The following is a 57,237-nucleotide window of genomic DNA, read 5'->3' as shown; positions in this document are numbered from 1 at the left end:
CACCCTGCGCCCGGGCCACCCGGTCCGCCCGGGCACACGCCCGTTCGGCGCCGTCCGACCAGTGGTCGGCGGCGGCGAGCGCCGCGAGATCGGCGCCGCCCGCCGCCCGGTGGCGGGCCGCCACCGCCTGTCCGAGGGCGAGCACCCCCGCGAACACCGCGCACAGCACGGCGATCGCGCCCACGCTCCAGACGGTGGCGGAACCCCGGTCCGCGCCCCCGTGACGCCCTTGGAGGAGCCGGGCCAGGGACCGCGCCGTCCTGCCCGCACACCCCACAGCGCCCGGCCCTTTCACCGCGCCCTCCCCTCGTTCTTGCCCGCCGTCGCCGCCCCCGTCGTCCCGCCCGCCGGGGCGAGGGGCTCCTCCGCAGCCGCCACGGCTTCCTCGCGCAGCTCGACGGGCAGTACGCGCAGCGCGGGTGGGCGTGCCACGACCACCACGCGGACCTGGTCGCCCTCCCTGCCGACGGTCACCTCCGCCCCCTGTGGCGCCACGGCGCGGGTCACCTCGAGGATCGCCTCGGGCGCGTCCTGGCGGGCCGCGGCCCGCGCGCCGGCCCTGGCCGCGTCCACGCACCGGATCTGCGCGGCCATGATCAACAGTCCGTAGACCAGCGCCGTCGCGAAGAGCACCAGCACCGGCAGCACGACGGCCGACTCCGCCGTCACGAACCCCCGGTCCCCGCGGCACACCCGCGGGGCGGCGGGACGGCGCTCCCGTCGGCGTCCCCCTCCACGCTCCCGTCCGCGCTCATGCCCCCGCACTGAGCGCCCGTTTCACGATGTCCTGGAGCTGAGCGGCGACCACGTCGCTCGTCACCACCTGGTAGAGGAGCACGGCGAAGCCCACGGCCGCCACGATCCCCATCGCGTACTCGGACGTCACCATCCCCGCGTCCCCTCGCGCCGCCCGCACCCTGCACACCAGGGCACCCAGTCGTGCCCGTACCGCCTTGTACATCCGAACCCCCATGAGGTCTCTTCGTCCCGATACATGTCCATGGCTTCGCCGACTCGGCATCCATGGCTTGCGCCGACCCGGCGCTCTTCCGCGCGCGGTGTTCACAGCGTTCGTCCCGTCACGGGCCACCCCCTTCCAGCACCCCGCCCGCGAGCCCGATGACGATGGGCAGCACGCCGACCGTGATGAAGGCGGGCAGGAAACACAGCCCCACCGGCACGGTGACCATGACGGCGGCCCGCCTGGCCCGGGCCGTCGCGGTACGCGCCCACTCGGCGCGGGTGTCGGCGGCGAGCCGGGCGACGGGTCCGGCCGCCGGCAGCCCCGAGACATCGGCCCGCTCCAGCAGCCGGGCCAGGGCCGCGGCGCCCGGCGTCGCGGCCAACCTGCGCCAGGCGGTGGCGGGTTCGCCGCCCAGCCGCACTTCGGCGGCGCCACGCGCAAGCCCCTCGCCCACGGGACCGCCCAGGGCCTCGCCCACGGCCTGCGCCGCGATCACCGGGCCGGCCCCGGCCGCGATACAGGCGGCCAGCAGGTCTGCCGCCAGCGGGAGTTGACGGGCGGCCAGCAGCGCGTCGGCCTCGTCCCCCGCACCGGCCGCCCGCTGGCGTCGGCGCCACCACCCCAGCCCCGCCGCGACGGCGGAGCCGAGCAGGAGACCCGGGACGCCACCGACCAGCGCCCATCCGGCGCAGGCCACGCCCAGCTCGGGCAACCACCGCCGTACCGCCTCCCGCGGCCCGGCCTTCCGAGGGGTCTCCTCCGGCGCCGGGCCGAGCAGTCCGGTCAGACGCCGACGCGCACCCCGTTCGCGTCGCAGAACCGCAGGCCACCGCGCCAGCCACCACAGCGCCATCGCCGCCGCCACGGTCATCCCCAGCCTGTGGACAAACTCCGCGCTCACGCCTCCCCCGCTCACGGCACCCACTCCCGACCTCCTCATTTCGCTTCGGCGGCACGGACGATCCGCAGCGCCCACCACATCCCCGCGGCTTCCAGCACCCCGCCGACCAGCAGGCAGCCCAGCCCCGCGCCGGTGTGCAGCAGGACGTGCAGGGGGTCCGCCCCGAGCGCGGCGCCCAGGGCGAGGCCGAGGACCGGCAGACAGGCGAGCATCACCACGGTGGCGCGCGGCCCCGCCAACTGCGCCCGTAGATCGGCCCGTTGCTCGCGTTCCGCCCGCAACGCCTGCTCCAGGCGGTCGAGTCCGGCGGCGAGGCCGGCGCCCTGGTCCACGGCCACCCGCCAGCACGCGGCGAGTCCCAGCAGTCCGTCGGCCCCCGGTTGTCGCGCGGCGACCGCGAGGGCCCCGGGCACGTCCCCGCCGAAGCGGGCCGCCGCAAGCACCACCGCCTGCGCCTCGCCCAGCCCTCCGGAGTCCCGCGCCGCCCGCTGCAACGCCTCCCCGGGCTGCCGTCCGGCCAGCACCTCTCCGGCGAGCGCCGCACACAACGCGATCACCGCGTCCCCTCGGCGTTCCCCGGCCCGCCCGACCTCGGCGGCCCGCCGCACCCTGCGCAGCAAGGGCACCCCGACCGCCCCCGCGACGACCGGCAGCACGGAACCGCCCAGCACCGCCAGGACCAGGCCGGCGACCGGCGCCCACCACTCGGGCCGCCATCGTCGACCGAGGGTGCGCAGACCGCGGGTGAGCCGGTCCGACGGTGGTGGGCCGCCCCCGACCACGCCGCCTCCGGCCAGGAGCAACCGCGCGCGCCTGCTTCCCGCGTACGGTCCGCCCATCAGCCAGGCAGCCGCCCCGGCACAGGCCACGGCCGCAGCCATCGGCATCTCACTCATGAGCCCCACCCGCTCCCTCCTCCTCGCTGCGCAGCAGCTCCCGCAGCCGCCCCCAGCCCTGTTCGCGGGCGAAGGCGTCCGTCCGCCACCGCAGGGCCGGCACGGTCCTCACCAGCCCGGAGCGATCCCGCTCCAGTACGTGCACCTCGGCGATCCGCCGCCGTCCGGCCGGGTCGCGCACCAGGTGCAGGACCACGGAGAGGGCCGCCGCCAACTGGCTGTGCAGCGCCGTCCGGTCGAGCCCCGCCGCCGTACCCAGCGCTTCGAGCCGGGCGGGCACGTCGGCGGCGGCGTTGGCGTGGACGGTCCCGCAGCCGCCCTCGTGGCCCGTGTTGAGGGCGGCCAGCAGATGGACGACCTCCGGACCGCGCACCTCGCCCACGACCAGCCGGTCGGGCCGCATCCGCAGGGCCTGCCGGACGAGGTCCTCGAGCGTGACGAGGCCGGCTCCCTCCTGATTGGCCGGTCTGGTCTCCAGGCGGACGACGTGCGGGTGATCCGGCCGCAGCTCCGCCGAGTCCTCCGCGAGCACGATCCGCTCCCCCGGCCCCACCAGACCCAGCAGGGCACTCAACAGGGTCGTCTTGCCGCTGCCGGTGCCTCCGCTGACCAGGAACGACAGCCGCGCCCGCACCAGAGCCCGCAGCACCCTGTCCCCTCCCGGCGGGACCGTGCCCGCCGCCACCAGCTCGCCGAGCGTGAAGGCGCGGGGCCGTACGACGCGCAGCGACAAGCAGGTGCAGCCGACGGCGACCGGTGGCAGGACCGCGTGCAGCCGGGTGCCGTCGGGCAGGCGCGCGTCCGCCCAGGGCCGTGCGTCGTCCAGGCGTCGGCCGGCCACGGCGGCGAGGCGCTGCGCGAGGCGCCGCACGGCCGCGGCGTCCGGGAAGGACACGCCGGTCAGTTCCAGGCCGCCGCCGCGGTCGACCCAGACCCGGTCCGGGGCGGAGACCAGTACGTCGGTCACCCCGGGGTCGCTGAGCAGCGGTTCGAGCGGCCCGCTGCCGATCAGCTCCGACCGCAGGTGCTCGGCCGCCCCGAGCACCTCGGCGTCCCCGAGGACCCGGCCCTGCTCGCGCAGCGCCTGCGCCACGCGCGCGGGTGTCGGTTCGGCGCCGCTGTCGGCGAGCCACTGGCGGACGCCGTCGAGGAGTGTGCCGTTCGCCCTCGCCCGTTCCAGGCCGGGCGGCGTGCTCATGAGCCGCCCGCCTCGGTCAGCGCCCGCTCCCAGAACTGCTTGCAGAAGCGGGCCAGGGGCCCGCGCGCGGCCCCGCCCGGCGGCGCCTTCCCGCCGTCCGGGCGCAGCAGCCCCGATTCGACGGGCACCTCACCGGCGAGCGGGATGCCGAGCAGCCGGGCCACTTCGCCGTCGTCGAGTCCGGGCGCGTAGGGGCCGCGCACCGCCACGCGCAGGTCACGCAGCACCATGCCGACGGCGGAGGCCACGCGTTTGCCCGCCGCGACGGCGCGCAGTTCGGCCGGGACCACGAGAAGCCCGAGGTCGAGCTGGGCGAGGACTTCGGCGACCCCGGCGTCCACACGGCGGGGGAGGTCGACGACGACCGTGCCGCCCCGGCGCCGGGCCGCGGCCAGCACCGCGCGCACGGCCTGGGGCGCGATGGCGACGCAGTCGCCCCGGTCCCAGCTGAGCACCCGCAGGGAGTGCAGTCTCGGCAGCGATTCCTCCAGTGCGCCGCCGCCGACCCGGCCGCGCGAGGCGGCGAACGCGGGCCAGCGCAGGCCTTCGGCGCTCTCACCGCCGAGGAGCACGTCGAGTCCGCCGCCCAGCGGATCGGCGTCGACCAGGAGGGTGCGCAGCCCTTCCCGCGCGGAGGTGACGGCGAGGGCGCACGCGAGCGTGGAGGCTCCGGCGCCGCCGCGTCCGCCGACCACGCCGACGGTGAGGGCGGGCCTGCCTACGCCCTCGGCGACGTCGGCGATGCGGTCGACCAGCCACTGTTCGCCGTCGGGCAGCATCAGGACGTGGTCGGCGCCGATCTCCACGGCGCGCTGCCACACCCCCGAGTCGTCCTGGTCGCGTCCCACGAGGACCACTCCTCGTCTGCGGGCGGCCCCGCGGACCCGGCGTGCCGCGTCGTCGCCGACCAGGACGAGCGGGGCGGCCTCCCAGCTGCCCCGCCGTTGCGGCATCGAGTGGTGCACCTCGGGTGTGGCGCCTGCCGCGGCGCACAGCCGCAGCAGATCGTCGAGGAGTTCCACGTCCTCGGTGACGATCAGCGGCTTGCCCGGTCCGCCTCCGGCGGTGGGTGGCGGGTCATGTGTGACGGCTCCGGTCACGGTTTTCGTCCCCCTTCGCTGCGGGTCGCCCAGTCCCTGTGGCCCCGCGATTCCCGAACGTGTGAAGAACCGGCAGACGGTCTCCATATGAACGGCCGACAGAAACCGGCCGAACGCGTCCGACAAACGGAACCGACCGTGTGAAGTCGGCCCCGAGCGGATGCGTCGGAATCACGGTGCAGCGAAGCCGGAAATCGTGTGGATCTTGGTGAAAAACTGTGGACGGCCGGACAGTTGTGAATATCGCCGTCACCCGAACCGGTGACCCCTGCACCATCTGCTGTGCGACTTCCGCAGAGGAGTCCGACGACTACGCACCGTGACGGACGCGGGGCATACCGAAGAGGCGGCCGCAGCCGCCCGGATGCGGTGCCACGACCGCGTACAGAAAGGGAAAACCCACCCGGACATGCGACGACCCCCGCCGGGGGGGAGAGCGGGGGTCGCCTTCACGGCCGACTCGGGGGGGGGAGGAGCCGGACCGCGTTAGCACGGTCGCGAACGATCCGTGACTTCCATGGTGTACCCGAGAGCCTTCTCAGGCAAACCCACGCGCCCACCTTACGCCGAATGAGCTGCCCCTATGCTCATGCTTGTGGAAAACCACTCCTTGCCCCGCACAGCGGCCTTCTTTGACCTGGACAAGACGGTCATTGCGAAGTCGAGCACGCTCACCTTCAGCAAGTCCTTCTACCAAGGCGGTCTGATCAACCGCAGGGCTGCCCTGCGGACCGCATACGCCCAGTTCGTCTTCCTCGTCGGCGGTATGGACCACGACCAGATGGAGCGGACGCGCGAGTACCTGTCCGCTCTCGTACGGGGGTGGAACGTCCGTCAGGTGAAGGAGATCGTCGCCGAGACCCTTCACGACCTCATCGACCCGTTGATCTACGACGAGGCGGCGTCCCTGATCGAGGAGCACCACACGGCCGGCCGCGACGTGGTGATCGTGTCCACCTCGGGCGCCGAGGTGGTGGAGCCGATCGGCGAACTGCTCGGAGCGGACCGCGTGGTCGCCACCCGGATGGTCGTGGGCGAGGACGGCTGCTTCACCGGCGAGGTGGAGTACTACGCGTACGGCCCGACGAAAGCGGAAGCGATCAAGGAGCTGGCCGAGTCCGAGGGCTACGACCTCGCGCGCTGCTACGCCTACAGCGACTCGGCGACCGATCTGCCGATGCTGGAGACCGTGGGCAACCCGCACGCCGTGAACCCGGACCGGGCCCTGCGGCGCGAGGCCGTCGCGCGCGGGTGGCCGATTCTCGACTTCCACCGGCCGGTGCGTCTCAAGCAGCGGATCGCCACGTTCTCCGTACCGCCCCGCCCCGCGCTCGTCGCGGCCGCGGCCATAGGAGCGGCGGCGGCCACCGCCGGCCTGGTCTGGTACGCGAACCGACGCCGGGCGGCGACGGTCTGAGGCGCGCCCCGCGCGCGGGACGGCCACCGGCACCGGGCGCCGCCCGTTTAAAACCTCTTTGGGAGCAAAAAGCAAAGAAGCGATGCCGGCACTTCCGCTTGTCCGGGACCTGGAGTACAAAGGACTTAACGGCCCGCGAGACCAAGGACATCCGAGAGGATCACCTTAATAACGCATTCGGCCCCACGGACCGCGCATGACCACTGGGCACCCACGCGACGTCGACCCGTCGATTACGGGCCAGCCGCACCAGGTGACGGGCAAAGCTCCCGGCCTGATGGGCATATATCGAGGACGCTTGGTAACCGGGTGAGCATGCCAGCGGCGGTACGGATTCCGTACCGCCGCAACCCTTTTCCGGGCCTTCGCGCGAGACTTCCCCGAGCCCCGAGCCCCGAGCCCCGAGCCTCCGAGCACGAGTTCGAGCCAGAGCCAGGGGCCCGTGCTCGCGCCCGCCCCACGCGTGCGTGCGCGCCCCGCTACGCCGCGCCGCGCTGGAGCGCCTCGCAGACCGCCGTCGACTCGCGCGCGCCCAGTTCGACGGCCCTTCCGCAGTGGGTGATCCAGGCCGCCATCCCTTCGGGGGTGCCGGAGACGTAGCCGTCGAGGGCCGCCGTGTAGGCCGCCCGTCCGAGTTCGGCGTGCCCCACCTCGGCCGGGCACACCGACTTCGGGTCGAGGCCGCTGCCGATCAGCACGATCCGTTCGGCGGCCCGCGCGACCAGGCCGTTGTGCGAGGTGAAGGGGCGCAGGGCCAGCAGTTCGCCGTGCACGACGGAGGCGGTCACCAGGGCCGGCGCGGACCCGCCCGCGATGATCAGCTCAGACAGTCCCTCGAGCCGGCCCGCCACCTCGTCGGCGGCCGGCAACGGCAGTTCGATCAGCGGTTCGTCGACGGCCTCGCCGGCCTGTCGCGGCCGTCCGACCTCGTCGCCGTTGGTCGCCGCGGCCACCAGGTGCAGCCGCGCCAGCACGCGCAGCGGCGACTGCCGCCAGATGGAGAGCAGCTGGCCCGCCTCGGCGGACAGCCGCAGCGCGGCACCCATGACACGTGCCTCGTCGTCGGCACCGAAGTCGGTGCGCCTGCGGACCTCCTCCAGCGCCCAGTCCGCTCCGGACAGGGCCGCCGAGCCCCGCGCGCCGCGCAGCGCGGCCTCCGAGGTGATCTCGGTGCTGCGGCGCCGCATGACGCGGTGCCCATAGACCCGGTCCACGGACTTGCGCATGGACTCCACGGACTCGGCCACACCGGGCAGGGAGCCCAGGGCCGCAAGCGGATCGGCGGACGCGCCAGTCGTACTCATGAGTACGACACTACGCAACCCGCGCGCGCACCCCACGAAGGAGTGGTCTTCTTCACGCCTGCCTGTCACGCACAGCCATTGCCGCACTACGCTTGGTGAACATGAAAATTGCTTTCGTCGGCAAGGGTGGCAGCGGCAAGACCACCCTGTCCTCCTTGTTCGTCCGCCACCTCGTCGCCGGCGGAGCTCCCGTGATCGCGGTCGACGCGGACATCAACCAGCACTTGGGGCCGGCGCTCGGCCTCGACGAGGCGGAGGCCGCCGCCCTCCCCGCGATGGGCGACCGGCTGCCGCTGATCAAGGACTTCCTGCGCGGCTCCAACCCGCGGGTCGCCTCGGCCGAGACGATGATCAAGACGACCCCGCCCGGCGAGGGCTCCCGGCTTCTGCGGGTGCGCGGGGACAACCCGGTGTACGACGCCTGCGCCCGGCCGGTGGAACTCGACGGCGGCGCCGTCCGTTTGATGGTCACGGGCCCCTTCACCGACGCCGACCTCGGAGTCTCCTGCTACCACTCCAAGACCGGGGCGGTGGAGCTGTACCTGAACCACCTGGTGGACGGCCGTGACGAGTACGTGGTGGTCGACATGACCGCGGGCTCGGACTCCTTCGCCTCCGGCTTGTTCACCCGCTTCGACCTCACGTTCCTCGTCGCCGAACCGACCCGGAAGGGAGTCTCCGTCTACCGCCAGTACAAGGAGTACGCCCGCGACTTCGGCGTCCAACTGAAGGTCGTCGGCAACAAGGTGCAGGGCCAGGACGACCTCGACTTCCTGCGCGCGGAGGCCGGGGACGACCTGCTCGTGACCGTCGGGCACTCGGACTGGGTGCGCGCCATGGAGAAGGGCAGGCCGCCCCGGTTCGAGCTGCTGGAGGACACCAACCGCCAGGCCCTCCGGCTGCTGAGGAAGACGGCCGACGCCGCGTACGACCGGCGCGACTGGGAGCGATACACCCGGCAGATGGCGCACTTCCACCTGCGCAACGCCGAGGCCTGGGGCAACGAACGCACCGGGACCGATCTCGCCGCGCAGATCGACCCCGGATTCGTCCTCGGCGAAACCCTCGCGGCCACGGTCTGAGCGCTCGCCGGGAACGGCTCCCCCTACGGCGTCCCGCGTTCGTGCCCGCTCGGCAGGCGTCGTCTCCCGGTGACGACGCCTGCCGACGCGGGCGTCTACCGCCTGACGGCCGGGGCCCCGGGGACTCCCTTGGGCGCCGGGGCGGGGCCGCCGTGCAGGAAGGAGGCCCAGCCGGGCTTGGGGGCCTCGCCCACGTCCAGGGTGCGCAGCGTGGCCAGGGTCTGCGGGTCCTGTGCGTCCAGCCAGTCGGCGAGCTGCCGGAAGGACACGCAGCGCACGTCCGGCTTGTTGCAGACGTTCTCGACGACCTCCTCGACGGCCCGCATGTACACGCCGCCGTTCCAGGACTCGAAGTGGTTGCCGATGATCAGTGGCGCGCGGTTGCCGTCGTAGGCCCGGTGGAAGCCCGCGAGCAGACCGTCACGCATCTGGTCGCCCCAGAACTCCTGCTTGTCGGGGTCGCCCTGCGTCTTGGTGCCGGACTGGTTGACCATGAAGTTGTAGTCCATGGTGAGCTGCTCGTAGTGGTGCCCGGGGAAGGGCACGAGCTGCATGGACAGGTCCCACAGGCCCTCCTTCTTGCCGGGCCACACCTGGTTGTTGACGCCGCTGGTGTCGTAGCGGAAGCCCAGCTCGCGGGCGGCCTTCATGAAGTTCTTCTGGCCCTCCAGACACGGGGTGCGGGCGCCGATGAGCTCCTTGTCGTAGTCGAAGGGCAGCGGCGCCGCGTTCTTCATGCCGGTGTTGGTCTTCCAGGTCCGCACGAACTGCTTGGCCTGGGCGATCTCGTCCTTCCACTCCTCGACCGACCACTGGCCGACGCCGCCGTCCTTCCCGCAGAAGTGGCCGTTGAAGTGGGTGCCGATCTCGTTGCCCTCCAGCCACGCCATGCGCAGCTGCTCCACGGTGTCGGCGATGCCCCGCTCGTCGTTGAAGCCGATGTCGCTGCGGCCCGGTGAGTGCTGCGGCGGTCTGTAGAGGTCGGCCTTCGCCTCGGGCAGCATGTACACGCCGCTCAGGAAGTAGGTCATCGTGGCGTGGTTGGCCTTGGAGACCTTGCGGAAGTGGGAGAACAGGCGCTGGCTGTCCTCACCGGCGCCGTCCCAGGAGAAGACCACGAACTGCGGCGGCTTCTGGCCCGGCTTCAGCCGTTCGGGCCGGGGCAGGTGGGGCTGTGCTCCCGTGTACGCGGTGGAGCCGTCGCCGATCAGGCGGACCGCGCTCTTGGGGACGGCCGGAGCCGGTTTCACCTTCTGCGGACCCGGGACGCCCTCCTCGGCGCCGCCGGAGCCCCCGGTTCCCGTGGCACATCCGGCGAGTGATGCTGCGACAGCCGCGGCGACCACTGCGCCCGCGGCGATCCTCTGGGTGGCGGCCATCTTCCGCCCACCTTCTTCCTTCTCTCGGCCAACGCCGACGATGGCGTTCTTCGGTGACGCGCCGGGACGAGCCGGCGGCGCCGTCAAGGTCGCACGGAGCCGGGAAGGAATTAGTACGACAAGCCGATGAAAAGACCGCTTCACTCCCTTGGATGATTAGCTGCCCCATTTGCCGCAAAAATCCAGGCGTGACCTTTACTCTGCATTACGATCTGTTTACCGAGCGTTGATTTCATCCCGCCGCTGCACGCCGTGACCCACGGCCGCGACCACCCCCGCACCGATCGGGGGACCACCTGTTCCGCGACCGCGCTGCCCCGGAGGAGACGGGAAACATGTCCGCCTGCGCCCCCACCCGTACCGCCCACTCGACGTCCACCGAGCACGCCCACCAGCCCCACAGCCCGCCACCGGCACCGCGTCGCCGCTTCGGCATCGCCGGCGCCGACGTGTCCGCTTCCATCGCGGTCTTCCTGATCGCATTGCCGCTCTCCCTCGGCATCGCCCTCGCCACCGGAGCGCCCCTCCAGGCCGGCCTGGTCGCCGCGGCCGTGGGCGGGATCGTCGCCGGCTGGATCGGCGGCGCCCCGCTCCAGGTCAGCGGCCCGGCGGCCGGCCTGACCGTGGTCACCGCCGACCTCATCCAGCGCTACGGCTGGCGGACGACCTGCGCCATCACCGTCCTCGCCGGACTGGCCCAACTGGGTCTCGGCTCCCTGCGGGTCGCGCGCACCGCCCTCGCCGTCAGCCCCGCCATCGTGCACGGCATGCTCGCCGGCATCGGCGTCACCATCGCCGTCGCCCAACTGCACGTGGTCCTCGGCGGTAACCCGCAGAGTTCGGTCCTCGACAACCTGCGCGCCCTGCCCGCCCAAATGGCCGCGCTGCAACCCGCGGCCCTGGCCATGAGCACGCTGACCCTGACGCTGCTGCTGCTCTGGCCGCGTCTCCCCGGCCGGGCGGGCCGCCTGCTGAACAAGGTGCCCGCCGCGCTCGTCGCCGTCACCGGCGCCACCGCCACCGCCGCGCTCGCCGGTCTCACCCTGCCGAAGGTGGATCTGCCGTCCTGGAGCAGTCACGCCCTGGCCGGGCTGCCCGAGGGGCCGGTGCTCGGGCTCGTCGCCGCCGTCCTCACCACCACGATGGTGTGCAGTGTGCAGTCGCTGCTCGGCGCCGTCGCCGTCGACAAACTGACCAGCGGACGCCCGGGCCCGCTCGGCCCGCCCGCCGGCCGGGTCGGCCGTGCCGACCTGAACCGGGAGCTCCTGGGCCAGGGCGCGGCCAACATCGTCTCCGGGGCCCTCGGCGGACTGCCGGTGGCAGGGGTCGCCGTACGCAGTTCGGCGAATGTGCGAGCCGGGGCCGTGAGCCGGAACTCCACGATGCTGCACGGCGTTCTCGTAGTAGTCGCCGCGCTGCTGATGGTCCCGATCCTGGATCTCATCCCGCTCGCCTCACTCGCCGCCCTGGTGATGGCCGTCGGCATCCAGATGGTGTCCCTGCACCACATTCGCACGGTGACCCGCCACCGAGAGGTGCTGGTGTACGTCGTCACCACCCTCGGCGTGGTCCTCATGGGCGTCCTGGAGGGCGTGACGCTCGGCATCGCCGTCGCCGTGGCCGTCGCCCTGCACCGCCTCGCCCGCACCCGCATCACGCACCACGAGAGGGAAGGAGTCCATCACGTCCACGTCAGAGGCCAGTTGACGTTCCTCGCCGTACCGCGGCTCAGCCGCATCCTGCACCTCGTACCGCACGGCACGCACGCGGTGGTCGAGTTGACCGGCTCCTTCATGGACCACGCCGCGTACGAGTCCTTGCAGGACTGGCAGAAGACGCACACCGCGCAGGGCGGCACCGTCGAGCTGACCGGCCGCCGCTCCGGCACGGCACTGGACACGGCACTCGACACGGCAGCCGGCGTCGGACCGGACCTCGACGCCGACGCTGACCCCGACGGCAGCACCGGGCCGGCCGACGGGCGCGACCGGCGCGCGAACACGGGACCGGAACCGACAGCCCCACGGGCCCTCGGACGAGACCTCGACCACGCCCACGCGCCCGCCGCAGAGGTTCCGATCGCCGACTGCCGGTGCAGGCCCTGGACGCCGTGGCGCAACCACCGGTGCGAAGTCCCACGAGAGACATATGCGGCGACCGAGCCGCCCGGAACAGCTCGGCGGAAGGAGACGACAGGACCGGCACGGTCAGCGGCGCCGGGAAAGCCCGGCGAGGCCGAAGAGCGGACGCGACCGGGTCACCCCGACGCCCCGGAGGAAAACGACCGGCCCCAGCGACCTGAGCGGCCTGAACAACAGGAGCGACCTGAGCGCCCTCACCGAGCCGACCAACCGGAACGACCGGCCCCACCGCTCCGGCCGAACCGAACAGCTCAGCCGGAGCAGCAGCCGGACCGGCCGGGCCCGTCACGGCGGCCGGACCAGCCGACCCGACCGGACCGACCGGTCCGGCGGCCCGTCGAGCCGGGTGGGCATCAGCTGGTCCGTGGCATCAGCGCGTTCCAGCGCAACACCGCGCCGCTGGTGCGGGGTGAGCTGGCGCGGTTGGCCCGGGAGGGCCAGCGGCCGACCCAGCTCTTCCTCACCTGCGCCGACTCACGCCTGGTCACGTCGATGATCACATCCAGTGGTCCGGGAGACCTGTTCGTCGTGCGCAACGTGGGCAACCTCGTGCCGGCGCCCGGCGAGGAGAGCGGGGACGACTCCGTGGCCGCCGCGATCGAGTACGCGGTGGAGGTGCTGCACGTACGGTCCATCACGGTGTGCGGGCACTCCGGATGCGGCGCCATGCAGGCGCTGCTCGACTCCGAACCGGGCGGTGCGCGGACCCCGTTGCAGCGGTGGCTGCGACACGGGGTGCCGAGCCTGGAGCGGATGGCCGACGACGACCGTGCACCGGCCCGGCTCGCCGGTCGGGCAGCGGCGGACGCGGTCGAGCAGCTCTGTCTGACCAACGTGGTGCAGCAGTTGGAGCACCTCCGGGCCCACGAGTCGGTGGCGCGGGCCCTGCGGAGCGGGGCGCTCGAACTGCACGGTCTGTACTTCCACGTGGGTGAGGCACAGACCTACCTGCTCTCCGGATCGCCGGAGGGTGACGACGCCCTCTTCGGCCACGTCGGGACGGCGAACCTGTCGGCCTGAGCCGTCCGCGGCCTTCCGCCCACCCGGAGGCCGCGGATGTGAAAGGCGTTACACCGGCTGAACTCCGCCTGCCGCTCGTCCGTGGGTACGGATGAGCGGCAGGCCCACCCGCAGCCACCTGCACCCCCGACAGCTCATGGCTGCGCCCGCGCCCTCCCGCACGGGAGTGCAGCGGAAGCGCGCCCTCGAAAGGTCTAAACCAATTTTCCGTCGGCCCTTGTCACCGGACCCCTGGGTCTGATGAGCTGTGGCCTGGGACACAACGGACACGGACACCCTTCGAGAGGGAGATGTCGTGAGCAACGAATCCTTGGCCAACCTGCTCAAGGAAGAGCGCAGGTTCGCGCCGCCCGCGGATCTGGCGGCCGCCGCCAACGTCACGGCGGAGGCGTACGAGCAGGCCAAGGCTGACAGGCTCGGTTTCTGGGCCGAGCAGGCCCGCCGGCTGACCTGGGCCAAGGAGCCGACCGAGACGCTGGACTGGTCGAACCCGCCGTTCGCGAAGTGGTTCAAGGACGGCGAACTCAACGTCGCCTACAACTGCGTCGACCGGCACGTCGAGGCCGGGCTCGGGGACCGGGTCGCCATCCACTTCGAGGGCGAGCCCGGCGACAGCCGCGCCATCACCTACGCCGAGCTCAAGGACGAGGTGTCGAAGGCCGCCAACGCCCTGCTGGAGCTGGGGGTCCGCAAGGGCGACCGGGTCGCCGTCTACATGCCGATGATCCCGGAGACGGCGGTCGCCATGCTGGCCTGCGCCCGGATCGGCGCGGCGCACTCCGTGGTGTTCGGCGGCTTCTCGGCGGACGCGCTGGCCACCCGCATCCAGGACGCGGACGCCAAGGTCGTCATCACGTCCGACGGCGGCTACCGGCGCGGCAAGCCGTCCGCGCTGAAGCCGGCCGTCGACGACGCGGCCGACCGGGCCGGGAACGTCGAGCACGTGCTCGTCGTCCGGCGCACGGGCCAGGACGTCGCCTGGAACGACGAACGCGACGTGTGGTGGCACGAGATCGTCGAGCGGCAGCCGGCGGAGCACACGCCCGAGGCGTTCGAGGCCGAGCACCCGCTGTTCATCCTCTACACCTCCGGCACCACGGGTAAGCCGAAGGGCATCCTGCACACCTCCGGCGGCTACCTCACGCAGACCGCCTACACGCACCACGCGGTCTTCGACCTCAAGCCGGAGACCGACGTCTACTGGTGCACGGCCGACGTCGGCTGGGTCACCGGCCACTCGTACATCGTGTACGGCCCCCTGGCCAACGGCGCGACGCAGGTCATGTACGAGGGCACCCCCGACACCCCGCACCAGGGCCGCTTCTGGGAGATCGTGCAGAAGTACGGGGTGACGATCCTGTACACGGCGCCGACCGCCATCCGCACGTTCATGAAGTGGGGCGACGACATCCCCGCGAAGTTCGATCTCGGCAGCCTGCGCGTGCTCGGCTCGGTCGGTGAGCCGATCAACCCCGAGGCCTGGATCTGGTACCGCAAGCACATCGGCGCGGACCGCACGCCGATCGTCGACACCTGGTGGCAGACCGAGACCGGCGCGATGATGATCTCGCCGCTGCCGGGCGTCACCGCGACCAAGCCCGGCTCCGCGCAGACCCCGCTCCCCGGCATCTCCGCGACCGTCGTCGACGACGAGGCCAACGAGGTCCCGAACGGCGGCGGCGGCTATCTGGTCCTCACCGAGCCGTGGCCGTCGATGCTGCGCACCATCTGGGGCGACGACCAGCGTTTCCTCGACACCTACTGGTCGCGCTTCGAGGGCAAGTACTTCGCCGGCGACGGCGCGAAGAAGGACGACGACGGTGACGTCTGGCTCCTCGGCCGCGTCGACGACGTGATGCTCGTGTCGGGCCACAACATCTCCACCACGGAGGTCGAGTCGGCGCTCGTGTCCCACCCGTCGGTCGCCGAGGCGGCCGTCGTCGGAGCTAAGGACGAGACCACCGGGCAGGCCATCGTCGCCTTCGTCATCCTGCGCGGCACGGCCGACGCCGACGACGCGCAGCTGGTCGCCGACCTGCGCAACCACGTCGGCAGCACGCTCGGCCCGATCGCCAAGCCGAAGCAGATCCACCCCGTCACGGAGCTGCCCAAGACCCGTTCCGGGAAGATCATGCGCCGGCTGCTGCGGGACATCGCCGAGCGGCGGGAACTCGGAGACGTCACGACCCTGACCGACTCCTCCGTCATGGACCTCATCCAGGCGAAGCTCCCGGCCGCGCCCAGCGAGGACTAGGGGCAGGTCGACGAGGGCACCCGGCGGTGGGCGCGCCGGGTGCCCTCGTCGCATCTATCGTGGGCAGCACGGCGGGACGACCGGTCCCGCCTCCGCCGCACCTTAGGTAAACTAAACAAAACACACGCAGCAACCTCAGGTGCGCCGGGAAGTCTGGTCGGCATGTGCTCCGTCCTGCCCACCGACCGGAGGTCTCCCCCGTGACCGCGCCCCGCACCACCACTTCGCACAGGATCTTCGGGCGTCTGTCGCTGCCCGAGCGGAACTTCCTCGCGGAGGCGCTGCGCACCGAGACCGTCGGCGGCGTACTGCTGCTCGTCGCCGCCGTGGTCGCGCTGATCTGGGCGAACGTCCCGGCGCTGCACGACAGCTACGAGAGCGTCAGCCACTACCGCTTCGGCCCCGCGGCCCTGGGCCTCGATCTCTCCGTCGCGCACTGGGCGGCCGACGGCCTGCTCGCGGTCTTCTTCTTCGTCGCCGGCATCGAACTCAAACGGGAACTCGTCGCCGGTGACCTCAAGGACCCGAGGGCCGCCGCGCTTCCCGTCGTGGCCGCGCTGTGCGGGATGGCCGTACCGGCGCTCGTGTACACGCTCACCACCCTCACCGGCGGTGGCGCCTTCGACGGCTGGGCCGTCCCGACGGCCACCGACATCGCGTTCGCGCTCGCCGTGCTCGCCGTCATCGGCACCTCGCTGCCGAGCGCGCTGCGCGCCTTCCTGCTCACCCTCGCCGTCGTCGACGACCTGTTCGCGATCCTCATCATCGCCGTCTTCTTCACCGGCACCATCGACTTCCTGGCGCTGGGCGGCGCGGCCCTCGGCCTGCTGGTGTTCTGGCTGCTGCTGCGCAAGAACGTGCGCGGCTGGTACGTCTACGTGCCCCTCGCGCTCGTGATCTGGGGGTTGATGTACAACAGCGGGGTCCACGCCACGATCGCCGGCGTCGCGATGGGCCTGATGCTGCGCTGCACGACGCGCGAGGGCGAGGAGCACTCGCCCGGCGAGCGGATCGAGCACCTTGTGCGACCGCTCTCCGCCGGACTCGCGGTCCCGCTGTTCGCCCTGTTCAGCGCCGGTGTGACGCTCTCGGGCGGCGCACTCGGGGATGTGTTCGCGAAGCCGGAGACCCTGGGGGTGGTCCTCGGTCTCGTCGTCGGCAAGACCGTCGGCATCTTCGGCGGGACCTGGCTGACCGCCCGGTTCACCCGTGCCTCGCTGAGCGAGGACCTCGCCTGGGCGGACGTGTTCGCCGTCGCCGCCCTCGCCGGCATCGGCTTCACCGTCTCGCTCCTGATCGGGGAACTCGCCTTCGAGGGCGACGCGCTCATGACCGACGAGGTCAAGGCCTCCGTCCTGCTGGGCTCGCTGATCGCCGCGAGCTTCGCGACGGTCCTGCTGAAGCTGCGCAACGCCCGGTACCGCCGGATGTGGGAGGCCGAGGAGCGCGACGACGACCTCGACGGCGTCCCGGACGTCTACGAGGAGGACGACCCGGCGTACCACCTGCGCATGGCGGAGATCCATGACGCGAAGGCGGCCGAACACCGCCGCCGGGCCCAGGAACTCGCCCGCGGGAACGACGACGCGAACGCCCGACGGAACGCCTCGTCGGCCGCCGAGGGGGAAGAAGCCGCCGGGACGACCGCGGGAGAGGCCGCGGTAAGGCCCGGAAAGGGGAAGACACGCGCCACGGGCCTGCCGAAGTGACGGGCGGGACGGGCGAGGAGGGCGACCGTCCGGCATGATCTGACGGGACGGTACAAAAGAAGCCGGCGGCAGCCGCACCGACAGCGGTGGCAACAGCGACAGCGGCAGTAGAAGCAGAAGAGGAAGAGGGAGAACGCGATGAGCGCACCCGACGGCAGCCCGGTCGGCGCCGAACGCAGCATCGGCCAGCTGTTCGCCTCGGCGACGACCGAATTGTCGGCGCTGGTGCACGACGAGATCGCGCTGGCGAAGGCGCAGCTGAAGCAGGACGTCAAGCGCGGGGCGACGAGCGGCGGGGCCTTCTCCGCGGCCGGCGCGCTCCTGGTCTTCTCCCTGCCGATGCTCAACTTCGCCCTGGCGTACGGCATCCGGACCTGGAGCGACTGGAACCTCGCGATCTGCTTCCTGCTGTCCTTCGCGGCGAACGTGCTCATCGCGCTCGTCCTCGTGCTGATCGGCGTGGTCTTCGCGAAGAAGGCGCAGCGGGGCAAGGGCCCGCAGAAGGTCGCCGCGTCCATGAAGGAATCCGCGAGCGTCCTGCAGAACGCGAAGCCGCACCCGCGGCCCGAGCTGCCGCAGGACCGCGTCCCGGAGGCCATCGAGGCTGTGGCACGCTCGTCGTCATGACGGACCCCGCCATCCCTTCGGCCCAGCCCGCTTCGGTCGTACGACCGGACGCCGTCTGCGGCGTAAAGGTCACCCACCGCGAGGTCGCCGCGAACGGCGCGCGCTTCCACATCGCCGAGCTCGGCGACGGTCCGCTGGTCATGCTCGTCCACGGCTTCCCGCAGTTCTGGTGGACGTGGCGGCACCAGCTGGTCGCCCTGGCCGACGCGGGCTTCCGGGCCGTCGCGATGGACCTGCGGGGCGTGGGCGGCAGCGACCGCACACCCCGCGGCTACGACCCGGCCAACCTCGCCCTCGACATCACCGGCGTGATCCGCTCCCTGGGCGAGCCGGACGCCGCGCTCGTCGGCCACGACCTGGGCGGCTACCTCGCCTGGACGGCGGCAGTGATGCGCCCCAAGCTGGTGCGCAGACTCGCCGTCGCCTCGATGCCGCACCCCCGGCGCTGGCGCTCGGCGATGCTGGCCGACGTCCGCCAGACCGCGGCGGGTTCCCACATCTGGGGGTTCCAGCGGCCGTGGATCCCCGAGCGGCAGCTCACCGCCGACGACGGCGAACTGGTGGGCCGGCTCATCAGGGACTGGTCCGGGCCCCGGCCGCCCGAGGACGAGGCGGTCGAGACGTACCGGCGCGCCATGTGCATCCCGTCGACCGCGCACTGCGCCGTCGAGCCGTACCGCTGGCTGGTGCGCTCGCTGGCCCGGCCGGACGGTGTGCAGTTCTACCGGCGCATGAAGCGCCCGGTGCGCGTGCCCACGCTGCATCTGCACGGTTCCCTCGATCCGGTGATGCGCACCCGCAGTGCGGCCGGCTCCGGGGAGTACGTCGAAGCGCCGTACCGCTGGCGGCTGTTCGACGGACTCGGACACTTCCCGCACGAGGAGGATCCGGCCGCGTTCTCCACCGAACTGGTCAACTGGCTGAAGGATCCCGAACCCGATCGGTGACCGGCCCGTCGCGCCCGGTATCCGGTCCTGAACGTCTGTACTACGAACAGCCAAATGCCCGGCGCATAGGCCAATTGGCCGCTCCGAGAGCGGTTATCGACCTTGGGGCAGGGGCAGACGTCGGGGTATGGGCTGGACGCACGACTACAGTGACGCAGCACGCAACCGCCGCTCGGCCAACGGCCCGAGCCTCCACCGCCGAGGTGCCGACCCGCAACTGCCGGGCTCCGACCTCCGGGTGGGCATTCCGCGCATCCTGCGCCGCCGGGCCCGCTGGGTCTCGGTCCGCTTGCGTCACCCGCGGCCCTGACCCGCCGGCGCCCCTGAACCACCGGCGGCGGGCCTTCGTCCCGACGACCCCTCAGAGGGCGCAGCTGTCGCTGTCCACCTGCTGACCCGCGGTGCGCCCTTCGGCGATGTCCTGCCGGATCTCGTCGGCGGTGAGGGCGTATCCGGTCTCGGCGTCGTCGAGGGACTTCGCGAAGACCACGCCGTACACCTTGCCGTCGGAGGTGAGCAGCGGTCCTCCGGAGTTGCCCTGACGGACCGTCGTGAACAGCGAGTACACGTCACGGCGCACGGTCGTGCGGTGGTAGATGTCCGGGCCGTTGGCCTTGATGCGGCCCCGGACCCGCGCGGCACGCACGTCGTACGAGCCGTTCTCCGGGAACCCCGCGACGATCGCGTCGTCCCCGGTCACCGCGTCCTTCGGGGTGAACTGGAGCGCGGGCGCGTCGAGGTCCGGCACGTCCAGGACGGCGATGTCGCGCTTCCAGTCGTACAGCACGACCGTGGCGTCGTACTTGCGACCCACCCCGCCTATCTGGACGGTCGGTTCGTCGACCCCGCCCACGACATGCGCGTTGGTCATGACCCGGCGCTCGCCGAAGACGAAGCCGGTGCCCTCCAGGACCTTCCCGCAGCTCTCCGCGGTGCCCATCACCTTGACGATGGAACGCTGGGCGCGCTTGGCCACCGGGCTGTTCGCCAGGGCCGGGTCCGGCGGCTGGACGTCGGTGATCGGCTCGTTGGAGAACGGGCTGAAGACCTGCGGGAAGCCGTTCTGCGCGAGGACGGAGGAGAAATCGGCGAACCAGGTGTCCGCGCGGTCGGGCAGCGCGTCGGAGACCCCGTGCAGCACCTGGGAGCTGCGGACCTCCTTGCCCAGCGTCGGCAGGGTGGTCCCGGCGAGCGCGGACCCGATCAGCCACGCCACCAGCAGCATCGCCACGACGTTGACGAGCGCCCCGCCCGTGGCGTCCAGCGCGCGGGCCGGGGACCAGGTGATGTAGCGGCGCAGCTTGTTGCCGAGGTGGGTGGTGAGCGCCTGGCCGATCGAGGCGCAGACGATCACGACGATGACCGCGACGACGGCGGCCGTGGTGCTCACCTCGGAGTTGTCGGTCAGCGCGTCCCAGACGACGGGGAGCAGGTAGACGGCGACGAGGCCGCCCCCCAGGAAGCCGATCACCGACAGGATGCCGACGACGAAACCCTGGCGGTAGCCGACGACCGCGAACCAGACGGCCGCGACCAGCAACAGGATGTCCAGCACGTTCACCGCTTCGCGCCTCGCCTCATCGTTTCACGCACACCACTGGTCGGCCGGGGGCCCGACCCGCCGCGGAGCAGCGACGACGGGACATGACGCCCCCGGACGGACACAGCACGGTGGACACCCTGTCATGACCGCCAGTCGAGCGGGACCTGCTTGTCCCGGTCCCAGGGGCGCTCCCAGCCCGCGAAATGCAGCAACCGGTCGATCACCCCGGCCGTGAACCCCCACACAAGGGCCGATTCGACCAGGAATGCCGGGCCGCTGTGGCCGCTGGGGTGCAGGGCCATGGCACGGTTGTCCGGATTCGTGAGATCCGCCACGGGGACCGTGAACACCCGGGCCGTCTCGGCGGGATCGACGACGCCCACCGGGCTCGGCTCACGCCACCAGCCCAGGACCGGGGTGACGACGAAACCGCTGACCGGGATGTACAGCTTGGGCAGCACACCGAAGAGCTGGACGCCCGCCGGATCGAGCCCGGTCTCCTCCTCGGCCTCGCGCAGCGCGGCCCGCAGCGGCCCGTCACCGTGCGGGTCGCCGTCCTCCGGGTCGAGGGCGCCGCCCGGGAAGGAGGGCTGGCCGGCGTGGGAACGCAAGGAGCTCGCCCGCTCCATGAGCAGCAGCTCGGGGCCGCGCTCGCCCTCGCCGAACAGGATCAGGACGGCCGACTGGCGCCCCGCGCCGTTCTCCGGGGGCAGGAAGCGGCTGAGCTGGAGCGGCTGGACCGTCTCCACCGCGTGCACCACCGGCTCCAGCCAGGCGGGCAGGCCCTCCTTGCTCAGCGTCGCCGCACCGCCCCGTGTGTCGCTCGCGCGTGTCATCGCCGCACCACCCCCCGTTCTCCCTCGTCCAACGCCCGGGACCTCGCCGATCGTTCCGCGGACCGCTCCCCGTCCGGGTGACCGGACCGCACACCCCGTCGCTCCGGCACGGCCCGTCCGGCCCGGGCCGGGGTCGGCCCCTGCCTCATCCGGCCCCCAGCGGCGGGGCCGGCCTGCCGCCCGCGTCCAGATAGGACCGAGGCGGGTTGAGCCGCTGCCCGGGGAAGCCGCCCTTCTCGTACTTCAGCAGCTTCTTGGCCTTCTCCGGGTCCGTCTCGCCCTCGCCGTACGCCGGGCAGATCGGGGCGATCGGGCAGGCGCCGCAGGCCGGCTTGCGGGCGTGGCAGATCCGCCGGCCGTGGAAGATCACGTGGTGCGAGAGCATCGTCCAGTCGCTCTTGGGGAAGAGCGCGCCGACGGCCGCCTCGATCTTGTCGGGCTCGGTGGCCTCGGTCCATTTCCAGCGCCGTACGAGCCGCTGGAAGTGGGTGTCCACGGTGATCCCTGGCCTGCCGAACGCGTTCCCGAGCACCACGAACGCGGTCTTGCGGCCGACCCCGGGGAGCTTGACCAGGTCCTCGAGCCGCCCGGGGACCTCGCCGCCGAACTCCTCCACGAGGGCCTTGGACAGGCCCATCACCGACTTGGTCTTGGCCCGGAAGAAGCCGGTCGGCCGGAGGATCTCCTCGACCTCCTCGGGATCGGCGGCGGCCAGGTCCTCCGGGGTGGGGTACTTGGCGAAGAGGGCGGGGGTGGTCTGGTTCACCCGGAGGTCGGTGGTCTGGGCGGACAGGACGGTGGCGACCACCAGTTGGAAGGGGTTCTCGAAGTCCAGCTCGGGATGGGCGTAGGGATAGACCTCGGCGAGCTCACGGTTGATGCGGCGCGCGCGGCGGACGAGCGCGGTACGGGACTCGGGCTTCCCCCCGGTGCCGCCGGCCTTCGCCGCGACGCCCCCGTCCGCGGTCTCGCGCGCTGCCCCGGCCTTCTTGGCCGGAGCCCTCTTCGCCGGGACCTTCTTCGCCGGGGCTTTCTTCGCAGCGGTCCTGCGTGCTGTCGTTTCGTTGCCGTCGGCGGCTTTCTTCGCAGGCATCTCTTTTGTCACCTTTGCCGTTTTCCTACCACCGTCGGAGTCCTGTTCGCCCACAGCGGAAACGCGACGTACAACCACCCGCCCAGCCCCCTCGGCCTGTGCTCTCACCGGCGTTTTGGACACCCGGCCAGCCTAAAGCCCGACGCCGACATCCGCCCCGGACCCTGAAGATCAGCCCCCGATTGGACCCCTGCCGCTTACCCCAGGACATGTGTGCGGCATCCTTGTGACAGATCACACTGTTTGGAATGTCCGGCAAAACGGGGAACACGGTCCCCTGGTAAGCGGGGAAGCAAGATCCCCTGAGCAGGTCGACAAGGAGAGAACTCGTGGACGACGTTCTGCGGCGCAACCCGCTCTTCGCGGCTCTCGACGACGAGCAGGCCGCGGAACTGCGCGCCTCCATGAGCGAGGTGACCCTGGCCCGTGGCGACTCCCTCTTCCACGAGGGCGATCCGGGCGACCGGCTCTACGTCGTCACCGAGGGCAAGGTCAAGCTCCACCGCACGTCTCCGGACGGCCGGGAGAACATGCTGGCCGTGGTGGGTCCCAGCGAGCTCATCGGAGAGCTGTCGCTCTTCGACCCGGGCCCGCGCACGGCGACCGCCACCGCTCTCACCGAGGTCAAGCTCCTCGGCCTCGGCCACGGCGACCTCCAGCCCTGGCTGAACGCCCGCCCCGAGGTCGCGACCGCGCTGCTGCGCGCCGTCGCCCGGCGGCTGCGCAAGACCAACGACGCCATGTCCGACCTGGTCTTCTCGGACGTCCCCGGCCGTGTGGCCCGCGCCCTCCTCGACCTCTCGCGCCGCTTCGGCGTGCAGTCCGAGGAAGGCATCCACGTCGTCCACGATCTGACGCAGGAGGAGCTGGCCCAGCTCGTCGGCGCGTCGCGCGAGACCGTGAACAAGGCGCTGGCGGACTTCGCCCAGCGCGGCTGGCTGCGCCTGGAGGCACGCGCGGTCATCCTGCTGGACGTGGAGCGGCTGGCCAAGCGGTCGCGCTAGGCGCCACCGCTGTGGCGGGGGTGAGGTCCGGTCAGGTGTGACCGGCACCGGGGGCTGTCCGCACTCGAAAACCAGCTGACGGACCGCCCGCGGAGCAGCACAGTGGCCGCATGCCACCCACGCTTCCCCCACGAGGACTCGACGCCCGGGGGCACATCGCCCGCGAAGGCTCCCTCGCGCGCGTGGCGCCCGGCTTCCGGCCGGTCGTCGCGGCCGCCCGCGAGCACGTACCGGCGCTCTTCGGCGCCCGGCTGCACAGCGCGTACCTCTACGGGTCGATCCCACGCGGCACCGCGCGCGTGGGACGCAGCGATCTGGACCTCCTGGTCGTCCTGCGCGAGGACCCGACCGACACCGACCGGACGGACGCGCGCGCGCTCGACGAGACCCTCGACGGGCTGTTCCCGCAGATCGACGGCAGCGGCACCCTCCTGGTCGGCCACGCGCGCGTGCTGAGCGAGCTGGAGAGGCACGACCTGGGCTGGTTCCTGGCGTGCCTGTGCACACCGCTGCTCGGCGAGGATCTCGCCGAGCGGCTCCCCCGCTACCGCCCCGACACGCTGCTCGCGCGGGAGACCAACGGCGACCTAGCCCTGGTGCTGCCCCGCTGGCAGGACCGCGTCGCGTCGGCGGACGGCTCCGAAGCCGCCCTGCGGCCCCTCGTACGGTTCATGTCCCGGCGGCTCGTGCGCACCGCTTTCACCCTCGTCATGCCCCGCTGGAACGGCTGGACGAGCGACCTGTACGAGATGGCCGGGGCGTTCGGCGCGTACTACCCGCGCCGCGCCGGGCAACTGCGCGCGGCGGCCGCCCTCGGGTACGAGCCGAGGGGCGACCGGGCCGTCCTCACGTCGTACCTCGACGACCTCGGGCCCTGGCTCGCCGACGAGTACACGCGCGTGCACGGTGTGAAGGCCCGCCGGCCCGAGGACGCCTGACCGGGCGGCCCGCTAGATGAGCCCGTGCTCCTTCAGGTACTCCAGCTGCGCCCGCACCGACAGCTCGGCCGCCGGCCACAAGGAGCGGTCGACGTCCGCGTACACGTGGGCGACGACCTCGGCGGGGGTGGTGTAGCCGTCCTCGACGGCCGTCTCGACCTGGGCGAGGCGGTGGGCACGGTGGGCGAGGTAGAACTCCACGGCGCCCTGGGCGTCCTCCAGGACCGGCCCGTGGCCCGGCAGGACCGTGTGGACGCCGTCGTCGACGGTGAGGGACCTCAACCGCCGCAGGGTGTCGAGGTAGTCGCCCAGACGCCCGTCGGGATGGGCGACGACGGTCGTGCCGCGACCCAGGATCGTGTCGCCGGTCAGCACGGCCCGGTCGGCCGGGAGGTGGAAGCACAGGGAGTCGGCGGTGTGGCCGGGTGTCGGGACGACCCGCAGCTCCAGACCGCCCACGGTGATCACGTTCCCGGCGGCCAGGCCCTCGTCGCCCAGCCGCAGCGCCGGGTCCAGGGCCCGCACCTTGGTGCCGGTCAGCCCGGCGAAGCGGACCGCGCCCTCGGCGTGGTCGGGGTGGCCGTGCGTGAGCAGCGTCAGGGCCACCCGCTTGCCCGCCCGCTCGGCGGTGTCGACGACCGCCCGCAGGTGCCCCTCGTCCAGGGGGCCCGGGTCGATCACGACCGCGAGGTCGGAGTCGGGCTCGGAGACCAGCCAGGTGTTCGTGCCGTCCAGGGTCATCGCGGACGCGTTCGGCGCGAGGACGTTGACCGCGCGCGCGGTGGCCCGGCCGGAGAGGACTCCGCCTCGCGGCTGGCCGGGGAGAGCGGCTGCGTCGGTCATGCGAAGGGGCCTTCCGTACGGCTGGGCGGACTGTCACGACGGAGGTCGCGGTGCACACGGCGGTCGAGAAGCGCGCCGGACAGGCCGGGCGCGCAGGGAGTGCAGGGCGCACCGGGCTCGCGGAGTGCGCCGGGCTCGCGGGATGTGAGGGGCGGGCGGGATTCGACGGTCACGCGGGACGTGACGGACCCGCGGGACGTGAGGGGCGCGCGGGACGTGACATGCGCGCGGGAGGCTGCGGTCCCGGGCGGGATCCGGCGCCGTACCGCCGCCTCGTGCGGCCGCTGCCGGGGACCGTTCGCGTCCCTCCACGCACGCGTGCCCGTCATACGGCTCCCCCGCCGCCCGCATCTGTCCTGCCGGGCGCGTCGGCCTTGCCGGGCGTCTCCGCCTCGGCGGCCCCCTCGGCCGCGTCCGTCGCCGTGACCGGTTCGGCCGCGTGCGTGCCTTCGGCGGCCGTGACGGGGATGTGCTTGGTGAACTCGTCGTGGCCCGGCCAGGACAGCACCACCGCGCCGTCCTCCAGGCGGGCCTGCGCCAGGACGGGCGTCAGGTCGCGCCCGGGGGCGGCGGCGAGCGCCTCGGCGGCCGTGGCGTACGGCACGAGCCGGCGCAGGGTGGCGATGGTGGGCGGCATCATCAGCAGCTCACCCTTGTCGTACGAGGCCGCCGCGTCCGCGGGGCGGATCCACACCGTGCGGTCGGCCTCCGTGGAGGCGTTGCGGGTGCGCTGGCCCTCGGGCAGAGCCGCCACGAAGAACCAGGTGTCGTAGCGGCGGGACTCGAACTCCGGGGTGATCCAGCGGGTCCACGCGCCGAGCAGGTCGGAGCGCAGGACGAGACCGCGGCGGTCCAGGAACTCGGCGAAGGACAGCTCTCGGGCGGCCACCGCGGCCCGGTCGGCCTCCCAGTCGGGGCCCGTGGTGTCACCGACGACGGAGTCGGGCGTGGGCCCTGCGAGCAGGACGCCCGCCTCCTCGTACGTCTCGCGCACGGCCGCGCAGACGATCGCCTGGGCCGCGGTCTCGTCGACGCCGAGCCGCTCGGCCCACCACGCGCGCGTGGGGCCGGCCCAGCGGACGTGCCGGTCGTCGTCGCGCGGGTCGACACCGCCGCCGGGATAGGCGTACGCGCCTCCGGCGAAGGCCATGGAGGCGCGTCTGCGCAGCATGTGGACGACCGGTCCGCTGCCGGTGTCCTTCAGGAGCATGACCGTGGCCGCGCGTCGGGGGACGACCGGGACGAGGCTGCCGTCCGCGAGCGCGCGGATGCGTTCCGGCCAGTCCTGGGGGAACCACTGCCCATTCGCCATGGGCGCGAGGCTATCCCGTGGCGCGCGAATGTTCGAGAGGTCCCCGAGGTCAGAGCACGTCCGCGGGACCTTGCGGGGCTGTCCGCGGGGGCCGCGCGGGAAACCCGCGCGGAGCCGGCCGGCGCCGTCCGGAAGGCGCCCGCGAGCGCCGCCCGGGACGTCCACGGGCGTCAGCCGGCGCCCACCGGTCGCCCTCGGCCAGAACACGGCTCGGGCACGGCTGGGGCACGGCTCGGGCCCGGGTGGTGACGCGGGTGTCCGTGGACGTCCGCGCGGAGACCGCGGGGACGCCCCGGACCGCGTGCCTACGGGACGAGTTCCACCTGGATCTCGACCTCCACGGGCGCGTCCAGCGGCAGCACGGCGACGCCCACCGCACTGCGCGCGTGCACGCCCTTGTCGCCGAGGACCTCGCCCAGCAGCTCGCTCGCGCCGTTGAGGACGGCGGGCTGACCGGTGAAGTCCGAGGCCGACGCCACGAAGCCGACGACCTTCACCACGCGCGCGATGCGGTCGAGATCGCCCGTGACCGACTTGACGGCGGCCAGGGCGTTCAGCGCGCAGGTGCGGGCCAGCTCCTTGGCCTCCTCCGGCGTGACCTCGGCGCCGACCTTGCCGGTGATCGGCAGCTTGCCGTCCACCATGGGCAGCTGACCGGCCGTGTACACGTACGCGCCGGACTGTACGGCCGGCTGGTAGGCCGCGAGCGGCGGCACGACCGACGGCAGGGTCAGACCCAGCTCGGCGAGCCTCGCCTCGACCGCGCTCACGCCTTCGCCCGCTTCAGGTAGGCGACGAGCTGCTCCGGGTTGTTCGGCCCGGGCACGACCTGGACGAGCTCCCAGCCGTCCTCGCCCCAGGTGTCCAGAATCTGCTTCGTGGCATGGACGAGCAGCGGCACGGTTGCGTATTCCCACTTGGTCATGGGGCCGACTGTATCGGCTGTGCCGGAGGGCCTCCTCCACAGGCCATGTGGCCGATACCGCCCCCTGTTGTCCACAGTCTCCCGATTGCCTCGGGCGCCGAATGGTTACGCTCGAAGACGTGAGCAGGCTCCAGGTCGTCAGCGGCAAGGGCGGGACCGGTAAGACGACGGTCGCCGCGGCACTCGCCCTCGCCCTCGCCACGGCAGGGAAGCGGACGCTTCTCGTCGAGGTGGAGGGCCGACAGGGCATCGCACAGCTCTTCGAGACGGAGGCGTTGCCCTACGAGGAACGCAAGATCGCCGTCGCCTCGGGCGGCGGTGAGGTGTACGCACTGGCCATCGATCCCGAACTGGCCCTTCTGGACTACCTCCAGATGTTCTACAAGCTGGGGGGCGCCGGCCGGGCCCTGAAGAAGCTCGGCGCCATCGACTTCGCCACCACCATCGCGCCCGGCCTGCGGGACGTGCTCCTCACCGGCAAGGCGTGCGAGGCGGTCCGGCGCAAGGACAAGAACGGGCGCTTCGTCTACGACTACGTCGTCATGGACGCCCCGCCCACGGGACGCGTCACCCGCTTCCTGAACGTCAACGACGAGGTCGCGGGGCTGGCCAGGATCGGCCCGATACACAATCAGGCCCAGGCCGTCATGAGGGTGCTGAAGTCGCCGGAGACGGCCGTGCACCTGGTGACGCTGCTGGAGGAGATGCCCGTCCAGGAGACGGCCGACGGCATCGCCGAGCTGCGGGCGGCCAAGCTGCCGGTGGGGCGGGTCATCGTCAACATGGTGCGCCCCGAGGTGCTGGCCGAGGACGAGCTGGAACTCGTACGGACCGTGGGTCGTTCTTCTGTCGCCCGGTCGCTGTCCGCCGCCGGGCTCGGCGGGGCACGGCGCGGCGGCCACGCCGAGCGCCTGGTGGATCCGCTCCTTCAACAGGCCGAGGAGTACGCCGAGCGGTACGCGCTGGAGCACGAACAGCGCGCGGTCCTCGGCGAGCTCGATCTGCCGCTGCACGAACTGCCGTTGCTCGCCGAGGGCATGGACCTCGCGGGCCTGTACCAGCTCTCCAAGGAACTGCGGAAGCAGGGGATCGCATGAGTGAGGACCAGGCTCACGACCGCAAGGGCACCCGGCACCGTCTCTCCCCCGCGCCCGTGCTGGACATCGATCCGCTGCTCGACGACCCGGCGACCCGCATCGTGGTGTGCTGCGGCTCGGGCGGTGTCGGCAAGACCACCACGGCCGCGGCACTGGGACTCCGGGCGGCCGAGCGGGGCCGCAAGGTGGTGGTCCTCACCATCGACCCGGCGCGCCGGCTCGCCCAGTCGATGGGCATCGACTCGCTGGACAACACCCCGCGCCGCGTCAAGGGCGTCGAGGGCGACGGCGAGCTGCACGCGATGATGCTCGACATGAAGCGCACCTTCGACGAGATCGTCGAGGCGCACGCGGACGCCGACCGGGCCAACGCGATCCTGGGCAACCCGTTCTACCAGTCGCTCTCGGCAGGCTTCGCGGGCACGCAGGAGTACATGGCGATGGAGAAGCTGGGACAGCTGCGCGCGCGGGACGAGTGGGACCTGATCGTCGTCGACACCCCGCCGTCCCGCTCCGCCCTGGACTTCCTGGACGCCCCGAAGCGCCTCGGGTCGTTCCTGGACGGCAAGCTGATCCGCGTCCTGCTCGCGCCCGCCAAGGTCGGCGGACGCGCGGGCATGAAGTTCCTGAACGTCGGGATGTCGATGATGACCGGTGCCCTCGGCAAGCTGCTCGGCGGCCAGCTGCTGAAGGACGTGCAGACGTTCGTCGCGGCGATGGACTCGATGTTCGGCGGCTTCCGCACGCGCGCGGACGCCACCTACAAGCTGCTCCAGGCGCCCGGCACGGCGTTCCTCGTGGTGGCGGCTCCCGAGCGGGACGCGCTGCGGGAGGCCGCGTACTTCGTGGAACGGCTGGCCGCCGAGGACATGCCGCTGGCCGGACTGGTGCTCAACCGGGTGCACGGCAGCGGCGCCGCCCAGCTGTCCGCCGAGCGCGCCCTGGCGGCGGCGGAGGAGCTCGACCTCGCCCGGACCCACGCGGCAGAAAATCTTGAAGAGCCCGGCATTGTGGATCAGGACGGCGGGAAAGCTGGACTTCGTAACTCTCCCGACACGTACGGCAGTTCAGAATCTCCCGCAACCGATCCGCAGCTCGGCGCCCCCACCGGCGCGGATCGGACCACGGCCACCGGCACGGACCGGACAGCGAGCGCCGACACGCGCACAGGCGCGGCGTCCGGCACGGACGCGGACCGGACCGTGGACGACCTCACCGCGGGCCTGCTGAGGCTGCACGCGGAACGCATGCACCTGCTCTCCCGCGAGCAGCGCACGCGGGACCGCTTCACGGCGCTGCACCCCGAGGTGGCGGTCTCCGAGGTGGCCGCGCTGCCCGGCGATGTGCACGACCTCACAGGACTGCGGGACATCGGGGACCGGCTCGCGGCCAACCGGCCGGAGCTGCCCGAGGCTGCCGACAGCTGAGCCGAGGGGTCCCCTCAGCTCACCGCCGCGTAGTTCTCGTACATCTGGTCGTCGTCGAGCGGCAGGATGCCCGCCCCCCGCTCGTACTCCGAACGCGCCGTCTCCAGCAGCCGGCGCCAGGAGGTCACGGTCGGCCGCCTGCGCAGCAGTGCGCGGCGCTCGCGCTCGGTCATTCCTCCCCATACGCCGAACTCGACGCGGTTGTCGAGCGCGTCGGCCAGACATTCGGTGCGTACCGGGCATCCGGTGCACACCGCCTTGGCCCTGTTCTGCGCTGCTCCCTGAACGAACAGTTCATCCGGATCGGTAGTGCGGCAGGCGGCCTGCGCACTCCAGTCGGTAACCCAGCCCATACCGGCGCCGTCCTCTCCCGAATCGAGGCTCCCCCACGGCGGCAGCGGCATATTCACCGCCGCCAGTTGAGGACGTTACGGAAGGTGGGCACAGCGCAACACCCCCTTCGGGCCCAATCTTGAATGGCCCGAACGGACTATGCGTAAGCGGCAGATCACCCGGGGGAGTGAGCCCGCGACATATAAAACTATCCCGGCAAACGGGACAGTTCAGTTGAGTCACAACGGACGCCGGGTGACACACGAGGCGGATTCGGGCACGCCCCCATCAAAAAATCGGGGAACCTCCGGAACGATTCGGGGTCGTCGGACGTATTGATACGTAGCCCTGCTGCTGTGACAGTTGAGAGCAGCTTAGGCCAAGGCATTGACGCGTGTCCGGCGAATGAGAACGTAGGCTGCCCTCATGCCAAAGAAGCGCTCGGGCGGTGGTCTGTCGCCAACGCAGCAGGCCGCCAAGTTCCTCGGTGTCAGTGTGCTCGCGGGAGCCCTGCTGGCCGGTATCGCCCTGCCCGCCTTCGGCGCGCTGGGCCTCGCCGCCAAGGGGTCGGTGGAGTCGTTCGACGAACTCCCGGCCAACCTCAAGACTCCACCGCTGAGTCAGCGCACCACGATCCTCGACGCCGCGGGCGGCCAGATCGCCACGGTGTACTCACGTGACCGCACCGTGGTGGATCTCAAGAACATCTCGCCCTACATGCAGAAGGCGATCATCGCCATCGAGGACTCGCGCTTCTACGAGCACGGGGCGGTCGATCCCAAGGGTGTCCTGCGCGCGCTCAACCAGAACGTGCAGAGCAGCGGGGTCTCCCAGGGCGCCTCGACGCTCACGCAGCAGCTCGTGAAGAACGTCGCGGTCGAGGAGGCCGGCGACGACCCGACGAAGGTCGCGCAGGCCACCCAGCAGACCATCGGCCGCAAGATCAAGGAACTGAAGTACGCGATCCAGCTCGAGGAAGAGCTCAGCAAGAAGAAGATCCTCGAGAACTACCTGAACATCACCTTCTTCGGCGAGCAGGCCTACGGCGTCGAGGCGGCGTCCCAGCGCTACTTCTCCACGCACGCCAAGGACCTCGCCCTCCCGCAGGCGGCGCTGCTGGCCGGGCTCGTCCAGTCGCCCAGCTTCTACGACCCGGTCAGCCACCCGCAGGCGGCCACCGAGCGCCGTAACACCGTCCTGAAGCGGATGGCCGAGGTCGGCGACATCTCCGCGACCGAGGCGGCCACCGCGCAGAAGGCCCCGCTGGGTCTGAAGGTCAAGGAGCCGAAGAACGGCTGCATCACCGCCGCCAAGGGCGCCAGCTTCTTCTGCAAGTACGTCGAGCGCGTCTTCCTCAGCGACCCGGTCTTCGGCAAGACCAAGGAGGAGCGGGCGAAGATCTGGAACCGGGGCGGTCTGACCATCCGCACGACGCTCCAGCCGCAGGCCCAGAAGTCCGTCCAGGACTCGCTCAAGGACCACGTCTACAAGTCGGACAAGGTCGCCGCGGCCACCACGCTCGTCGAGCCCGGCACCGGCAAGATCCTCGGCATGGGCCAGTCGAAGCCCTACGGCTACGGCAAGAACGAGACCGAGTACAACTACTCGGTCAGCTCCTCCATGGGCGGCTCGAACTACGGCTTCCCGACCGGTTCGACCTTCAAGCCGTTCGTGGCCGCGGCCGCGCTGGAGGAGGGCCGCCCGGTCAACCAGCAGTACTCGTCGCCGTACCAGATGGAGTACCCGAGCCCGGTACAGACCTGCGACAACAAGCCGTGGGTCAACAACAACGGCGAGAAGCTGGAGAACGAGAGCGAGTCCGAGAAGGGCCCGTACCAGCTGAAGAAGGCCATGGAGCTCTCGGTCAACACGTACTTCGTGCAGATGATCTCCGACATCGGCCTGTGCCCCGTGGTGAAGATGACCGACGCGCTGCACGTCGTGCAGGGCAACGGCGACAAGCTCCCCGAGGTGCCCGCCATCGCCCTCGGTTCCAAGGGCATCTCCCCGCTGACCATGGCCACCGCCTACGCCGCCTTCGCCTCGCGCGGCATGTACTGCACCCCGATCGCCATCGAGTCGATCACCCAGAAGGTCGGCGACCAGCAGAAGTCGCTGGAGGTGCCCAAGTCGACGTGCTCGCGGGCCATGTCCGAGAAGACCGCCGACACCGTGAACACGCTGCTCAGCGGCGTGGTCGACTCCGGTACCGGCCAGCAGGCGGGCCTGTCCGGCCGGGCGAACGCCGGTAAGACCGGTACCACGGACTCCCGCAAGAACGCCTGGTTCGTCGGCTACACCCCGAACCTCGCGGGCGCCGTCTGGGTCGGCAGCGCCACCCAGAAGGTCGAGATGACCGACATCACCATCGGCGGCGTCTACCACGCCCAGGTCTACGGCGGCGACACCCCGGGCCCGATCTGGCGCGACGCCATGACCGGCGCCCTCTCCGGCAAGGAGGCCCCGCCCTTCAACCTCGTCAACATCCCGAACCCGCCCTCCAAGGACCGCGGCGACGGTGACAAGAACGACGACGGCAACAACGGGGACGGGAACGGCAACGGGAACAACGGCGGCAACGACGGCGGCTTCCTCACCGGCCTGCTGACCAACGGCGGCTCGTCGAACGGCGGCAACAACTCGAACAACGGCGGCACGTTCTTCCAGGGCCAGACCAACGGCAACGGCAACGGCGGAGGCCGCGGGTGAGGCCGAGGGTGGGGCGCACGCCATCGGCCTCCGAGGCCGTGGCGAAAGCCAGAGCATGACGAACGGCCCCCGCTTCCCCGCACGGAAGTACTACGCGTAGTACTTCTCCGCACGGGGAGGCGGGGGCCGTTCTCGATCGGGAGCGGCGGTTCGCCGCGGGGAAGTGAAAAGCGGAGACCGACCGAGGCAGGGGCGGGAGCCGGCGCCGGGCCGGCTCACCGCATCTCATGGCCTCGCGTCGTCCCGCCTCGTCTCTTGTGGCCTCTTGTCGCCTCCGTCGGAGACGCGCGCGTCAGCCCGCCAGCAGCTTCTTGACGACCGCGGCGACCCGGCCGCCCTCGGCCAGACCGGCCACCTTCGGGTTGACGATCTTCATGACGGCGCCCATCGCCCGCGGACCCTCCGCACCGGCCGCCTTCGCCTCGGCGACGGCCTGGGCGACGATCTCGTTCAGCTCGTCCTCGCTGAGCTGCTTGGGCAGGTAGGTGGCGAGCAGCTCGCCCTCCGCCGTCTCCCGCTCGGCCGACTCGGCCCGACCGCCCTGGGCGAAGGCGTCCGCGGCCTCGCGGCGCTTCTTCGCCTCCTTGGTGATCACCTTGAGGACCTCGTCGTCGGAGAGCTCGCGCTTCTCCTTGCCCGCGACCTCCTCCTTGGTGATCGCGGTGAGCGTGAGCCGGAGCGTCGAGGAGCGGAGCTCGTCGCGCTCCCTGATGGCGGCGTTGAGGTCTTCCTGAAGCTTCGACTTGAGCGTGGTCATGGGTCCGATTGTCGCAGGTGTGGGCGGTCGCGTGCCCGCCGATTAAAGGGGCGGCGGGGCAAGGGGTGTTGGACACGTCTGACACGATGGACGTATGCACGCGCGATACGGAGTACCACTGTCCATTGCGGCGGCCGGCGCCGCCGGCCTGGTGTACGCGGCGGGTTTCGAAGCCCGCTCCTTCCGCCTGCGACGGGTGACGGTCCCCGTCCTGCCGGCCGGCATGCGCTCCCTGCGCGTACTCCAGGTCTCCGACATCCACATGGTCGGCGGCCAGCGCAAGAAGCAGCGCTGGCTGCGCTCCCTGGCCGGTCTGCGCCCCGACTTCGTGATCAACACGGGCGACAACCTGTCCGACCCGGAGGCCGTGCCCGAGGTCCTCGACTCGCTCGGCCCGCTGATGGAGTTTCCGGGCGCGTACGTCTTCGGCTCGAACGACTACTACGGCCCCACACTGCGCAACCCGGCCCGCTACCTCTTCGAGAAGGTCCAGGGCCGCCACGGACTGAACGGCAACCCACCCGCCGTCGGTGTGGTCCACAACCCGTGGGAGGACCTGCGCGACGGGTTCGACGCGGCGGGCTGGCTGAACCTGACGAACACCCGGGGGGTCCTGAAGGTCGAGGGCGTGTCGGTCGAGCTGACCGGCGTGGACGATCCGCACATCAAGCGCGACCGGTACGCGCGCGTGGCGGGCGGCCCGTCGGCCTCGTCGGACTTCTCGATGGGCGTGGTGCACGCGCCGTACCTGCGGGTCCTCGACGCCTACACGGCGGACGGCTACCCCCTGGTCCTGGCCGGCCACACCCACGGCGGCCAGCTCTGCATCCCCTTCTACGGCGCCCTGGTCACCAACTGCGACCTGGACACCGACCGGGTCAAGGGCCTGTCCACGCACACGGCGGAGGGGCTCACGTCCTACCTGCACGTGTCCGCGGGATGCGGAACGAGCCGCTACACCCCGGTGAGGTTCGCGTGCCCGCCCGAGGTGACGCTGCTGACGCTGGTGGCGAAGGAGTAGTCGGCCAGGGGCCAGGGGGCCATTTCCTCGACGCGGCGGCCGTACGGGCAGGCGGCGCGCACGGGCCGCGACCCGAGCCCCACCGGCACACGCACGTACGCGTGGACACGTACACACACGCGTACGCAGGTGCAGGTGCAATTGCAGGCGGAGGCGGAGCGGGTTCCCTCGAACAGCCCACCCGTATCGCCCGTTTTGCACCCCTTGCCTAGCGTGAGGGCATGACCGCGCCGATACCCAGGGACATCCCGGATCTGCCCGCGATCCCGCGGACCCACGCGCTCCTGATGTCCTCCGTCCCCGCCTCGGCGGTGGTGGCCCCCGTACGCCGTCCCCTGGCCGCCGTCCTGCGCCTGCTGCTGGCCGGCGCCGCGGCCGGCGGCGTCACGCTCGCCCTGCTGCTCGGCAGCCCCCCGCGTGTCCTGAGCCACTTCGCGATCCAGAGCAACATCGTGCTGGCCCTGGTGACGCTGCTCTCCGCCCGCCGCGCGTGGACGGCCCGCCGCCCCCTCCCCGCGGCCCTGACGGGCGCCGCGCTGCTCTACGTGACGACCACCGGCCTCGTCTACCACCTGCTCCTGGCGGACGCGGCCACCCCCTTCTCGGTGACGGGCGCGACCGCCCCCACGGGCTGGCACCTGGTCGCCGGACACCTCGTCCACACCGTGATCCCGACGGCCGCCGTCCTGGACTGGCTGCTGCTGACGCCTCCGTGCCGGATGCACCTGCGCAGGGCCGCCACCTGGATGATCTACCCGGTGGTCTACCTGGCGTTCTCTCTCGCCCGAGCCCAGCTGGTGGCACCCGGCACGCCGGGCCGCTACCTCTACCCCTTCTTCGACGCCGAGGCCGCCGGCTACAAGCACGCCCTGGCCAACGCGCTCCTCCTGGGCCTGGCCATCTACGCCCTCGCGGTCCTCCTCGTGGCCCTCGACCACGTCCGCCCGAACCCGATCAGCCACCGCGCCAAAACCGGATTTCGTCTCGGGCCACCAGTGGGCTAAAGTAAACGACGTCGCCGCGACAAGCAGGACAAGCAGCGACATCGGGGTGTAGCGCAGCTTGGCAGCGCGCTTCGTTCGGGACGAAGAGGTCGTGGGTTCAAATCCCGCCACCCCGACAGCTGAATAGCAGACCAGAGGGCCTTTACCGGATCGGTAGGGGCCCTTTGGTGTTGCTGTGTGTTCAAGTGCGGGAAGGCGGTGGGGAGTCGGCCGGGTGTGGGGCGTTCGGTTCTGGTTGGGGCTGCCGGGAAGGGCGTGGTGGGTCGGCGCGGCGACTGTGAGTGGATGAGGCTTGCGTGGGCGGGTCGTCGGGTTCGGTTGGGCCGGGCGCCCGTCAGGCGGTGTCGTCGTGGGGTGCCGTGTAGACGGCCAGGACGTTCTCTCGCTCCTGGGAGTACTTGTGCAGGAACTCGTGCGGTGGGCGCGCCCCTCGGCTCTCGACCCAGGGGATGACCTCGCTGACGGCAACGGTTCCTGGACCTGCCTTCTCCATGACGCGGACCAGGGTGTCCTCGTCGAAGTGGTACAGGTGGTCGGGCTTGAACTGGACGTAGTCCCGTCCCTGGGCTTTCGACAGGCGTTTGCCGTAGTGCGGCGTCATGACGACGAGGCGGCCGTTCGCGGCCAGCAGGGAGCAGGCCGCCGAGATCTCGGCGACGGGATTCTCCACGTGCTCCAGGAAATCCATCATGGTGATCACGTCGTACGGGCCGTTCTCGACGACCTCCGGACTGCGCAGGTCACCGCAGATGAACCGGCAGTTCTCGGTGCGGTGTGCGGCGCGGCCTATCGCGTACTCCGATCCGTCGACACCGAAGGCCCGCACCCCGAGGAGGTGCAGCGCTTCGACCAGGTATCCGCCGCCGCATCCCACGTCCAGGGAACGTTCGATGGTCGACGGCGTGGCCACGAGGGCCTCGGCGAACACCTCGGCCAGTTTTCTCCGCTCCGGCAGCTCTTCGCCGAAGTAGTCCTTGTAGCCGGCCTGATGCCCGGGCTTCTTGCGGTAGTACGTCTGATCGTATGCGCAGGACGGGAAATGGTTCGTCTTCTCGTCGAGCATCGACACGAGGTTGCATCCGCGGCAGCGCATGATGACGCCGTAGGGGAGGTCGTGAAGCCGTTCCCGGTCGGTTCGTCCGCAGAGTACGCACGTCGGTCCCACAAGCTCGGGCATGACTGGCTCCTTCAGCGACGGCCGGCCAGGTACTCCCTGGCACGAGCGATTGCGTAGGCACTCCCGGGAGAGAAGTCGCCCCGGGTGAGTCCCACATCGAGCTCTTCTCCGAAGAGGTGCCATGCGGAGATCTGTTGCACCTCCCAGTTGACGCGCATCTCTCTTATTTCACGCGCCGCCACCGCGGAGTCCGTGATCAGTGCCAGAGCCGCCACGTTCACTTCGCCGTTGAGCGCATCGATCCCGAACCCCAGGATGCGGAAGCTGAGAATGCCGGAGGCGTGGTAGTCGAGCAGGCGGGCCACGGGGGGCTTCGAGTAGAACCATGTCGGATCGACTTGCGGGCCCCTCCTTTCGACCTCGGTCCCGCCGTAGAGTTCCTCGTACGTCTCGCGCAGGAAGTTGTGGAAGAGGGAGAGGTGGGTCTGGGCCGTGATGTCGAGCGTCTGGCATCCGAAGACCGGGACCACGGCCAGCGCACCGCCGTACAGGGCCACGGAATTCGATCGGCGCTGTACGAGGATCTTGTACTCAGCCGCGTCGCCGTACACGAGGGCCACCTGCATCCCCAAGCCGTGCGCACCCAAGGGGTTCTGGGAGGCGGCCGCGATGCTGGACAGAGCCTCGTCGCGAATGGGCGTCTTCCTGCCCGGCCGACGGATGGCGTCGTAGGTCTCGTCCTCCAGAGATCCGCAGGACGACAGGTACTGGAAGTACTCCGCCAGGTGAACCTTGATGCGCGGCCCGTTCGGTGTCTCTTCGATGCGCTCCGCGCATGCCAGCAGGTCGTTCCATTCCTCCGGGCCTCCGCTCACCCCTTCCAGGTACTTTCCCCTGCGGTGCAGGACGTTTTCCTTGAGCGGGGCGTCGGACAGCGGATGCGGGACGCACTGGTCGAGGAGACCGCTTTCGTCAGCCTCGTCCACTTTCCACGAGTTCTTGGTCAGGAACGGAATGAAATTACGCCGCTGATCGGTCTCGACGAGAAGCAGTTCGTGCATGAGATCCCGGCGGAAATAGTATTCGACCAACCATTTCATCGTGAAAGACGGATGACGTTCTTCGCCGATTCGGCGTGCTTCCTCGCTCGTCCTGCGCGAGACGACCATCGCTCTTGCCTTTTGATAGAGTAATCCACACGAAAAGGAGAAGAGGGATGTTATCAGTCCGATAGCGAGCTCGGTCACGCCTCTCTCCGTTTCACTTCAACCGTTGCTGTCAGTGCCTGGATGAGTGTCCGGCCGCAGAGGCGATGAGGGAGGCCCTCGGACGAGATTTTCATGATGGCGGCTTCCCCGCATGCAAGGCAAGCGGCGCGTGCGGCCAGTTCTCGCCCGAGCGGAATGAGCGCCACCCGTGATCTTTTGTTCGTCGGGGGATCGTTTTGTTCGGTCGAATCGTCGGAGCGGTTCCTTTTCGGCCTGTTTGCCGCCGCTGTGGCAGAAAACTGTCGCGGTGGAGCCGGCTGTCGGACGTGATGACGCGTCGTGTGGACGGGTGCACGGGTGGGTCACGTGCGGGTGCGGGGTGGGGGGTGGGGCGGGAGGGTGGGGGCGGGGGCAGCGATGGGAGAGTCATGCCTGCGGAACAGTGCAAGGCGGCCAGGGCCAAGCTCGAGCGGGCGAAGCAGCGGCGGCACGGTCTGCTCAGGGAGCTGACGGAGGACGAGACGAAGCTCGCCCATCTGCGGGCGGACCCGCATGCGGACGCCGCGGCGATCGAGGCGCAGGAGCGGGTGGTCGCCGTCGACCGGAGGTCCCTGGAAGCGGCCGAGGAAGAGGTCGACAGCCTGGAGGGGCTGGTGCACGCCCTGTGTGACCCCCTTCCCTAGCCGTGACAGCTTCGGTCGGCCACGGCAACGGCCCCGGCCCTGAGCCCCGGCCCGTTCAGGCCGCTTCCGAGGGGAGTCTGCCCTTGGCTATCGCCGTCACCAGGGACTGGTGGTCGCGTTCGTTCTGGTCGGCGTACTGCTCGGCGAAGGTGGTCAGCGCGCGGTCGAAGCTGTCGCCGGCGCCCAGGTAGGCGGCGATGGCGATGCGGTCGCCGGACCTCGCGTGGGCGCGGGCCAGCGTCGCGCCGCACAGGGCGCCGAAGGTCCGCATGCCCCGCGGCACCATGTCCTCCGCCGTGGCGACCCACTTCCAGTCGCGCAGTTGACGTACGTAGAAGTCCCGGCGCCGGCCGTCGATGCCCTCGACGCGTTCCCAGCCGAGGAAGATGTCGCTGGTGGCCTGCATGAGCCGTTGCCCGGCGACCACCCGTTCGCCCTGGGTGCGGTAGGTGCTCGCCCCGACGTGCGGCGCGAGTACCGACTCGTCGGCCTCCTTGGCCTGGAGGAACAGCGGGTCCTCGTCGTCCTTGCCGAGCAGGAGCACGATCCAGCAGCGGGTGCCCACGCTGCCGACCCCGACGACCTTGCGGGCCATGTCGGCCACCCGGTACTGCTCCAGCAGGTAGCGCCGGTCCGAGGGGAGGGTCTGGCCGTAGCGCTCGATCAGCCGGCGGATCTCCTTCTCCAGGTCGCCGCGCCTGCCGTTGGGCAGCAGGTCCTCCAGGGGGGTGATGAGCGGCGGGTCGGGGGTGATGCGGCGTCTGCCGTCGACTTCGTGGGTCAGCTTGTCGAAGACCTGGAGGGTGTCGTGCGAGCGCGCCTTGGTGACGGCCTGCGACCAGCGTTCGCGGCCCCGTGCGGACAGGTCGGGCCCGAAGCGGTCCCGTACCCGGGCGACGTCGAACTGGGCGTACCAGACGGCCAGGTTGCCGAGCCCGGCGAAGGTCCGCATGCTGTCGCGGTACGACTTCACGGTGGCCCGTACGATCGCCGCCCGCTGCTTGGTGCTGAAGCCGTTGGCCCGGCCCGCGATGACGAGACTGGCGGCCAGGCGTTTGACGTCCCACTCCCAGGGGCCCGGCAGGGTCTCGTCGAAGTCGTTGATGTCGAACATCAGGCGACGTTCCGGTGAGGCCAGCAGCCGGAAGTTCAGCATGTGCGCGTCGCCGCAGAGCTGGGTGCGCAGTCCCGTCGTCGGGGTGCCCGCGAGGTCCGACGCCATGATGGCGGCGGCGCCCCGGTAGAAGCGGAACGGCGACTCGGACATCCTGCCGTAGCGGATCGGTACGAGGTCGTGCAGCCGGGACGCCGACTGCTTCTCGATGATCTTCAAGGGATCCGGCCGGTCCGGCCCGGGAGCGAACTCCGCGTGACCGGAGCGGGGCGCGGCGGCCCGTGCGGCCTTGCCGAGCGCGGCCCGCTCCTGCGGGGAGCGGTGCCGCACGTCGTGTCCGTCCAGGTTGTTCGGGGTCATCGTCATGGCAGCGGCTCCGTGAGGGCGCGTGAGGGCGTCAGAGACAGTCCGGTTCCAGGGCATCAGTGATCCGGCACGTCGGCCTCACCCGCCTCGGGTGATCTCCCCGGAACGCAGTTCCGCCGTTCGGGAGCGGGACCCGGCCCACCGGCCGGCCCACCGTCCCGCCGGCCCGTACCCCCTCCCCCGCCCGGCTGATGTTCCGGGCGGGTCGGAGGGCTGTTCTTCATGGGCGTCACCGGCGTGGTGACAATGCGACGATGAGCCCCTCTGCGGAACCGGCGAAGGCGAACGAAGGTTCGAAAGGCGCGGGTGTCGTCCTGCTGACGCTCGCGGCGGGGCAGTTCCTGATGGCGCTGGACAGCTCCGTCATGAACGTGTCGATCGCCACCGTGGCAGAGGACGTGGGCTCGTCCGTCACCGGGATCCAGGGCGCGATCACGGCGTACACCCTGGTCATGGCGATGCTCATGGTGCCCGGCGGCAAGGTCGGAGCGCTGATCGGGCGCAAGCGGGCCTTCATGATCGGCTGCGTCGTCTACGGATGCGGGTCGCTGACCACGGCGCTGGCCCCGAACCTGCCGGTGCTGCTGTTCGGCTGGTCACTGCTGGAGGGGATCGGGGCGGCGCTGATCCTGCCCTCGATCGTGGCGCTCGTCGCCGGGAACTTCGCCGTGGAGCGCCGCCCGGCCGCCTACGGACTCGTGGCCGCGGCCGGTGCAGTGGCCATCGCCGTGGGACCCCTCATCGGGGGCGTGGCCACCACGTACTTCTCCTGGCGCTGGGTGTTCGCCGGGGAGGTGGTCCTCGTGCTCGGCATCCTGCTGCTCGCCCGGCGGGTCGCCGACGCCGCGCCCGACGTGCGTCCCAGGCTCGACCTGGTGGGGACCGTGCTGTCCGCCCTCGGGCTCGGCACCTTCGTGTTCGGCGTGCTGCGCTCGTCGGAGTGGGGCTGGTTCCGGCCGAAGCCCGACGGGCCCTCGTGGCTCGGCGTCTCACCGGTGGTGTGGCTGGTGTTCGCCGGTCTGGCGCTGGTCTGGGCGTTCCTGCGCTGGGAGGCCCGGCTCGTCGCCCGGGGCAGGGATCCGCTGGTGGATCCGGCCCTGCTGGAGAACAAGCAGCTCACCGGCGGTCTGACGATGTTCTTCTTCCAGTACCTCGTCCAGATGGGAGTGTTCTTCGTCGTCCCGCTCTACCTCTCGGTGGCGCTCGGCCTGTCCGCGCTGAAGACCGGTGCGCGCATCCTGCCGCTGTCGGTGACCCTGCTGGCCGCGGCCGTCCTGATCCCGCGCCTCCTCCCGGACGTCTCCCCCCGGCGGGTCGTGCGGCTCGGGATCCTCTCGATGTTCGCGGGGGCGGTGGTCCTGATGGCCGCGCTCGACGCGGACGCGGGCGCGGAGATCGTCACGGTCCCGCTGCTGCTGATCGGGCTGGGCATGGGCGCGCTGGCCTCCCAGCTCGGCTCGGTCACCGTGTCGGCGGTGCCGGACGAGCGCAGCGCGGAGGTCGGCGGCATCCAGAACTCCGTCACCAACCTCGGGGCCTCCATCGGTACGGCACTCGCCGGGTCGCTCCTGATCGCCACGCTGACCACGTCGTTCCTGACCAGCGTCGAGGAGAACCCGGCGGTCCCGGACCGGGTCAAGACCGAGGCGGACGCCCAGCTCAGCAGCGGTGTGCCCTTCCTGTCGGACGCCCAGCTGAAGACCGCCCTCGCCGACGCGGACGCGAGCGCCGAGGTGACCGACGCCGCGCTCGAGGCGAACACCGAGGCGCGTATCGACGGCTTGCGGGCGGCGCTAGCCGTCCTCGCGCTCGCCGCGCTGCTCTCGCTGTTCCTCACGCACCGCATCCCGGCGACCCAGCCGGGCTCCGGCGGGCGGTAGCGGATCCGTCACGCGCCGCACCGTTCGGCACCGGTCCCTCCCCTCGTGCGGACCGGTGACGAACGGTGCGGGCGGGGTCGACCGCGCCGTCCCGGCGCGGTGGGCGCACCCGGCGCGCGGTCACCCGCGTTGTGCCTGGTCGCTGCGCCTGTGTGTGCGGATCCTGCCAGGTGGAACCCCGAGGGAGGAGGATCCGGTGTCCGGTCGGCCCCGTAACCGCAGGTCAGGCATATAAAGTGGATTTTCCGGTCCGGATTTGCAGGCGCGTGGGAAGTAAGGGGTGGAAGCCTTGAGTTCCGACTCGGGCGCACGCACGGCCTTCGCGGAACGACTCGCGCTGCTGTACAAGGAAGCCGGCAACCCACCCCTCAAGCGGGTCTCCGAGACGGTCGCCCGGCTCCAGCGGGTCGACGAACGGGGGCGTCCGGTCCGGGTCTCCACCCAGCGGATCAGCGACTGGCGGCGGGCCAGGAACGTACCCGCCCAGTTCGCCGCTCTCGCCGCGGTGCTGCACGTCCTGATACCCGAGGCGCGGCGCACGCGGCCCGCCCCGGTCGCGGCCGGACTCTACGACCTCGTCCACTGGCAGCGGCTGTGGGAACGGGCGGTCGCGGACCCGGTCGCCGCCGATGTGTCCGCCGCCCCCGCGGAGAAGGGGACGCAGGGCGAGCGGCCCGCCGCGCAGGCCCAGGGCATGCCGGGTGCGGTGTGCCCCTACCGCGGGCTCGCCTCGTACCGGGAGGAGGACGCCCGCTGGTTCTTCGGCCGGGAGCGGAGCACCGGGGCCCTCGTCACCCAGCTGCGCGCGGCGGAGGGCACGGGGGGCCTGGTCATGCTGGTCGGCGCCTCCGGGGCGGGCAAGTCCTCGCTGCTCAGCGCCGGGCTCGTGCCGGCCCTCCAGGGGGGTGCACCGACCGGCCGGACCGGGGGCGACCGGACGACGGAGGCCGAGGGGGCCGCTCCGGCACCTGCCACCGAGGTCCTCCAGTTCCTGCCGGGCGCCGATCCGCTCGCCGAGCTGGCCGGCCGCATCCCCGGGCTCGCGCCCCTCGTCGGCGGACCGGAGCCCGGCAGTCGGCGTCCGGAGCGTCCGGAGCCCGGCAGCCCACGTTTCGCGCAGGCCGTGCGGGACGCCGTCTCGGCCTGGGCCCGGCGGCACACCGACGCCTCCGACACGCCTCCCGAGAGTCCCGCAGCCCCCGCTGGTCCTGCTGGTCCCGAAGACACCGCGCACCCCGAGCACCCCGTAAGCCCCGCACACCCCCCACGTCCCGTCATCATCGTCGACCAGTTCGAGGAAACCTTCACTCTCTGTGCCGACGACGCCGACCGGCGCCTCTTCATCCAGCTGCTGCACGCCGCCTGCACGCCCGCCGAAACGGGGGGATCCTCAGAAGTCCCCCCGGCCGGGCCCCCCGCCCTGGTCGTCCTCGGTGTCCGTGCCGACTTCTACGAGGAGTGCCTCGGTCACCCCGAGCTCTCGGACGCGCTCCAGCACCGGCACATGGTGCTCGGGCCGCTCACCACGCCGGAGCTGCGCGAGGCGGTGACCGGGCCGGCCCGGGCCGTGGGTCTGGAGCTCGAACCCGGACTGGCGGAGCTGATCATCCGCGAGGTGACGGCCGACGGCCCGCGCGGAGCGCACGCCGGTGTGCTCCCCCTGCTCTCGCACGCTCTGCTCGCCACCTGGCAGCGCCGCAAGGCGGGCCGGCTGACGCTGGCCGGCTACCGCGCCGCGGGCGGCATCCAGGGCGCGGTGGCGGCCACCGCCGAACGCGCCTGGTCCGCGCTCGATCCCGCGGCGCGCACGGCCGCCCGGCTGCTTCTGCTGCGGCTGGTCCGGCTCGGTGAGGACACCCAGGCGACCCGGCGGCGGGGCACGCGCCGCCAACTGGCGCAGGAGTCGGCCGACCCGGGCAAGACGGAGGAGTCGCTGGAGGCGCTGGTGCGGGCCCGGCTCGTGACCCTCGACGCGGAGACCGTCGAGATCACCCACGAGGCGCTGCTGCACGCCTGGCCCCGGCTGCGCGACTGGATCGACGAGGACCGCAGCGACCATCTGCTGCGCCAGCGGCTGGAGGAGGACGGGCGGGCCTGGGAGGGCTCGCACCGCGACTCGGCGCTGCTCTACCGGGGCTCCCGGCTGGAGCAGGCGCACACCTGGGCCAGGTCGGCGGGCGACACCTTCCTCACCCGCAGCGCGGTGGAGTTCCTGGCGGCCTCGGTCAGGCTGCGCCGGCGCATCGTGTGGATCAGCCGGGGCGCGGTGTCGGCGCTGGTGGTGCTGGCGATCGTCGCCGTCGGCGCGGCCGTGGTCGCCTGGCAGCAGCGCAACGACGCCGTGTTCGAGCAGGTGGTCGCGGAGGCCGACCGGGTCCAGTACACGGATCCGTCGCTGTCCGCGCAGCTCGACCTGGTGGCGCACGGACTGCGGCCGGACGACGCGGGCACCAACAACCGCCTGGTCTCGATCGTGAACGCGCCGCTGGCCACGCCCCTGCTGGGCCACACCGGCGCCGTCTACCTCACCTCGTTCAGCCCGGACGGCAAGGTGCTGGCCTCGGCCAGCTACGACCGGACCGTGCGGCTGTGGGACGTGCGCGACCGGTCGCGTCCCGAGCCGCTGGGCAGGCCGCTCACCGGCCACACCAGCTGGGTCAGCAGCGCGGTGTTCAGCCCGGACGGGCACACCCTGGCCAGCGCGGGCGACGACGGCACCGTACGGCTCTGGGACGTGCGCGACCCCGCCCGCCCACGGCCGCTCGGGAAACCGCTGACGGGCCATTCCGGCACGATCTACCTGCTCGCCTTCAGCCCGGACGGGCGGACGCTGGCCTCCGCGGGCGAGGACCGCACCGTGCGGCTGTGGGACCTGCGCGACCCGGGCCGGCCGGCGGCGCTGTCCGTGCTCACCGGACACACCGCGGCCGTGCGCTCGGTGGCGTTCGGTCCGGACGGCCGCACCCTCGCGGCGGGCGGCGACGACAACACGATCCGGCTGTGGGACACGGCCGATCCACGCCGTCCGAAGCGGCTCGGCACGGTCCTGACGGGTCACACCGACACCGTGCACTCGCTGGCATTCAGCCCCGACGGCGACACCCTGGCCAGCGGCAGCGCGGACGACACCGTACGGCTGTGGGACGTGGGCGACCCCGGCCGGGCGGCGCAGCTCGGCGCCCCGCTCAACGGGCACACCGGGCCCGTGTGGTCGGTGGCCTTCAACCCGGCGGGGACCATGCTCGCCGCCGGCAGCGCGGACAGCACGGCCACCCTGTGGAACGTCAGCGACCCGGCGTACCCCTCGCAGGTCGGCGAACCGCTGGCGGGAGGCAGCGGGGAGATGTACGCGCTCGGCTTCAGCCCCGACGGCCGCACCCTCGCCACCGGCAACGGGGACGGCAAGGTGCGGCTCTGGTCGGTGCCCACGTCGGACATGATCGGCCGCAGCGGCTCCTTCCGGCCGGACGGGCGGGTGCTCGCGACGGCCGCCCGCGACGGCCGGGTCCGGCTGTGGGACGTGGCGGACCCCGGCCGGCCCGTCACGCTGGGCGCGCCCTTCATGCCCGACGACGGCAGCGAGCGCACGCTGGCGTTCTCGCCCGACGGCCGCACGCTCGCGGTGCTGACGGCGAACCGGGCGGTGTACCTGTGGGACGTCACCGACCCGGCCCGGCCGGTCTCGGCGGGGCCGCCGGTCGAGCTGCGCACCCGGTTCCTCGGCCCCGACGCGCTGGCCTTCGCCCCGGACGGGCGCACTCTGGCGACCGCCTACGACGACCGCACCATCCAGCTGTGGGACGTGAGCGACCCCGCGCACACCACCGCGCTCGGCGCTCCGCTCACCGGGCACAAGGGGTTCGTCAACGCCCTGGTGTTCAGCCCGGACGGCCGCACCCTGGCCAGCGGCGGCGCGGACCACACCGTACGGCTGTGGGACGTGGGCGATCCCCGGCACGGCAGCGCGCTCGGCGGTCCGCTCACCGGGCACACCGGGCCGGTCAACGCGCTCGTCTACAGCCCGGACGGCCGGACGCTGGCCAGCGGCAGCGACGACGACACCGTACGGCTGTGGGACGTGGGCGACCCGGCGGAGGCGACCCGGCGGGGCGCACCGCTCACCGGGCACACCGAGGCGGTCGTGTCGCTGACCTTCGGCCGGGACGGCGACACCCTGGCCAGCGGCGGCAACGACAACACGGTCCGGCTGTGGAACGTGAGCGATCCGGGGGACGCCTCCCCCATCGGGCAGTCGATGAGCCCGAACGCCAAGACCGGCAACTTCCTCTCTTTCAGTCCCGGCAGCCACATGCTCGGCGTCTCCAGCGGCGCCGACACCGTACGGCTGTGGAACCTGGACCCGGAGGAGGCGATCAGCCGTATCTGCGCGACCACCAGGGGCGTGCTGACGACGGACGTGTGGCACGAGTACCTGCCCCGGCTCTCCTACGAGCCGCCGTGCGACGACTGAGCACGGCGGGACCGGAAGAGTGATCCCGATCACAACGGCGGGGCAGCTGAGACGTCGACGCCCGCCGGCCCGGCAGCCTTGTTAGCCTTGGCCATAGCCCGGTCGCTGGTGCATCCCCCGTCGCCAGCGACCGGGTCTTTTCCTGCCCGGGCGGGTCCCGGGCGGCCCTGAGTACGGATTCGCTCCTCGCCACCGTCCGGAAGGTGTGAGTGCCGTCGTGCGCCGGCGCATCGTCATCGTCACCGCCGTCCACGCCCCTTCGGCGCGGTATCTGCCCGAGGCCTACGCGTCGCTGCGCGCCCAGGAGTTGCCCGACGGCTGGGGGTGGCACTGGGTGATACAGGAGGACGGCACGACGGACGAGGTCGCGCCCTACGTTCCCGCCGACGCCCGGGTGACCTTCCGGCAGGGGCGGCCCGGCGGCCCCGGGGTCGCCCGCACCATCGCGCTCGCGCACGCCGAGGGCGAGTACGTGAAGGTCCTGGACGCCGACGACCGGCTCGCGGCGGGCGCGCTCGCCCGTGACCTGGCCGCCCTCGAAGGCGATCCGGGGCTGGGCTGGGCGACCTCGGGCGTCCTCGACCTCCTGCCGGACGGCAGCACCGTCGGCTTCCCCGGGGATCCCGCCGAGGGGCCCATCGAGAAGGGGGCGGTGCTCGACCACTGGAAGGCGCACGGCTTCCGCGCCCAGGTCCACCCCGCGAGCCTCTTCGTACGGCGGGACCTGCTGGCCGCGCTGGGCGGCTGGATGGCGCTGCCGGCCTCCGAGGACACGGGGGTGCTGCTGGCGCTCAACTCGGTGAGCCGGGGCTGGTTCTCGGCGCGCACCGGGCTCTTCTACCGCAAGTGGAACGGCCAGGTGACGGGGCAGGCCGCGCATGTCGACCCGGTCGAACGGGAGGCCCGGATGGCGGTCGTGGAGGCCAGGGCCCGCGCGCTGGAGTCCTTCCGCTGGAGCTACCCGGGGGCCGGCGCCCCCGCACGGGGCTGACGGCCGCCGGGGCAGGCCGCGCGCGGCTAGCCGAGGGCGATGGCCTGGGACGGGCAGCGTTCCGCGGCCTCGCGCACCTCCGGATCGCCGTCGGCGTCCTCGCGTCCCGGCACGACGGCTCCCAGGCCGTCCACCGCGGTGAACACGGAGGGCACCCGGAAGGCGCATTCGCCGGAGCCGTAACAGAGTTCGCGGTTCACGGAGACCGTCATACGACGTCTCTGCCCCCGGGCCGGGTCACTCAACCGGCGCGCCGGACCGGGCCAGCCAGTGCGCGACCCTGCGCAGCGTGGCCTCGTCCACCCGGTCGACCAGGGTCCGGACGGCCGCCTCGTCGTCCGGCGCAAGGTCGAAGAGGCCCGCCTTGCCCAGGCCCGCCATCAGGACCTGGTGCCGGCGGTCCTCCATCCGTTCGGTGTGCCGGGCGTGGCCGGGCCGCGCGGTGCCGTCGGCCGGCGGCGGGCCCGCGGCCTGCGGAGCGGACACGGCCGGGGCCACGGCCGGGGACGGGTCGAAGCGCTCCCACGCGCCGTCGCGCGGACCCCACAGGTCGACGGTCACCTCGTCGCACCTGGCCCGTACGACCTGCGTCATCTCACCGATCGCGTACAGCACCGGCGTGCGGTCGGGGGATTGCGCGGCCGGTCGCCAGGAGTCCGAGGCCGGGTCGTGGAACATCGCCACCCAGCGGGGCTCGCCCGGGGGCCGGGGGCTGCGGGAAGGACGGGTCGGACGGTCCGGGTCGGTCTGCATGGCGCGAGCCCCTTCCGTAGCGGCTTCTTGCGTGGCGACTTCCTGCACAGCGACTCCCGTGACGGCACGGCACGGCACGGCACGGCACGGCACGCCGACCATAACTGACGGGTCGTCAGGTCACCAGACGGCGGTGACCGGCGCCGCCGCTCAACGGCGCCGAAGACGACGGACGAGACGTCAGATCCCGCCGGCGCATTCGCGGGTGAGGGCCGCCTCGCGATGGTCGTTGCAGCGCGGGAGGGCCGCGGGATCCGCCGCCGGATGCCGTTGATGGGCCTGGAGCGCGGCACTGACCAGGGTCATGAGCAGGTCGATGTCCGTCTCGCACTCCAGGTGGACGGTCACCCACGGTGATCCCGGCAGCAGCCGTATCGCCGTGGAGTGCCTCAGGTCCTTCTCGAACCTGCGGATCGCCGTGGCGGTCAGATGCAGGTCGACACTGCGGTCGGAGTGGAAGTGCGCGATCTCGACCCCGCCCGAGCGCAGTGCCCGTCCGGTGCCGCAGGTGGGCCGGACCTCCGTGAGGTCCCGCCAGGTCGCCAGTCGTGTCAAGGCACGCGAGGCCGCCGTCATGGTCCCCATCATGAGGCGCTCACCGCCCGGCCACCAGGGGTTGAGGATGCCGTAACCGGCCCGTAGCGGCGGAAGTTCGGGGATCGGGACGGTTTTCGGGACGGAACGTCGGCGGCCGGGGACCCTCAGTTGTTCCAGGACTCGTCGTAGGGGTCCCGCGGGGTCGCGGTGGGCTTGGCGCCGGTGACCTCCAGGAAGGGGATCGGGCCGTCGTTGACGGGGTCGTGGACGACGCGCGGGGTGTAGGTGCCGGTGACGGTCAGCCAGGTGTCCGGCTGGAGGACCGGGGGGATGGCGCCGGTCAGGCCGACCTTGACCGGCTGGGCGTCGGCGGCGCAGCAGTTGAGGGCCATGCGGACCAGGTAGGGGGTGCCGTCGTGGTCCAGGGCGACGAAGCCGGTCAGCCGGACCACGCGGCCGGTCAGCGTGCGGCCGTGGTCGTACACGGCCCGGCCCGCGTAGTCGACGACGCTCAGCGGCAGCGGGTCCTCGGCGGGGAGCGCCGGATAGGCGAGGGGTTCCTGGAGGGCCGTGCCCGTGCGGGTCGCGCTGTACGAGCCCAGGGCCGGCGGTGCGACCAGGATCAGCGCCAGGAGGGGCAGCACCAGCAGCCAGGAGACCCGCGGTTCGCGGTGCCCGTGCCCTTCCGCCGGTTCGTGCGCATGCCCTTCCTCCGCCGCGTGGTCCCCGGCGGAGTCTCCCGCGTGGGGCCGACGGCTCCTGCGGCGCTCGTACAGGGCCGTCGCCAGGGCCGTGACGACGAGGATCGCGCCGGCCGCCAGCAGCAGCGGACGCAGGCCGGCCTTGACGTAGCGGAGGTAGAGGTCGGTGGTGCCGGCGTGCAGGAGGGCCGCGCCGAGCAGGAAGAGGACGGCCGCCTGGGACTGTCGGTTCACAGCAGGACCCATCCCGTCAGGACCGCCGACGCGATGGCCAGCACGAACGTCACCGGAGCGAAGCGCAGGGCGAAGCCCCGGCCGAAGGTGCCCGCCTGCATGGCGAACAGCTTGAGGTCGATCATCGGGCCGACCACCAGGAAGGCGAGCCGGGCCGTCAGCGAGAACTGCGTCAGGGACGCGGCGACGAACGCGTCCGCCTCCGAGCAGATGGAGAGGACCACCGCGAGGACGGCGAGCGAGGCGACGGCGAGCGCCGGGTTCTCCGCCGCCGTGCGCAGCCAGCTCGCCGGAGCGACGGCCTTCAGGGTCGCCGCCGCCATGGCGCCCAGCACGAGGAAGCCGCCCGCGTGCATCACGTCGTGACGCACCGAGTCCCAGAACGCCGCCCCCTTCGTCTCCCCCTCGTGCGGCGCGTGGGCCGGCAGGCGCAGCCAGTCCGTGCGGCCGAGCCGCTGCCACAGCCAGCCCATCGCACAGGCCACCACCAGGCTGGCGACGAAACGGGCCAGCACCATCTCGGGGTCGCGGGGGAAGGCCACGGCCGTCGCCGTCAGCACGACCGGGTTGATCGCCGGGGCGGAGAGCAGGAAGGCGAGGGCCGCGGCCGGGGTCACGCCCCTGCGGACCAGGGCGCCCGCCACGGGCACCGACGCGCACTCGCAGCCGGGCAGCAGCGCGCCCGCGGCCCCGGCGACCGGGACGGCGAGCCCGGGGCGGGAGGGCAGGGCGCGGGCGAAGAAGGAGGGCGGCACGTAGACCGCGATGGCCGCCGACAGCAGCACGCCCAGCACCAGGAACGGCAGGGCCTGCACGACCACCGCCACGAACACCGTCGTCCAGCTCTGCATCACCGGGGCGGACAGCGCCCGGCGGATCGGGCTCTGGAGCAGCACCATCAGGAGCAGCACCATGGTCAGGGCCAGGGGGGAGGTGAGCCGCCCCGACCCGTCGGACGGAGCGGGCGGCGCGGGCGGCCCGTCCGGGCGCGCGGCCTCCCCCTGCGGGGCCGGTCTGGTGATGGCCACGGGTCGCGCACCTCCGGCTCGCCGGTTCTCCCTGACGCCTGTTCTTCGCATTCCCTCCCCTTTCCTACGGGAGTGGCCCACCAGGCGTTCACCTGTGTCCGTCCCGTTCGTGGAACCTCCCGTCCCCGTGAGGCAGTCTTCTCCCTCGTGGGGAGCGTTCCGAATCAGGGTCGGCCGCCGGGCAGTGCCGGCGCGCACATGGTGGTGTGCGGTGACGACGGTCTGGCGCACCGGCTCGCCGCCGAGCTGCGCGGAGTGTACGAGGAGCAGGTGACGCTCGTCGTGCCGCCCGCCGAGCGGACGGTGCGGACTCCGGTCGTGGGCCGGGCGCGTGCCGTGTCGGCGGCGCTGCTCGACCGGGTGGTCAGCGCGGCCGTCAACCGGGCGGCGGGCAACGGCGTGCCCGCTCCGCCGAGCGAACCGGTGGGCGGGCAGCGGACCCTGGAGGCCCTGGAGGCCACCGAGGCCGTGCTCGCCGAGGCCCAGGTGGAGCGGGCCGCCGCGCTGGCGCTGGTGTACGACGACGACGAGACCAACATCCGTGCCGCCCTCACCGCCCGCCGGCTCAACCCCCGGCTGCGGCTGGTCCTGCGGCTGTACAACCGGCGGTTGGGCCAGCACATCGAGGAACTCCTCGACCAGGCGGCCGCGTTGGCCGCCGAGAGCGCGGGAGCTGCGGGGGACGCCTACGACTCCTTCGCGGGCGACGCCTCGACCACCGTCCTGTCCGACGCCGACACCGCGGCGCCCGCGCTCGCGGCGACGGCCCTGGTCGGCACCAGCAAGGTCGTGCAGACGGACGGGCTGCTGCTGCGCGCCGTCGAACGTCCGCCGTCCGGGCCCGGGGAGGCGGGCGAGCCGCAGCACGCGACGCTCGCGCTGTTGTCGGCGGACACCGGCGACCCGGCCTTCGCGGACGGTTCCGAGGGCAGCGGCGAGCAGGGGCCGCTGCTGCTGCCCGACGAGGAGGCCGTGCGGGAGGCGGCCGTGTCCGGCAGGCGCGGCTCCGTCGTGCTGGAGCAGGTCGCCTACTCCGCCGGGCCCGCGCTGCCGACCGGGCGGGGCGCCGGGGTCATGGCGCCGTTCGCCTCGCTGTTCTCGCGGCGGCTGCGGTTGTCGCTGGCCGGTCTCGTCGGCTGTGTGTTCGCGCTGGCGGTGGCGTTGTGGCTGGCCACCGGGATCCATCCGCTGGGGGCGCTGTACCTGACGCTGCTCGACCTGTTCGCCATCAACGACCCGGCCGTCGGGTCGAGTACCGAGCGCCAGGTGCTCCAGCTGCTGTCCGGGCTGGTCGGGCTGCTGTTGCTGCCCGTGCTGCTGGCGGCGGTGCTGGAGGCGCTCGGGACGTTCCGCGGGGCGGGTGCGCTGCGCCGGCCGCCCCGGGGCCTCGGCGGCCATGTCGTCCTGCTCGGGCTGGGGAAGATCGGCACCCGGGTGCTGACCCGGCTGCGTGAGCTGAACATTCCGGTGGTGTGCGTCGAGGCGGGGCCCGAGGCACGGGGACTGGCGGTGGCGCGGCGGTTACGGGTGCCGGTGGTGCTCGGTGACGTCACCCAGGAAGGCGTGCTGGAGGCGGCGAAGATCCACCGGGCGCACGCGCTGCTCGCGGTGACCAGTTCCGACACGACGAACCTGGAGGCCGCGCTGTACGCGCGGTCGCTGCGGCCCGACCTGCGGGTGGTGCTGCGGCTGTACGACGACGACTTCGCGACCGCCGTGTACCGCACCCTGCGGGCCGCGCATCCGCAGGCGCTGACCCGCAGCCGCAGCGTGACGCACCTCGCGGCGCCGTCGTTCGCCGGGGCGATGATGGGGCGGCAGATCCTCGGGGCGATCCCGGTCGAGCGGCGGGTGCTGCTGTTCGCCGCGCTGCGGGTCGAGGGACACCCGCAACTGGAGGGCAGGACGGTCGGGGAGGCGTTCCGGGCGGGGTACTGGCGGGTGCTGGCGCTGGACACGGGCCCCGAGCGCCACGGCGGCACGGGCCTGGTCTGGGACCTCCCGCGGACCCGGGTCCTGAAGGGCGAGGACCGGGTGGTGCTGGCCGCGACCCGGCGGGGACTGGCGGAGCTGCTGCGCCGCAGACGGTAGCGGGCGGGGCGGGGCGGGCCGGGGACGGCGGTGCGGGAACGCCGCCGCCCCCGCACCCCGCCGCCCCCGTCCCGCACCGCACCGCCCCGCAGCCCCAAGCCCAGCCGCAGCCGCAGCCGCAGCCGTCCTACCGGAGGTGGCGCTGCGCGAACTCCAGTTCCAGCCTGACCTGCTTGATGCGCTCGTCGACCACCAGGGAGCCGTGGCCCGCGTCGTAGCGGTACACCTCGTGGACCGCTTCCGCGGACTCCAGGCGCTTGACGTAGTTGTCGATCTGGCGGATGGGGCAGCGCGGGTCGTTCACCCCGGCCGAGATGTAGACGGGGGCCCGTACCTTGTCGACGTACGTCAGCGGGGACGAGGCCTCGAACCGCTCGGGGACCTCCTCGGGGGTGCCGCCGAGCAGGGTGCGGTCCATCGCCTTCAGGGCCTCCATCTCGTCGTGGTAGGCCGTGACGTAGTCGGCCACCGGGACGGCCGCGATGCCCAGCGCCCACGCGTCGCTCTGCACGCCGAGGCCGAGGAGCGTGAGGTAGCCGCCCCAGGAGCCGCCGGTGAGGACCAGCCGGTCCGGGTCCGCGAGTCCGCAGGACACGGCCCACTCGCGGACCGCCTCGATGTCCTCGAGCTCGATCAGGCCCACCCGGTGCTTCAGCGCGTCCGTCCAGGCGCGGCCGTAGCCCGTGGAGCCGCGGTAGTTGACGCGGACGACCGCGTAGCCGTGGTCCACCCAGGCCGCCGGTGCCGCCGCGAAGGCGTCGCTGTCGTGCCAGGTCGGGCCGCCGTGGATGTCGAAGACGGTGGGCAGCGGGCCGGTGGCTCCCGCGGGCTTCTGCACCAGGGCGTGGATACGGCCCCCCGGACCCTGCACCCAGACGTCCTCCACGGGCACCGAGCCCGGCGACTTCATGCCGGGCGGGTCGAGGACGACGTCACCGGTCGTGGAGCGGACCGCCGGCGGGCAGGCCGCGGAGGACCACAGGTACTCCACGCTGCCGTCCGGGCGGGCCGTCGCCCCGGAGACGGTGCCCGGCGGGGTCGGGATCCGCTCGAGGCCGCCGCCCGAAAGGTCGAGGCGGAACAGCTCGCTGCGGGCCTCGAAGCTGTGCACGACGAGCAGGCCGGAGCCGTCCGGATACCACTCGGCGCTGACGTCGCCCGGCAGGTCGAGGTCCAGGTCCGTCTCCGTGCCCGTCGCCACGTCCCACACCAGGGGTTCCCAGCGGCCGCGGCGCTGGTGGCCGATCAGCAGCCGGGTGTCGCCGTCGACGGGGGCGAAGCCCAGCACCTCCAGACCCAGTTCCTCGGTGCCGCCCTTGGTGTCGTCGAGCTCGGCGACCTTCGAGCCGTCGGGGCGCAGGACCCGCAGCGCGGAGTGCATCGCGTCGCCGTGCTCGGTGTGCTCGACGGCGATGAGGGAGCCGTCGTGGGAGAGGTCGCCCACGCCCGCGGACTCACGGTGGCGGTACAGCTCGAAGGGCGGTTCGCCGGTCCGCGCCAGGTGGATCGTCGTGCCCTCCTCGTCCGTGGAGCGGCCGACCACCGCGGTGCGGCCGTCGCGGCCGAGGGCGAGGCCCGCCGGGTAGGAGGCGTCCAGGCCGGGGGTGGCCGGCTCGTCGGCTCCGCCGTCGAAGGGCTGTCGGCGCCAGACGCCGAACTCGTCGCCGTCCTTGTCGTCGAACCACCAGATCCAGGCGCCGTCCGGGGAGAGCACGCCGTCCGTCGTGCCGTTCGCCCGGTCGGTCACCTGGCGCTGCCCGCCCGTGGCCCGGTCCCAGGCGTACAGCTCGTACGTCCCCGTCGCGTTGGAGACGAACAAGGAGCGGTCCGGCGCGTCCTGCGCCCAGTCGGGCAGGGACACCCGGGGCGCCCGGAAGCGCCTCTCCCAGTCGGGCATCTCCTCGTGCTGCTCGGGTGCGGCGGACCCGTTGCTCTCAGTCATGACCCCATAGTGCCCGCCCCGGACGGCATCGGTGTGCCAGGGTCCCCGGCCTGTGGACAACTCCCACCGACTTCCCACCTCCTTCCCACCGGCGAGCCTCACCCCGCGGGCCGCCTCCGCGTGCCCGCCCCGTACCGTGGAGTCGTGTACCGGTTCCTGCTGACGCCCCGCTGGTGGGGGATCAACGTCTTCGTGCTGCTGGCCATCCCCTTCTGTCTGTTCATGGGGTCCTGGCAGCTGAGCCGGTTCGAGGCGCGGGTGGACGACCACCGCAGCGCGAAGGAGCAGGCCGAGACCGCGCGCACCGAGAGCGCGCGGCCGCTCGCGGACCTGCTGCCCGTGGACAAGGCGACCTCCGGCCGGCGGACCACCGCCACGGGGCAGTACGGCAAGCAGCTGCTGGTGCCCGACCGGCGGCTCGACGGCCGGGACGGCTACTACGTGCTGACCCTGCTGCGCACGGACGGCGGCAAGGCGCTGCCCGTCGTCCGCGGCTGGCTGCCCGGTGACGCCGCCGCCGGCCGGGCGCCGGCGCCGCCCGCCGGGCGGGTCACCGTCACCGGCGTCCTCCAGGCCTCGGAGACGCCCGGCGACAACGGCGTGAGCGCGCGGGGCGGGCTGCCGGCCGGGCAGGTCGCGGCCATCAGCGCCGCCTCGCTGGTCAACGTGGTGCCGTACGACCTCTACGACGCCTGGGTCACGCTGGACACCGCCGACCCGGGGATGACGGCGGTGCCCGCGACCGCGGCGGCGGGCACGGGGCTCGACCTGAAGGCGTTCCAGAACCTGGGCTACACCGGCGAGTGGTTCGTCTTCGCCGGGTTCGTGGTGTTCATGTGGTTCCGGCTGCTGCGCCGCGAGGTGGAGTTCGCGCGGGACGCGGCGCTCGGCATCCTCCCGGAGGAGCCCGCCGCGGCCGCCGGCCCCGCCCCTGCGGACGGGTCCGCCACCGCACCGGCCGGGCCGGGCGGGGCGGATCAGGAGGACGCCAGCACGCCCGTGCGGTAGATCGTCCCGGCGCAGGCGTTCGGCACCGTGGCCGTGCTCGTCGGGGAGCCGCCCTCGGCCGTGTAGGTCACGTTCACGCTGCCGTCGGCCGTGCCGTCCTCGGGGAGCAGCTGGGCCGAGGTGCCGGAGGTGGTCTCGCCGGTGGTCGACGCCTGCTCGGTCGGGCTCGGCGAGGGGGAGGCCGAGCCGCCGCTGTCGCCGCCGCCGGTACCGCCCGTGGTGGGGCAGGTCTCCGAGGGCACCCAGGCGAACTTCACCTCGTAGGCGGAGCCGGGCGCGAGCGCGAGCTGGGTGACGTAGAGCGAGGGGTCGGGCAGGCCGGCCGCCGCGTCCCCGGAGGTGTGCTCCACGACGGTGATCTTCGTGGCGTCGGCGGCGCCCTGGGCGGCGGACGTCACGGCGACCGCGCCGCCGACGTCGCAGCTGGTGGCCGAGGTGTTCTGGACGCGGAAGGTGCCGTACACGGTGCCGGCGGCGTCGGGGACCGCGACGGTGGCGGTGCCGGCGCCGAGCTGGTCCGCCGAGCAGACCGGCGCGGTCGACTGGGACGCGGAGGGGCCGGTGCCGCTGGAGGCGGTGCCGCCCGCGGACTCCTTGCCCTGACCGGCGTCGGTGGCCCCGCCCTTGCCCTGCTCACCGGTGTCGCCGGAGGAGTCGCCGACCTTGCCCGTGGAGCCGCCGTCAGGGTTCTTGCCCTGGTCGGTGCCTCCTTGCGCCTGTGAGGCCTGGCCGGCGATGGAAGGGTTGGCGTCGGAACCGCCCGCCTGGGAGACGTGCAGGACGGCCGGGACGGCGGTGCCGAGGAAGAGGGCGGCGGCGGCCATGCCGACGGCCGCCTGCCGCTTGCGGGCCCGCCGGACGGGTACCGCCCGCCGCAGGTGGTCCAGCGTGCCGTCGCGCGGCTCCATCTCCTGGACGGCGTCGTGCAGCATCCGGCGCAGCGCCAGCTCGTCCGAGTCGAGCCCGTCGGGGCCCTGGTCGTCGAGGTGGTGGTTCACGGTTGAGTTCCCTGCGTGCGATTGCTTCGGCTGTCGTTCGGGTGGTGTCGTCGGCTCGTGCCGTGCGAGGGGCTCGTGACGCTCGTCGCACTCCGGGCCGTCGTGACGTCCGCGGTCGTCGTGCTCGCCCCGGCCCGCGGCTCGCGCGCTCACGCCGACGCCTCCATGGCTATGCGCAGGGCGGCGATGCCCCGGGAGCCGTAGGCCTTGACCGAGCCGAGGGAGACGCCGAGGGCCTCGGCGACCTGGGCCTCGGTCATGTCGGCGAAGTAGCGCAGCACGAGGACCTCACGCTGACGACGCTGGAGGCCCTTCATCGCCTTGATGAGCGAGT

At 72.2% G+C, this 57,237-nt stretch carries 49 protein-coding genes, 1 tRNA gene and 1 pseudogene (2 of these 51 running past the window's edge); 22 read left to right on the top strand and 29 right to left on the bottom strand.

What is annotated here, in order from left to right:
* The 7 genes and pseudogenes from Saso_RS20350 to ssd all read right to left on the bottom strand — a co-directional run.
* Positions 1-157 (bottom strand): annotated as a pseudogene (locus Saso_RS20350) (Rv3654c family TadE-like protein) (its annotated part extends 77 nt beyond the left edge of the window); the annotation flags it as partial.
* Positions 158-291: 134 nt separating this feature from the next.
* Complete coding sequence (locus Saso_RS20345; RefSeq protein WP_189926990.1) at positions 292-669, bottom strand: TadE family type IV pilus minor pilin; 378 nt, start codon at positions 667-669, stop codon at positions 292-294.
* Positions 670-751: 82 nt separating this feature from the next.
* Positions 752-961 carry a DUF4244 domain-containing protein gene (locus Saso_RS20340; RefSeq protein ID WP_189927106.1) on the bottom strand — a complete coding sequence of 70 codons (210 nt, stop codon included), beginning with the start codon at positions 959-961 and terminating at the stop codon, positions 752-754.
* Positions 962-1,079: 118 nt separating this feature from the next.
* Positions 1,080-1,865 carry a type II secretion system F family protein gene (locus Saso_RS20335; RefSeq protein ID WP_189926991.1) on the bottom strand — a complete coding sequence of 262 codons (786 nt, stop codon included), beginning with the start codon at positions 1,863-1,865 and terminating at the stop codon, positions 1,080-1,082.
* Positions 1,866-1,900: 35 nt separating this feature from the next.
* On the bottom strand, positions 1,901-2,761 hold the full coding sequence (locus Saso_RS20330) for a type II secretion system F family protein (RefSeq protein WP_372442458.1): 861 nt from the start codon (positions 2,759-2,761) through the stop codon (positions 1,901-1,903).
* Positions 2,754-3,959 carry a TadA family conjugal transfer-associated ATPase gene (locus Saso_RS20325; RefSeq protein ID WP_189926992.1) on the bottom strand — a complete coding sequence of 402 codons (1,206 nt, stop codon included), beginning with the start codon at positions 3,957-3,959 and terminating at the stop codon, positions 2,754-2,756. Before Saso_RS20325 ends, Saso_RS20330 begins: the two co-directional genes overlap by 8 nt.
* Complete coding sequence (gene ssd, locus Saso_RS20320; RefSeq protein ID WP_189926993.1) at positions 3,956-5,059, bottom strand: septum site-determining protein Ssd; 1,104 nt, start codon at positions 5,057-5,059, stop codon at positions 3,956-3,958. The genes Saso_RS20325 and ssd overlap by 4 nt, the downstream gene beginning before the upstream one ends.
* A gap of 583 nt (positions 5,060-5,642) precedes the next feature.
* On the opposite strand from ssd, the gene Saso_RS20315 reads away from it, so the two are divergent.
* The gene (locus tag Saso_RS20315; RefSeq protein WP_189926994.1) at positions 5,643-6,476 is read left to right on the top strand and encodes an HAD family hydrolase; all 834 of its coding nucleotides are present in this window, start codon (positions 5,643-5,645) and stop codon (positions 6,474-6,476) included.
* Positions 6,477-6,955: 479 nt separating this feature from the next.
* Here Saso_RS20315 and Saso_RS20310 read toward each other — a convergent pair whose 3' ends face one another.
* Positions 6,956-7,780 carry a Fic family protein gene (locus tag Saso_RS20310; protein ID WP_189926995.1) on the bottom strand — a complete coding sequence of 275 codons (825 nt, stop codon included), beginning with the start codon at positions 7,778-7,780 and terminating at the stop codon, positions 6,956-6,958.
* Between the two features lie 101 nt (positions 7,781-7,881).
* Here Saso_RS20310 and Saso_RS20305 point away from each other — a divergent pair, with 101 nt between their 5' ends.
* Complete coding sequence (locus Saso_RS20305) at positions 7,882-8,862, top strand: ATP-binding protein (RefSeq protein WP_189926996.1); 981 nt, start codon at positions 7,882-7,884, stop codon at positions 8,860-8,862.
* Between the two features lie 95 nt (positions 8,863-8,957).
* Here the strand turns inward: Saso_RS20305 and Saso_RS20300 are convergent, their stop codons facing one another.
* On the bottom strand, positions 8,958-10,241 hold the full coding sequence (locus Saso_RS20300; protein ID WP_189926997.1) for a polysaccharide deacetylase family protein: 1,284 nt from the start codon (positions 10,239-10,241) through the stop codon (positions 8,958-8,960).
* Positions 10,242-10,576: 335 nt separating this feature from the next.
* On the opposite strand from Saso_RS20300, the gene Saso_RS20295 reads away from it, so the two are divergent.
* The 6 genes from Saso_RS20295 (at position 10,577) to Saso_RS38330 (ending at position 19,249) form a co-directional block, all read left to right on the top strand.
* The gene (locus tag Saso_RS20295; protein ID WP_189926998.1) at positions 10,577-13,402 is read left to right on the top strand and encodes a SulP family inorganic anion transporter; all 2,826 of its coding nucleotides are present in this window, start codon (positions 10,577-10,579) and stop codon (positions 13,400-13,402) included.
* Positions 13,403-13,697: 295 nt separating this feature from the next.
* Entirely contained in the window at positions 13,698-15,656 is a 1,959-nt protein-coding gene (acs, locus tag Saso_RS20290; RefSeq protein ID WP_189926999.1) for an acetate--CoA ligase, read from the top strand.
* A 200-nt stretch (positions 15,657-15,856) separates the two neighbouring features.
* On the top strand, positions 15,857-17,365 hold the full coding sequence (nhaA, locus tag Saso_RS20285; RefSeq protein WP_189927000.1) for a Na+/H+ antiporter NhaA: 1,509 nt from the start codon (positions 15,857-15,859) through the stop codon (positions 17,363-17,365).
* Between the two features lie 138 nt (positions 17,366-17,503).
* The gene (locus tag Saso_RS20280; protein WP_189927001.1) at positions 17,504-17,992 is read left to right on the top strand and encodes a phage holin family protein; all 489 of its coding nucleotides are present in this window, start codon (positions 17,504-17,506) and stop codon (positions 17,990-17,992) included.
* A complete protein-coding gene (locus Saso_RS20275; protein ID WP_189927002.1) occupies positions 17,989-18,939 on the top strand; it encodes an alpha/beta fold hydrolase in 951 nt (316 codons plus the stop codon). The genes Saso_RS20280 and Saso_RS20275 overlap by 4 nt, the downstream gene beginning before the upstream one ends.
* A 127-nt stretch (positions 18,940-19,066) precedes the next feature.
* Positions 19,067-19,249 carry a hypothetical protein gene (locus tag Saso_RS38330; RefSeq protein ID WP_229901488.1) on the top strand — a complete coding sequence of 61 codons (183 nt, stop codon included), beginning with the start codon at positions 19,067-19,069 and terminating at the stop codon, positions 19,247-19,249.
* 51 nt (positions 19,250-19,300) lie between these two features.
* On the opposite strand, the gene Saso_RS20270 is transcribed toward Saso_RS38330, so the two are convergent.
* The 3 genes from Saso_RS20270 to nth all read right to left on the bottom strand — a co-directional run bounded on the left by Saso_RS20270 (position 19,301) and on the right by nth (position 22,411).
* Complete coding sequence (locus Saso_RS20270; RefSeq protein ID WP_189927003.1) at positions 19,301-20,500, bottom strand: MarP family serine protease; 1,200 nt, start codon at positions 20,498-20,500, stop codon at positions 19,301-19,303.
* Between the two features lie 122 nt (positions 20,501-20,622).
* Entirely contained in the window at positions 20,623-21,318 is a 696-nt protein-coding gene (locus Saso_RS20265; RefSeq protein WP_189927004.1) for an NUDIX hydrolase, read from the bottom strand.
* 145 nt (positions 21,319-21,463) lie between these two features.
* Positions 21,464-22,411, bottom strand: coding sequence for an endonuclease III (nth, locus tag Saso_RS20260; RefSeq protein ID WP_189927005.1), 948 nt, complete (start codon positions 22,409-22,411; stop codon positions 21,464-21,466).
* 329 nt (positions 22,412-22,740) lie between these two features.
* On the opposite strand from nth, the gene Saso_RS20255 reads away from it, so the two are divergent.
* Together Saso_RS20255 and Saso_RS20250 are read left to right on the top strand one after the other, a co-directional pair.
* On the top strand, positions 22,741-23,415 hold the full coding sequence (locus tag Saso_RS20255) for a Crp/Fnr family transcriptional regulator (protein ID WP_020129286.1): 675 nt from the start codon (positions 22,741-22,743) through the stop codon (positions 23,413-23,415).
* A gap of 110 nt (positions 23,416-23,525) precedes the next feature.
* Positions 23,526-24,353 (top strand): nucleotidyltransferase domain-containing protein, encoded by an 828-nt coding sequence (locus Saso_RS20250; protein WP_189927006.1) that lies wholly within the window; start codon positions 23,526-23,528, stop codon positions 24,351-24,353.
* Positions 24,354-24,365: 12 nt separating this feature from the next.
* On the opposite strand, the gene Saso_RS20245 is transcribed toward Saso_RS20250, so the two are convergent.
* The 4 genes from Saso_RS20245 to Saso_RS20230 all read right to left on the bottom strand — a co-directional run bounded on the left by Saso_RS20245 (position 24,366) and on the right by Saso_RS20230 (position 27,433).
* Complete coding sequence (locus tag Saso_RS20245) at positions 24,366-25,196, bottom strand: MBL fold metallo-hydrolase (RefSeq protein WP_189927007.1); 831 nt, start codon at positions 25,194-25,196, stop codon at positions 24,366-24,368.
* A 325-nt stretch (positions 25,197-25,521) separates the two neighbouring features.
* A complete protein-coding gene (locus Saso_RS20240) occupies positions 25,522-26,508 on the bottom strand; it encodes an NUDIX hydrolase (RefSeq protein ID WP_229901489.1) in 987 nt (328 codons plus the stop codon).
* A gap of 305 nt (positions 26,509-26,813) precedes the next feature.
* A complete protein-coding gene (locus Saso_RS20235; RefSeq protein WP_189927008.1) occupies positions 26,814-27,278 on the bottom strand; it encodes a RidA family protein in 465 nt (154 codons plus the stop codon).
* Positions 27,275-27,433: a DUF4177 domain-containing protein gene (locus tag Saso_RS20230; protein ID WP_020129281.1), complete on the bottom strand. Its 159-nt coding sequence runs from the start codon at positions 27,431-27,433 to the stop codon at positions 27,275-27,277. The genes Saso_RS20235 and Saso_RS20230 overlap by 4 nt, the downstream gene beginning before the upstream one ends.
* Before the next feature lie 119 nt (positions 27,434-27,552).
* Here Saso_RS20230 and Saso_RS20225 point away from each other — a divergent pair, with 119 nt between their 5' ends.
* Positions 27,553-28,530, top strand: a complete 978-nt coding sequence (locus tag Saso_RS20225; RefSeq protein ID WP_189927009.1) for an ArsA-related P-loop ATPase — start codon at positions 27,553-27,555, stop codon at positions 28,528-28,530.
* Entirely contained in the window at positions 28,527-29,957 is a 1,431-nt protein-coding gene (locus tag Saso_RS20220) for an ArsA family ATPase (RefSeq protein WP_189927010.1), read from the top strand. The genes Saso_RS20225 and Saso_RS20220 overlap by 4 nt, the downstream gene beginning before the upstream one ends.
* A 14-nt stretch (positions 29,958-29,971) precedes the next feature.
* On the opposite strand, the gene wblA is transcribed toward Saso_RS20220, so the two are convergent.
* Positions 29,972-30,310 (bottom strand): transcriptional regulator WblA, encoded by a 339-nt coding sequence (gene wblA / locus Saso_RS20215; RefSeq protein WP_189927108.1) that lies wholly within the window; start codon positions 30,308-30,310, stop codon positions 29,972-29,974.
* Between the two features lie 406 nt (positions 30,311-30,716).
* On the opposite strand from wblA, the gene Saso_RS20210 reads away from it, so the two are divergent.
* Entirely contained in the window at positions 30,717-32,999 is a 2,283-nt protein-coding gene (locus Saso_RS20210) for a transglycosylase domain-containing protein (RefSeq protein ID WP_189927011.1), read from the top strand.
* A 292-nt stretch (positions 33,000-33,291) separates the two neighbouring features.
* Here the strand turns inward: Saso_RS20210 and Saso_RS20205 are convergent, their stop codons facing one another.
* Positions 33,292-33,756, bottom strand: coding sequence for a GatB/YqeY domain-containing protein (locus Saso_RS20205; protein ID WP_189927012.1), 465 nt, complete (start codon positions 33,754-33,756; stop codon positions 33,292-33,294).
* 94 nt (positions 33,757-33,850) lie between these two features.
* Between Saso_RS20205 and Saso_RS20200 the strand changes: the two genes are divergently transcribed.
* The 3 genes from Saso_RS20200 (at position 33,851) to Saso_RS20190 (ending at position 35,897) form a co-directional block, all read left to right on the top strand.
* The gene (locus Saso_RS20200) at positions 33,851-34,777 is read left to right on the top strand and encodes a metallophosphoesterase (RefSeq protein ID WP_189927013.1); all 927 of its coding nucleotides are present in this window, start codon (positions 33,851-33,853) and stop codon (positions 34,775-34,777) included.
* Positions 34,778-34,998: 221 nt separating this feature from the next.
* Entirely contained in the window at positions 34,999-35,781 is a 783-nt protein-coding gene (locus Saso_RS20195) for a Pr6Pr family membrane protein (protein ID WP_189927014.1), read from the top strand.
* 42 nt (positions 35,782-35,823) lie between these two features.
* Positions 35,824-35,897: transfer RNA gene (locus tag Saso_RS20190), tRNA-Pro, on the top strand.
* Between the two features lie 218 nt (positions 35,898-36,115).
* Here Saso_RS20190 and Saso_RS20185 read toward each other — a convergent pair.
* Positions 36,116-36,958, bottom strand: a complete 843-nt coding sequence (locus tag Saso_RS20185; RefSeq protein WP_189927015.1) for a class I SAM-dependent methyltransferase — start codon at positions 36,956-36,958, stop codon at positions 36,116-36,118.
* 11 nt (positions 36,959-36,969) lie between these two features.
* A complete protein-coding gene (locus Saso_RS20180; protein ID WP_189927016.1) occupies positions 36,970-38,145 on the bottom strand; it encodes a hypothetical protein in 1,176 nt (391 codons plus the stop codon).
* Between the two features lie 389 nt (positions 38,146-38,534).
* Between Saso_RS20180 and Saso_RS20175 the strand changes: the two genes are divergently transcribed.
* Positions 38,535-38,789 (top strand): hypothetical protein, encoded by a 255-nt coding sequence (locus Saso_RS20175; protein ID WP_189927017.1) that lies wholly within the window; start codon positions 38,535-38,537, stop codon positions 38,787-38,789.
* 55 nt (positions 38,790-38,844) lie between these two features.
* Here the strand turns inward: Saso_RS20175 and Saso_RS20170 are convergent, their stop codons facing one another.
* Positions 38,845-40,263 carry a DUF2252 domain-containing protein gene (locus tag Saso_RS20170; RefSeq protein ID WP_189927109.1) on the bottom strand — a complete coding sequence of 473 codons (1,419 nt, stop codon included), beginning with the start codon at positions 40,261-40,263 and terminating at the stop codon, positions 38,845-38,847.
* A 260-nt stretch (positions 40,264-40,523) separates the two neighbouring features.
* On the opposite strand from Saso_RS20170, the gene Saso_RS20165 reads away from it, so the two are divergent.
* The 3 genes from Saso_RS20165 (at position 40,524) to Saso_RS20155 (ending at position 47,611) form a co-directional block, all read left to right on the top strand.
* The gene (locus Saso_RS20165; protein ID WP_189927018.1) at positions 40,524-42,149 is read left to right on the top strand and encodes an MFS transporter; all 1,626 of its coding nucleotides are present in this window, start codon (positions 40,524-40,526) and stop codon (positions 42,147-42,149) included.
* Positions 42,150-42,429: 280 nt separating this feature from the next.
* Entirely contained in the window at positions 42,430-46,620 is a 4,191-nt protein-coding gene (locus tag Saso_RS20160) for an nSTAND1 domain-containing NTPase (protein ID WP_189927019.1), read from the top strand.
* 217 nt (positions 46,621-46,837) lie between these two features.
* Positions 46,838-47,611, top strand: a complete 774-nt coding sequence (locus tag Saso_RS20155; protein ID WP_189927110.1) for a glycosyltransferase family 2 protein — start codon at positions 46,838-46,840, stop codon at positions 47,609-47,611.
* A gap of 26 nt (positions 47,612-47,637) precedes the next feature.
* On the opposite strand, the gene Saso_RS20150 is transcribed toward Saso_RS20155, so the two are convergent.
* The 5 genes from Saso_RS20150 to Saso_RS20130 all read right to left on the bottom strand — a co-directional run bounded on the left by Saso_RS20150 (position 47,638) and on the right by Saso_RS20130 (position 50,864).
* Complete coding sequence (locus tag Saso_RS20150; protein WP_189927020.1) at positions 47,638-47,823, bottom strand: ferredoxin; 186 nt, start codon at positions 47,821-47,823, stop codon at positions 47,638-47,640.
* A 25-nt stretch (positions 47,824-47,848) separates the two neighbouring features.
* Positions 47,849-48,364 (bottom strand): hypothetical protein, encoded by a 516-nt coding sequence (locus Saso_RS20145; RefSeq protein WP_189927021.1) that lies wholly within the window; start codon positions 48,362-48,364, stop codon positions 47,849-47,851.
* A gap of 180 nt (positions 48,365-48,544) precedes the next feature.
* Positions 48,545-48,940, bottom strand: a complete 396-nt coding sequence (locus tag Saso_RS20140; protein ID WP_189927022.1) for a luciferase domain-containing protein — start codon at positions 48,938-48,940, stop codon at positions 48,545-48,547.
* A 125-nt stretch (positions 48,941-49,065) separates the two neighbouring features.
* Entirely contained in the window at positions 49,066-49,836 is a 771-nt protein-coding gene (locus Saso_RS20135; RefSeq protein WP_189927023.1) for a TIGR03943 family putative permease subunit, read from the bottom strand.
* The gene (locus Saso_RS20130) at positions 49,833-50,864 is read right to left on the bottom strand and encodes a permease (protein WP_189927024.1); all 1,032 of its coding nucleotides are present in this window, start codon (positions 50,862-50,864) and stop codon (positions 49,833-49,835) included. Before Saso_RS20130 ends, Saso_RS20135 begins: the two co-directional genes overlap by 4 nt.
* Before the next feature lie 198 nt (positions 50,865-51,062).
* Between Saso_RS20130 and Saso_RS20125 the strand changes: the two genes are divergently transcribed.
* Positions 51,063-52,955, top strand: a complete 1,893-nt coding sequence (locus Saso_RS20125) for an NAD-binding protein (protein WP_189927111.1) — start codon at positions 51,063-51,065, stop codon at positions 52,953-52,955.
* Positions 52,956-53,082: 127 nt separating this feature from the next.
* Here Saso_RS20125 and Saso_RS20120 read toward each other — a convergent pair whose 3' ends face one another.
* Positions 53,083-54,897, bottom strand: a complete 1,815-nt coding sequence (locus Saso_RS20120; RefSeq protein ID WP_189927025.1) for a S9 family peptidase — start codon at positions 54,895-54,897, stop codon at positions 53,083-53,085.
* 144 nt (positions 54,898-55,041) lie between these two features.
* Here Saso_RS20120 and Saso_RS20115 point away from each other — a divergent pair, with 144 nt between their 5' ends.
* Positions 55,042-55,905, top strand: a complete 864-nt coding sequence (locus Saso_RS20115; protein WP_189927026.1) for an SURF1 family protein — start codon at positions 55,042-55,044, stop codon at positions 55,903-55,905.
* Here Saso_RS20115 and Saso_RS20110 read toward each other — a convergent pair.
* Positions 55,875-56,903, bottom strand: a complete 1,029-nt coding sequence (locus tag Saso_RS20110) for a hypothetical protein (protein ID WP_189927027.1) — start codon at positions 56,901-56,903, stop codon at positions 55,875-55,877. The genes Saso_RS20115 and Saso_RS20110 overlap by 31 nt on opposite strands.
* A gap of 149 nt (positions 56,904-57,052) precedes the next feature.
* Positions 57,053-57,237, bottom strand: the 3' portion of a protein-coding gene (locus Saso_RS20105) for a SigE family RNA polymerase sigma factor (protein ID WP_189927028.1). The gene runs 517 nt beyond the window's last position; 185 of the gene's 702 nt are visible here — the last part of the coding sequence; the start codon falls outside the window, past its right edge; its stop codon occupies positions 57,053-57,055.

The organism is Streptomyces asoensis (genome assembly GCF_016860545.1).
Lineage (GTDB): Bacteria > Actinomycetota > Actinomycetes > Streptomycetales > Streptomycetaceae > Streptomyces > Streptomyces asoensis.
This window is presented reverse-complemented; position numbering and strand designations above follow the sequence as displayed.

Excerpts from the sequence above, each read along its gene's own strand:
- Saso_RS20200 (WP_189927013.1), top strand. The coding sequence starts at position 33,851 with ATGCACGCGCGATACGGAGTACCACTGTCCATTGCGGCGGCCGGCGCC.
- Saso_RS20325 (WP_189926992.1), bottom strand. The coding sequence starts at position 3,959 with ATGAGCACGCCGCCCGGCCTGGAACGGGCGAGGGCGAACGGCACACTC.
- Saso_RS20140 (WP_189927022.1), bottom strand. The coding sequence starts at position 48,940 with ATGACGGCGGCCTCGCGTGCCTTGACACGACTGGCGACCTGGCGGGAC.
- Saso_RS20145 (WP_189927021.1), bottom strand. The coding sequence starts at position 48,364 with ATGCAGACCGACCCGGACCGTCCGACCCGTCCTTCCCGCAGCCCCCGG.
- Saso_RS38330 (WP_229901488.1), top strand. The coding sequence starts at position 19,067 with ATGGGCTGGACGCACGACTACAGTGACGCAGCACGCAACCGCCGCTCG.
- Saso_RS20265 (WP_189927004.1), bottom strand. The coding sequence starts at position 21,318 with ATGACACGCGCGAGCGACACACGGGGCGGTGCGGCGACGCTGAGCAAG.
- Saso_RS20170 (WP_189927109.1), bottom strand. The coding sequence starts at position 40,263 with ATGACCCCGAACAACCTGGACGGACACGACGTGCGGCACCGCTCCCCG.
- Saso_RS20295 (WP_189926998.1), top strand. The coding sequence starts at position 10,577 with ATGTCCGCCTGCGCCCCCACCCGTACCGCCCACTCGACGTCCACCGAG.
- Saso_RS20185 (WP_189927015.1), bottom strand. The coding sequence starts at position 36,958 with ATGCCCGAGCTTGTGGGACCGACGTGCGTACTCTGCGGACGAACCGAC.
- Saso_RS20220 (WP_189927010.1), top strand. The coding sequence starts at position 28,527 with ATGAGTGAGGACCAGGCTCACGACCGCAAGGGCACCCGGCACCGTCTC.
- Saso_RS20315 (WP_189926994.1), top strand. The coding sequence starts at position 5,643 with ATGCTCATGCTTGTGGAAAACCACTCCTTGCCCCGCACAGCGGCCTTC.
- Saso_RS20125 (WP_189927111.1), top strand. The coding sequence starts at position 51,063 with ATGGTGGTGTGCGGTGACGACGGTCTGGCGCACCGGCTCGCCGCCGAG.
- Saso_RS20175 (WP_189927017.1), top strand. The coding sequence starts at position 38,535 with ATGCCTGCGGAACAGTGCAAGGCGGCCAGGGCCAAGCTCGAGCGGGCG.
- Saso_RS20240 (WP_229901489.1), bottom strand. The coding sequence starts at position 26,508 with ATGGCGAATGGGCAGTGGTTCCCCCAGGACTGGCCGGAACGCATCCGC.
- Saso_RS20340 (WP_189927106.1), bottom strand. The coding sequence starts at position 961 with ATGTACAAGGCGGTACGGGCACGACTGGGTGCCCTGGTGTGCAGGGTG.
- Saso_RS20195 (WP_189927014.1), top strand. The coding sequence starts at position 34,999 with ATGACCGCGCCGATACCCAGGGACATCCCGGATCTGCCCGCGATCCCG.
- Saso_RS20310 (WP_189926995.1), bottom strand. The coding sequence starts at position 7,780 with ATGAGTACGACTGGCGCGTCCGCCGATCCGCTTGCGGCCCTGGGCTCC.
- Saso_RS20305 (WP_189926996.1), top strand. The coding sequence starts at position 7,882 with ATGAAAATTGCTTTCGTCGGCAAGGGTGGCAGCGGCAAGACCACCCTG.
- Saso_RS20120 (WP_189927025.1), bottom strand. The coding sequence starts at position 54,897 with ATGACTGAGAGCAACGGGTCCGCCGCACCCGAGCAGCACGAGGAGATG.
- Saso_RS20245 (WP_189927007.1), bottom strand. The coding sequence starts at position 25,196 with ATGACCGACGCAGCCGCTCTCCCCGGCCAGCCGCGAGGCGGAGTCCTC.
- Saso_RS20230 (WP_020129281.1), bottom strand. The coding sequence starts at position 27,433 with ATGACCAAGTGGGAATACGCAACCGTGCCGCTGCTCGTCCATGCCACG.
- wblA (WP_189927108.1), bottom strand. The coding sequence starts at position 30,310 with ATGGGCTGGGTTACCGACTGGAGTGCGCAGGCCGCCTGCCGCACTACC.
- Saso_RS20280 (WP_189927001.1), top strand. The coding sequence starts at position 17,504 with ATGAGCGCACCCGACGGCAGCCCGGTCGGCGCCGAACGCAGCATCGGC.
- Saso_RS20300 (WP_189926997.1), bottom strand. The coding sequence starts at position 10,241 with ATGGCCGCCACCCAGAGGATCGCCGCGGGCGCAGTGGTCGCCGCGGCT.
- Saso_RS20205 (WP_189927012.1), bottom strand. The coding sequence starts at position 33,756 with ATGACCACGCTCAAGTCGAAGCTTCAGGAAGACCTCAACGCCGCCATC.
- Saso_RS20150 (WP_189927020.1), bottom strand. The coding sequence starts at position 47,823 with ATGACGGTCTCCGTGAACCGCGAACTCTGTTACGGCTCCGGCGAATGC.
- Saso_RS20250 (WP_189927006.1), top strand. The coding sequence starts at position 23,526 with ATGCCACCCACGCTTCCCCCACGAGGACTCGACGCCCGGGGGCACATC.
- Saso_RS20165 (WP_189927018.1), top strand. The coding sequence starts at position 40,524 with ATGAGCCCCTCTGCGGAACCGGCGAAGGCGAACGAAGGTTCGAAAGGC.
- nth (WP_189927005.1), bottom strand. The coding sequence starts at position 22,411 with ATGCCTGCGAAGAAAGCCGCCGACGGCAACGAAACGACAGCACGCAGG.
- Saso_RS20210 (WP_189927011.1), top strand. The coding sequence starts at position 30,717 with ATGCCAAAGAAGCGCTCGGGCGGTGGTCTGTCGCCAACGCAGCAGGCC.
- Saso_RS20275 (WP_189927002.1), top strand. The coding sequence starts at position 17,989 with ATGACGGACCCCGCCATCCCTTCGGCCCAGCCCGCTTCGGTCGTACGA.
- Saso_RS20330 (WP_372442458.1), bottom strand. The coding sequence starts at position 2,761 with ATGAGTGAGATGCCGATGGCTGCGGCCGTGGCCTGTGCCGGGGCGGCT.